The following is a 55,774-nucleotide window of genomic DNA, read 5'->3' as shown; positions in this document are numbered from 1 at the left end:
ATCGCAAGATCTTTTATGCACGTGCACAATTATGAAATTTTAGATAGCAGCATGGCTACATATAGTTCAAGAAGGTCTTTTACTTTCCTTGGATCTTTTCCCGTAATATCTTGAATTTTATCTAAACGGTAGCTTAGCGTATTTCGATGAATAAAAAGCTTTTTAGCTGCCGTGCTTCCTTCGCCATTTTCTTCTATGTAGATCGTTAACGTTTCGATAAGCTCTTTTTTCTTATCATATTCCTTAAGCTTTTCATAGTATTGCAACAGATCATGATTTTCTTGAAAACCGGCGCGTTGACGTAACAGTACGGGAATTTGATAATCCGAATAGCAGTAGAAATCAGCTTCTGGATGAAGCTTTGAACCAACCGAAAGCGTATCTTTTGCCTGCTGATACGATACATGAAGGCCTTTAAAGTCAGCTTGAACAGATCCTGCAGATAATTTATAAGGACAACCAGACGCACGAAGCTGCTTTTCCAGCTGTTCAGCATAGCTGCTAGCGCTGCCCGCTTCTATAGATTTTAATATGACTACTCCGTCTGGAAGCATAGCGTATAGATCATTATTAGCTATGATGTATTTCTTTACAACCTTCATAACTTCATGGCGATTTTCAGCTTTAATAATTAGTGCCATTCTTGGAAGGTATAAGTTAATATTAAACCGATTCGCTCGTTCAAAAAATAAGGAATCCAGCGGCTCTTCTTGTTGAAGAAGCTGATGAACCACCTCTTCTTTTAATCGTTCATCCCACTGAATTTCCTCTATTAAAATCATTTCTTGAAAAATCATTTCAGCAGCCATACGCACAAGCTCTCCGTAATTACGAATCTGTTCTGGCAGTCCTGTTAATCCCACGACTCCAACAATTTCTCCGTTAAAGAAAATAGGCAAATTCACGCCCGGTTTGGCTCCGCGCAGCGTGTCAGCCTGCTTCTGAGTAATTTCGTAGGAACTGCCGTTTTTTAATACCATCAACGCTCCTTCGTGGATTTGATCCATTCGATTTTTGTCACCAGACCCAATAATCACTCCTTTTTCGTTCATTACGTTAATGTTGCAATCAATAATCTCCATTGTTCTACACACAATTTTCTGAGCTAATTCTTTTGTTACGTATCTCAACATTTCCCCATCCTTTGCCTCTATGAAGTAAAGCTCATTTTTTTCGTGACGGCTAATTTGCATTCAATGAAAAATTTACGATACTTCATTATAATATACGTAGAAGCAAAACCACATCTTTGAAACCGCCAACAATACAGTGCCTATAGGAGGATAAAAGAATGACTGTGTCAAAACTAGTTTTCACCCCTCTCAGCTACACAGGATGGGGATCACTTCAGCAACTGCTTCCGGAAGTAAAAAAATATGACCCTGCTCATATTTTAATCGTCACAGATCCCGTGTTAAAAGACATTGGACTTGTAGATAAAGTGAGTGCTCCTCTTATCCAAAATGGATACGAAGTAGATGTATACGCAGATACGGCACCAGAGCCGCCTTTAGCGCTTGGTGAAAAACTCGTATCTTACGCAAAAAGCCGAAAATTTGATTTAGTCATTGGAGTGGGCGGCGGAAGCGCATTAGATTTAGCAAAACTTACGGCCGTTTTAGCCGTTCATGACGGAGCTGTAGAAGAATACTTGAACTTAACTGGTAGAAAACAAATTTCAAAAAAAGGTCTTCCTAAAATTTTAATTCCCACAACTTCCGGCACGGGCTCAGAAGTAACGAATATTTCTGTGCTGTCTCTTGAAAGCACAAAAGACGTTGTGACCCACGACTACTTGCTTGCGGACGCCGCGATTGTAGATCCCGAGCTTACGCTGAGCGTGCCTCCTAAAGTAACGGCGGCTACAGGGGTTGATGCATTAACTCATGCCGTTGAAGCTTATATATCAGTAAATGCAAATCCAGCAACAGACGCCTTAGCCCTAAAGGCTATACGCATGATCAGCTCTTCTTTAAGAGCAGCTGTAGAAGATGGCAAAGATAAAGAAGCGCGAACTCAGATGAGCTACGGAAGCTATTTAGCAGGTCTCGCTTTTTTTAACGCCGGTGTTGCTGGGGTTCATGCACTTGCATATCCGTTAGGTGGACAGTTTCATATTTCTCACGGTGAATCAAACGCCGTACTGCTTCCATACGTTATGGGCTATATCCGCAGCAGCTGCGTGACAAAAATGCGGGATATTTTTGAAGCACTAGGTGGAAACGCTACCTCTTTATCAACAGAAGAAGCTTCTTACCAGTGTGTAAAACACCTGCAGTCACTTATCAAAGACGTCGGAATTCCTCAGACTCTTCGCCGATTTGATATTCCAGAAAGTGCCCTTCAAAAGCTGACAGAAGATGGCGTCCAGCAAAAACGAATTCTCGCTCGCAGTCCTTTGCCTCTTCATGAAAAAGACATACGAGCTATTTACCAGTCGGCTTATGATGGAGCTATAGTGGAACCTATGCACTAAAAAACTCCCCCTTATATAAGGGGGAGTTCTATTTATGCTGCTTTGGCTGTTGTACCAAAACGATTTTCTTTTGGATCGCTAGGCTGGCAGAATAACACAATTAGCCAAATACCGCCGATAAGTGGAACCAATGTAATGAGCTGCCACCATCCGCTTTTTCCCGTATCGTGGAGCCTTCTTGCTCCTACCGCTAACGAAGGGACTGCAACCAATAACGAATAGATAACCGGAAGAAAAAGAGGCTTATCAATAACGAACTGAAGGAACGAAAGAATAAATGAAATAACAAAGTTAACTAACACAAACATCCAGTATTCAGTTCGGCTTGCTCGACCAGAAAATACCCCGTAATTTTTTAACACCTTTATGTACCATCTCATCTGCAAAATCCTCCTTTTTTATCATATAATTGTAAATTTATAGTTTATATATCCTTTTTATTCAAAAAACAAACCGTTAAATAAACAAATAACGACATTTTTTATCCAAAAGAAAAAACTTCTTTAAAAAAAGAAGTTTTCTTGATGTATTATGCTTTTTCTATTTAATCAAATCATTTCGGTCTTCCATACTGGGCGGTTCCTCAAGCCATCCGTTTTTGGCCATGATTTTCCCCCCGTCTTGCCCGTATGTTAAAATGTCTTTGGCCGTACTGACAAGTGTAAGAGGAAGATCTCCACGCAAACTAAACGCAGTGCCTAAAGCGTTGCTCCCCAGCCCGAAACTGCAGAATAAACTTACGCAGTACATCATCAGTTTATCTGAAAAAGGTGCTACTTTTGATTCTGTCGCTTTCGCTCCCCAAGTAGCAGGCGTCTGAATATCGCTCTCCAAAAGAATCTTGCTATAATCACTTACAACTTTTTTAGCCAGCTCTTTTCCTTTTACAAAGTACTTCTTCACTTCAGGTTCATTTGCTACTTGAGCGAACCCTGTAATCATTTGCATGCCAAGAATGTTGCTTTCGATAGCGTAATAAATATGTGCTACCTCTACAGTATTTAATACCCGTTTACTCGAAAATAGATGGATTCCATCCATGTAATCTGTGCCTTCAGCAAACTTCGCTGTTTTAGGTACTGAAACAGCTGGAGGTCTTGGAAGCACGTTTTTTTCCTGAAGATAATCTACACATTTGTCATAGCCACTTTGCGTGAAAGCGGTAAGCTCTTTATATAGTGAAATCATGTCTTTTCTGTAGGACATGGTTAAATGAAGCGTATGTAGCCCCATGCTAATTTCTTTTAAAAGGCGAAGAAACATAATATCAAACATCTTATCATAAAGCTTAGGAACACCGACATTTACGTCTTTTTCTGTGTATCCTACCGGTATGGCTGCCCCTTCATTCTGTAAAATTTTTTTGATATCTTCAATGTAGTTCACCACTTGCATATGCGTATCTTGCATAATTTCTTTTGCTCGGTCATCTTCTGCGTGTGCAATAAAATATTCTAAGATTCTTCGGACCATTGTCTTTTGCTGATAGGTCATCCAAAGAGTAGCAATTTCACTTGAACTTAAGGGTATTTCTTGACTCATACACTAAACCTCCTGCTAGGGATACATAGGGCTCTACTTATTCAAGAGTAGGTATCTGTACAAATGAAGACTGTATTCTGCTTTAACATTCGTTCATATGATCAGACACAAAAATCTGTCGCTGCCTCAATTAAATCTGCTTCATTTACTATGCACAAACTGGAAGAATTCTATGTATTTACCCTCGCTTTTAAATGGAGGAAGCAAAAAAAGCCCCTTTCTATTAAAGGACTTTTTCGAAGAAAACGTTTTTATTCCATCGTATCAGAAATTCTTCTGTAGCTTCCGCATTTTTTTAGATATTGAACGATATCTTGATCTTTTACACGCTGAATAGCTGATCCGAACAATTCTGCCGCTATCTGCATACGTTCGTGTTTATGTTCAATGGTCATAATATATCGAAGCGCATCCACAACCGGTGCATTGTGACGTGTACGACGAGTTATGTACTCGTGAATGGCTTCATTTAACCCTTCCGATTCTGCTTGTTGAAACTCAGGTTTTCTTACTGCTTGACTATATACCACTTTTTTGCCACTCCTTCTCCTCATTTTTAATCATGTTTTATCTCTCTTTTATTTCCAGTTCCCTAACAGAAAGGAAACAAAACATGCAATCTTACTTTTTTTATAAAAATAATTATTTTTCATATAGTTCTAACAGACGTTTGTGTATCCAGATAGCTGCTTGTAAACCTTCTCCCATCGCTACTGTAACTTGTTCAGAGTGAGCCACAATATCTCCTGCTGCCCACACGTTTGAAACATTTGTTTCTTTTGTACGCGGATTTACGATAATATGCTGATTTTCTAAAAGTTCTACTCCGAGCTCATGCGCTAATTCTGTTCGAACTTTATTTCTTCCGAATGCTAAAAAACCTCTTTCTCCATAGACGATTTCATTATTTTGAAGGATTACTCCTTTTAACATTCCTGCCTCGGCTATGACTTTTTTTATTGCCTCTTTTTTATAGGTAATTCCCTTTTTCATCAAGGTATGTACTAAAGGTCCAATCTCTTTTTTGTCATGATTAATGTATGTAATGTCGCTGGTCCAATATGTTAACGTAAGAGATAAATTGGCTCCTGCTTTTCCCGAGCCTAGTACTAATACCCTTCTATTATTTACTTCGTACCCATCGCAGTCGGGACATACATATACCGTTTTTCCCATACAGTGATGTAGCTCTTGCTGAAGTTCAGAAGGAATCCGGTCTACGACTCCGGTCGCAAACAATAAAGTAGCTGCTTCGTAATTAGCAGATTTTGTGATGACGTTAAACCCTTCTATTTCTTTTTGACACTGTATGACACGATCTTCTGCAAATTGAATGCCGTAGCTTTTTGCTTGCTGCCTTCCCGTTTCTCTTAGAGTTTGCCCGCTTATTCCCTCAGGCCATCCCAATATATTTTGATAATTCTTGCAGATATTGGAACGTCCATCGTTTGAATCAATAACCAATACACTGCGCTTATATCTTCCAAGCTGAATAGCGGCTTGAAGTCCTGCAATTCCTCCACCTATAATGACGCAGTCATACTTGTCTGCCACAGCACATCACCCCAGCTTTTACTATTTTCTAAACGAAAGCTTCAGTTTTTCATTATCTGTTTTTCTATTATTTTTATACGCTTTACTGTCTTTATTTTTTGAAGTCATTCTACATACAAAAAACCGCCTCGGCAGTTGTACTGTCTAGAGACGGTTTTTTAGAAAATAGGAGAAGTGATATTACTCATTTTTCTCCCCTGCTTCTTTTTTGTTAATTTTAATGATAAGCTCTTTTTTATATACCTCACTATCTTTCCCGTAGCGTAGACGGCTATGACAGTTGGGACACAGTGCAGCAGCGTCCTTTGGCTTAGCAAGTCCGCCCTCTGACAGCTTTGAAAGATAGTACATTTGCAAAAAGGAGCTTCCATCTTTTGCGATAAACGGCGCGCTTTCTCCGCAGGCTTCACAAATACCCGCTGCGCGTTTGTGAACATATTGTCCAAGAGCTGCCGTTTGTTCATAAATACTTGTCTTTTTTTCTTTCCCTAACGCCATATGACGAAGCTGTTCAGTTGAATAAGCTGAAACATCCAGCTGTGCTGCTTTTTCCTCAATCACGGAATTTCGTTCAAGTTCAAAAATAATGGCTTCACGCAGCTTTCCGTCTGAATCCCACATAATTTCTAATTGATGATTGATATACGTCACTTCATCAACAAACTCGACCACTCCCGGCTCCACGTAGTGAAACAAATAAACGGCTTTTCCTGATAAAAAATGTTCACGAAGCGCTTTATTGCCTTTAATGAGCTGCATCGATCCTCTTTGGCCTTCCCCCGTATAGAAAAAAGCGGTTTTATCTTTGTTCCATCCGTGTCCCGTTCCGTATTCACTTCCGCTTTCTTTTGTAAAAATAAAAATATATGGATGCGCTTTTGGCGTTGATATTTCGCTTTGTTCCTGTCCTTTATAAAGCTTATGAATTTGTTTTCTGCGATAACGATGTCCTTTTTGAAAGAAATCTCCGCGCTGTAAATCCGTAATCAATGAATGGCCTCCTACTGCGGTCCTGCTTTTATAGTACTTATAGCTCTACTATACACTAATTTTTGTTTTCTTTGCAGATCGTTTCTTCTATCTATTGGATTTATATCATACAAAAAAGCAGCTGTATGGGCAGCTGCTTTTTTGCTATAGTCAATTTTGCACGGTATAGTCTTCTCCTAGCCATTTTGTGCTGAGTTTTTTTAACGTCCCGTCTTTTTTCAGCTTTTTAATCGATTGGTCGACTTCCGACTTTAACTTTTCGTCTTTTTTGTTAAACATAAAATACACTTTTGAATTAATCACAATATCTCCAACTGTTTTTTGCTGAAATTTCAGCGCTTGATTACTAAAGTCGATGGAAAATGGTGTCGCAAGCGTAGCATCTGCCCGGCCTGTTTTTAATTGAGTTGTGGCATCATCAGCACCTTGACCAGCGTAAACTACATCGATTTTATTACCATGTTTTTGATTGTATTTGTCTAGATAGACAGCCGCATTGCTTGTAGCTCCTACAATCATTTTTTTACCTTCTAAATCTTTTAAGGAATGAATATCATCTCGAGTTTTAGGGACCGTTACATAAAGCGGAGAATAATTATATGTTTCATCATTAAATAAAAACTTTTTCTTTCGCTCAGCGTTCTGAGCCATGTTATGAGCAATCATATCAATTTTATTACTTTCTAAGCTAAGAAGCAGATTTGAAAATTCCATCGTTTTAAATTCAAATTTATAATCCTTTAACTCTTTGTCGATCGCTCTTACTACTTCTACATCATAACCGGTCAGTTTGCCTTTATCATCAATAAAGCAAATGTTAGGAAACTGAGTGCCTGTTCCAACAACAATCGTTTGAACATCTTTTTCTTTCTTTTCTCCCGCACTTGGAGATGCGTTTGTTCCGCATCCTGCCACGCTCACAGCTACTACAATTGAAAGTAAAAACAGCCAATATTTTTTCATACGTTCCTCCCCTGAATCCCTCTATTATGTAATAAAAAGAGGCTCTTGATAAAGCATCTGCTTCATCAAGAGCCTCTGGTTAACCAGTGGGCTTACTTCGTGTAAGATTATTCACATCATAATACTAGTTAACCGATAAATCAAGTAGGTTTTAGAAAAAAGATTATCTTGACAGCTCAGTGTCTACCGCTTAAGATACAACTAATAAAACAATAAAACTACATATCTACCAGTCAACTGGAGGCAAATGGACACGACAATACGTGTACGTTTGCTTTTTTTATTGTCGTCCAGCATTTTATCTTTTGGAGGTAAAACGTATGAAATTTGCTTTATTTAGTCTTATTCAAAATATCCAGAACCCGGTTACTGGAGAAACATTAACTGCTCAAGAAAAGTTTCAGCATGTGTTAAATCAAGCAGTGCTGGCAGAAAAATTAGGTTTTGATGCTTACGGAGTCGGCGAAAGACACGGAGCTCCTTTTTTGTCTTCTTCTCCTCCCGTTGTTCTAAGTGCAATCGCTGCTAAAACGTCTCATATTCGTCTTCTTACTACCGTTACCGTTCTAAGCATTTTAGATCCTGTACGAGTAGCTGAAGATTATGCAACGCTTGATCACCTGTCGGGTGGACGCCTTGAACTGATTATCGGAAAAGGCAATGATCCGCGTCATTATCCGCTTTTTGGCATTACGGAAGAAGAACAATGGGAATCTCTTGCTGAAAGATATGCTCTTTTGAAACAGCTTTGGACAGAAGAAAATGTCACGTGGAGCGGCCGTTATCGTCCGCCTTTAACTAACGTTACGACTCAGCCTCGGCCGTTTCAGCCTTCTATTCCCGTTTGGCATGGAAGCGCGTCAAGCCCGCTGTCTACAGAACTTGCAGCTAAATATGGAGAGCCGCTATTTTCATCCAATTCCTTTCACCCTCAGGCTAAATATAAAGCGCTGATTGACCACTACCGGGAACGTTTTGCTTATTATGGCCATGACCCACGCAAAGCCATCGTCGGTTCGGGGGCCAGCAGCCTATATATTTCTGATACAACGGAAGAAGCGATTCGCCGCTATCGCCCGTACTATAACGCATTTAGCAATACAGAAGCAGCCAAACATAACCAATCGCCGTTCACGTCACTAGAAGATATCGTTCAATACGGTCCTGCTTTAGTAGGAAGCCCAGAGCAAATCATTGAAAAAATAATAGATTATCACAACGCTTATGGAAACGAAGTGCTGAGCATCAGCGTAGACGGTCTAAGCGAAGCAGAACAGCGCGAACAGCTAGAGCGCTTCGCAAGTGATATTGCACCTGTTCTTCGAAAAGAAATTCCCGGCAGCGTGTGGGAAAATAAAAAAAAGAGATTGAGACATAATGAAATCAATCCAATCTAAAGACGAACAAATCAGAATACATGAGCTGAACCGCTTATGACACCGCCGTTGATTTCCGTGCAAGGCTTCGCTTTCCGCGGGCGGGCGCTGAGCCTCCTCGTCGCTTGTGCTCCTGCGGGATCTCATCTCTCCCGCTTTTCCCGCAGGAGTCTTCGCCTTGCCTTCCAATCAACTGCTAGAAGAATCTACATACAATAAAATTTACGTTCACCATCACACTATGAAAAAATCCGAATTAATTGGATTCTCTGTCAAGAATCTCAATTAGTTCGGATTTCCCTTCAACTAAATCACTTTTGTCCCAACCTCTTTTTAATTTAGATACAATTCGCACGTTTAGTTTACTAACTTTTAAACTAATAAACTAGTCTGGTTAAGAAGCCTGCGTGTCTGTATCGTAAATATTGGCTGTTACTTCGCTTCTTTGACAAAGTAAGATGAGCAGCCAAATGCCTCCAATAACTGGAACAAAGTTAATTAAATACCACCAGCCGCTTCTTCCTGTATCATGCAGTCGGCGAACAGTAACGGCAAGTGAAGGTAGAATCATTGCTGCTCCGTAAAGTAATACTAAAATAACTCCAAATACTGCAAGTGAATCGATAAAAACCAAGATATATGGAATGATCATAAAGATATAAGCAAATAATGTAAACATCCAATACTCCGTACGCGTTGCTCTTCCTCGAAACGTCGCATAATTTTTTAACGCTTTTATATACCAGTACATTTTTAAACCCTCTCTTTGTTTATTAAATTAAACTACCTAACCGTTTAAGTCCTACGCAACTTTATTAGGTACATCAAACCGGTTTAACTGCGACTCACTTCGTAGACAAAGAAGAATTAATAGACAAATACTTCCCGCAATCGGAATAATAGTAAGGAGCTGCCACCACCCGCTTCTTCCTATGTCATGCAGTCGACGTGCCGTCACAGCAAGGGATGGAATGAAGACTGCAACAAGATAAACTATACGCAAAAACGGAGGCATATCTGTTATAAGTTCAATAGCTGAAAGCACACACCATATAATAAAATTAAATAAGACAAACATCCAATACTCTTTACGTGTTGCTCTTCCTTGAAACGTTGCATAATTTTTTAGCACATGTAAATACCATTTCATACAAAAACCTCCTTTTTAAACCGAATTTTGTAAGACAAGCTTACTAGCAGTAATTACCTTAGCATACAAAAAATTAATTTCATATCCTATTTTTTGAAAAAATCCCAAATGGTAATATAGATATAGGAGAGAGATGGATAATAGTTAGTAATAAATACCCAATAAATTCAGTTAAAAAACCATTTAATTACTATAATTACTTTTAATTTATAAAATGTTTTTTTATAACAAAAATCCTGCCGTATTAATCGGCAGGCTCTATCTTTACTTATGTGCGGTAAAAGTAAGGTCCACATGAACTTTCATGGGTAATCACATAAGTCCATGTGAAATCTTTATCCACCACGTATAAATCTTCTAAATACATATTTGTATTTTCACTTAAATCATCAGTTGTTAAATGCTTACATTTAGATAGCTGCAGCACTCGTTCATCATGCTCAAACAACAAATAACAGTCGTTCTTAACTTGGTGCTCAAACGCTTGAACCGCTTGTTCTCCTTGTAAACAAGGTAGCTTTTCATAGCTAAACGCATGCCATAAAAATTGGTCCATATAAATTTTCTTTTTTTGCGATGCGCTTAAAGCATCTGCAAATTCATTTTCCCACCGCTTCCGGAAGAATTCACCTTGATTCGATAATTTTTTAACAAACATTCCTTTTTTCTTTAACGCATCTTTCATTTTCACTGTGCTTTCTCACCCTTTATTCTGTATTCATTTCTTTTTATCGGCTTCTTAGCTTATTTGTACATTAGTACCTATGCGTTAGATTCCTTGTTTTTTGACTAAACTTATTTTATAAAACGCCGGCTTTAACGTGTACAAAAACAACACAATCGTACTTAAAAGCATAATCAGGCTTCCACCAACTACAGCTCCTTGAATCGAAAAGATGTGCGCGGACATTCCGCATAGAAAGGTCATCATAATAATTAGCAGTGACTCAAGTAGCCCATAGATACTTCCTACTCTCCCCATCATGTCAACGGGAATGCTGTTTTGATAAAAGGTTTGAAAACCAGCACTTGCAAAAGCTAACGCAAAAGATAAGCTAAAAAATCCTGTTCCCATGGTTTGAAAAGAAGACGAACACGCGTACAGCAAATAGCCAAGCGATACTCCTACACTGCCGGCGCCTATGAGAAAGTTCGCCGACAGCTTCTGAGCCAACAGTGTATTCACAACTGCGCCAATCATAATGCCAGCGCCTGCTACGCTTACTAAAAATCCGTATTCGCTTTCGGATAAATGAATGACTCTTGTTGCAAATGAAACTTCAAGAGAATCAATTGCCGTGGCCATGACCATTAAGAAACTGAACAATACATAAATGGTGATAATGTATCTGTTGGCTCTACTGAAGCGAATCACCGCTTTCCAATCTTCTCGAATGGTGTTTACAGAGAGTTTATTTTCTTTAGTTTCTGTTTTTGTATCTAAGTTCGGCATTAATAAAGTAACCATTCCAGACACCACGAGCGCTGCAGCATTGGCATAGATAGCAAACACAGGCGTTCCAATCATAAATAACGCACCTGCTGCGGCCGGACCAAGAAGAAAGCCTCCTGAGTCAATCAAACTGCGCAGTGAATTAAATCTTTTTCGCTTTTCAGTTGGAATAAGCTTTGTGATATAGACCATCGATGTCGGGCGAAACATCGAACTTGCCATACTGATGATAAATACCAGCGCATAAATGATAAGGATGGATGAGAAAAACGGAAGGCAAACAATAATTCCGGCGCGCATCCAATCTAAAAACAGCATCAGCTTCCGTTTGTTCATGCGGTCAATTAAGCTTCCAGACCATATATTTGTACATAGCGCAGCAAGCGGCTTTATCATGTATAGCCCTGAAACCGCAAGCGGCGAATTCGTCATATCAAGCATCATGACATTTAAAGCGATCAAATAAATCCAGTCGCCGATATTGCTAGTGCCAATTCCAAACAGCAATAAACACGGGTATTTCCAAGACAACAGCTTACTTTTCATAAAAGAAAGGCCTCCGCTTCATTATTGATTTTTGCCAATAAAAAAATCCCACCCCCAAGACATCTGTCTTAGGGGCGAGATTATGAATCGCGGTGCCACCCTAGTTTGTTCATATGTCGCCATATAAACCTTGTCGAGTACGGCTTTCGCTTATACTCTAGCTTTGTAACGGAAGCAGCCGTCGCACTATCACGTTAGATCCAATGCGCTGCTCAGAGGCTTGCTTCAACAGCGTTTTTCTTGCTCCTTTTCAGCTTCCGGAGCTCTCTGCTAAGAATACGCGCTGTCTACTTTTCTCTTCACGGCATTTAATTTCTAACATCTTACCATTATTATCTATTTTTTGTAAATACTTTATTTCAAAATCATTTTTTTCGGCTGAGAAAAGAATAGTCGATATCCTACGTATACAAAATAAATGATGGAAGCTACCAACACGATTCCCCACATATTGTACATATCTTTATTTCCCCATACGCCCGTTAGCGAAAACAGCGCTGGGATTGTTAAGGTAACCCACGACTGTACAATCGCCACTTTCCCTACATATGCAGATACATCTTTTTTGCTCGTATTAAGCACATAAAATAAAAACCATAAAAACGACCAAAGAATCCATGTAATGGCGTTTACGACGTCATGATAGTGAACAAGAGAAACCGTCACGTACACTAAAGCGATAATCGATACCCAAAGTGAATAATAGCCCAGCCCCGTTCCCTGCATTCCTTTTAACACCGTCACGCCTACATATAAATACGTAAGGCCAAATAAAAAGATTGCCGTTCTTTCATATAAAATCCAGTTGCTTTGGTCTGACGTAATAATTAAATAAAACGGAACAATAACTTGAAAAGCTCCAACAAATAAGTTAAATACGCCTACGTTTTTTTCATCCGCTTTTCCAAGCAGCATGAGTCCGTTTAAAAATAAAGCTGCACCTGACAGCAACAGTCCAATTTGATCCATTTTTCAGTAAGAAAAGCCCCCAGCTTTTCTTGTCCTCCTCTGTGTCGATGTTTTTCTTTAGGATGCGCGGAGCTATGGTTTACATGTAAAAAAGAAAAAGCAATTCCTTTTGAAAAGGAAACTGCTTTTCTTTCTGTTTCTATTACACTTATAAAATGAAGCTGACAACAATCGCTGACAGTACGCTTACAAGCGTAGCTCCATAAAGTAAACGAAGACCAAAGCGCGCTACTGTATTTCCTTGCTTTTCACTTAAGCCTTTAACCGCTCCTGACACGATTCCAATTGATGAGAAGTTAGCAAATGATACTAAGAATACGGATACAATTCCAAGTGTTTTAGCACTGAATGTTGAAGCCATATCTGAAAGACTCATCATTGCCACAAATTCATTTGTTACAAGCTTTGTTGCCATAATTCCACCAGCTGCCACAACTTCTGAAGCAGGAACACCCATGATGAATGCAAACGGTGCAAACACATAGCCAAGCAGGTGCTGGAACGACAGACCAAACAGCATTTCAAACACGTTATCAATCGCAGCCATCAGCGCAACGAAACCAATCAGCATCGCACCTACGATAATCGCTACTTTAAATCCATCCATAATATATTCGCCAAGCATTTCGAAGAACGTTTGCTTATGACCTGTTTGTACCTCTAAAATATCTTCTTGATCCGTTACTGTGTAAGGGTTAATGATAGAAGAAATAATAAATCCGCCAAATAAGTTAATCACAATTGCTGTTACTACGTATTTTGGTTCAATCATTGTCATATAAGCACCGACAATGGACATTGAAACAGTCGACATAGCTGATGCACAAAGCGTATATAAACGGTTTGGCGGCAGTTTGTCTAATTGCTTTTTAACGGTAATAAATACTTCTGATTGACCTACAATGGCAGAAGCTACTGCGTTATAAGACTCTAATTTTCCCATTCCGTTAATCTTGCTGAGAACTAACCCAATCCATTTCATAATGAAAGGAAGAATTTTAAAGTGCTGTAAAATCCCGATTAAGACAGAGATAAAAACGATTGGAAGCAGCACGTTTAAGAAAAACGGCATTGATCCTTTATTCGCGATTCCGCCAAATACGAACTCTACGCCTTCATTTGCATATGAAAGCAGCTTTCCAAAGACGCTGGCAATCGCATTAATAATAATCAAGCCAAACTTTGTGTTTAGAAGTAAAGCTGATAAAAGAAGCTGAATCACAACCATAATAACGATTGGTTTATATTTGATTTCTTTACGGTTATTACTTGCAAGATACGCTAATCCAAAGACAACGAGTAACCCTAAGATGCCAATTAAATATTTCATAGTATCCTCCACTGCTTACTTATTTTTGTAAGTCTTTTGATGAAAAATAGCCCGGTAAGATTTCGTTGATGTTTGTAATCACAAAATCTCCTTTTAGGTTTGCTAAGATAATTTGTGTGTGATCATCACAGAACTCAGCTAATACTTGTCTGCATGCGCCGCAAGGAGAAATTGGGCCGTCCGTATCTCCTACAACTGCAATAGCTGAAAACTGCTTGTCCCCTTCTGAAACAGCTTTAAAAATAGCCGTTCGCTCAGCACAGTTCGTCAATCCATAGGAAGCGTTTTCAATATTGCATCCACGATAAATCTTCCCATCGGTTGTTAAAAGAGCTGCACCAACATGGAAGTGAGAATACGGTACATGTGCTTGTTTGCTTGCTGCGATTGCTTCATCTATTAATTGTTTTGGCTCCACAGTCATCATCCTTTGCTTAGTTTACAGCAGGTTAGTTAGTACTAACCTGCTGTCATTTATTAATAATCAGAGTTGCTTAATTGACCTTTTGCAATTGATACGCCAGAGCTTGCACCAATACGTGTTGCACCAGCTTCAATCATTGCTTTTGCATCCTCTAAGCCTCGAACGCCGCCAGAAGCTTTTACACCTACATCTGGTCCAACCGTTTTTCTCATAAGCGCTACGTCTTCTACCGTTGCGCCTCCTGTAGAGAAGCCTGTTGACGTTTTAACAAAATCAGCTCCAGCTTTTACAGCTAGCTCAGAAACTTTTGCTTTTTCTTCGTCTGTTAAAAGAGCTGTTTCAATAATTACTTTTACTAGCGCTTTTCCTTTTGCAGCATCCACTACTGCTTGAATGTCGCTTTGCACTAAGTCATAGTTTTTATCTTTTAACGCGCCGATGTTGATTACCATATCTACTTCATCTGCACCGTTTTCGATTGCATTTGTAGTTTCAAATGCTTTTACTGCTGAAGTCGTAGCTCCAAGAGGGAAACCGATTACCGTACACACTTTTACTTCTGGAGCATCTTTTAATAACTCAGCTGCTTTTTTTACCCACGTTGGATTTACGCAAACTGAAGCGAATGAATATTCTTTTGCTTCTTGTGCTAAAACCGTAACTTGCTCTTCTGTTGCATCTGCTTTTAATAATGTATGATCAATAATACCCGTAATGTTTTGACTCATTTTGTTCTTCCTCTCTCTTTCTTAATGAATTTCTTTATAAATTAACGTTGGAGCTTCTACTTTTTCAGCGACCGTGCTGTAAGAATCATAAACGATATCCATTACTTCCTGTACATCTTCGCTATTGCTGTGGATTGTAACAAGAGAGTCGCCTTTTTTCACTGAATCTCCAACTTTTTTATTAAGCATAATACCAACTGCTAAGTCGATTTCAGATTCTTTTGTTGCACGTCCTGCACCTAGCTTCATTGCCGCTACGCCAATTTTTTCTGCAACGATTTCTGAAATGTATCCATCTTCTTTTGCTGGCACTTCAATTTTGTGCGCTGCATCCGGTAATTTAGAAGGATCATCTGCCACAGAAGCGTCTCCGCCTTGTGCGCTTAAGAATGTTTTAAATGATTCTAATGCTTTTCCGTTTTTAATTACTTCTTGAAGCATTGCACGCGCTTCGTCTAGGCTGCTTGCTTTTTCAGCAAGTACAACCATATGACTTCCTAATGTTAAGCAAAGCTCCGTTAAATCTTCAGGGCCTTCGCCTTTTAACGTGTCGATTGCTTCTTTCACTTCAAGCGCATTACCAACTGCAAAACCTAGAGGCTGGCTCATATCTGAAATGATTGCTTTTGTGTTTCGCCCTACGCCTTTTCCGATTTCAACCATTGCTTTTGCTAATTCTTCAGCGTCTTCAAGCTTCTTCATGAATGCGCCGTTCCCCGTTTTCACGTCCAAGCAAATGGCATCTGCTCCAGCCGCAATTTTCTTACTCATAATTGAGCTTGCAATTAACGGAATCGAATCAACCGTTGCTGTTACATCACGAAGCGCATAAAGCTTTTTATCCGCTGGCGTTAAGTCTCCGCTTTGACCGATAACGGCAATTTTATTTGTATTTACTAAACGAATGAATTCTTCGTTTGTAATTTCAACGTGGAAGCCAGGCACTGCTTCTAGTTTATCAATCGTACCGCCAGTGTGTCCTAAGCCGCGGCCAGACATTTTGGCAACCGGTACATCAACCGCAGCTACTAAAGGTCCTAATACAAGTGTTGTTGTATCACCTACGCCGCCTGTGCTGTGTTTGTCTACTTTAATACCTTCAATTTTTGATAAGTCAATTTGATCGCCTGATTCAACCATTGCTTGCGTTAAATTTACGCGTTCTTCCTGCGTCATTCCTTGAAAGTAAATCGCCATCGCAAATGCCGATAGCTGATAATCAGGTAAATCCCCTTTTGTATAACCTTCGATAATAAAATCGATTTCTGCTTTATTTAATTCATGTCCATTACGTTTTTTTTCAATTAAGTCAACCATTCTCATGACGTTTTCCCCCTAAAAGTATCTGCATATTGTGCATCCACTAAAACGTTTTCAACAACTTACACCCTTACTATATAATAGCTTTGAACAATTGTAAACAGATATATTTACATTTGTTCAAAAATATTTATAGCCGCTGTTTTAGTGAATAAAAAAAGACTTCCGCACTCGGAAGTCTTCCCTTATTTTTCAGCTTTTATCACAAATGACAACATGATTCGGTACTTATTCTTTACCTTTTTATAAGGAATTAATACGTATGGCTGATCAGGCGGCGTAAATCGTTCAATTCCTTTTTGATTAGCATCGGGAGAAAAGTACATTCTTCCCCACCGTTTAATGATATAGCCCGTGGTTCCTTTAGCAATTACCCCGTCTTTTGAGACGTCTGTTTGAAAAGGATACCTGTTTCGCTGTGCCTGCAGAGATGACGCAGAATAAGATGCAATATCTTCTACTATTTCAACCAGATAAAGCTTTTGCTCTTGAAAAAACAGCGTCTTCATCTCCTTTACTCTTGTTTATCTAATAAAAAGCGCGCCGTGAACTGATCCGTAACGAGTACATTTGCAAATTTCCCTTGCAGCGCTCCGTAAATGCTGTCGATTTTCTGATCTCCTCCGGCTACTAAAATGGCGTACTCTTTCTTCTTCAGCTCCTCCAAATCAAGTCCAAGCGTCCGTTCATCCAGGCTTTCATTGCAAATTTGTCCATCTTTATCAAAAAAGCGTGAACAAATGTCTCCTACCGCTCGGGAGGAAATCATCTCTACATCTTGTTCGGAAAAGTAGCCAAGCTGAAAAAGCAGCGAATCCGTTTTGATGGGGCCCGTAGTAAACACAGCAATGTTGGCTTGTTTGCCTAAATCTAAAATGCGCTTAATATGACGATCCGTTTCCATTGCTTTTTTAACTACCACGTGATCGACAATCACAGGCAGAGGAAGATGCATAGGAGGCGTATTGTATGCCTTTCCAAATAAGTACATAATTTCAGAAGCATATGTGCTCGTTTCCGAATGGCTTACTCCGCCTTTTAACTGCACAACCTGAACGTCATTCACATACTTTTGTTTTAAATCGATGGCCACTTGATAAAGAGTTGTTCCCCACGTCACCCCAATAATATCTCCATTTTTTACGATGTCATAGAGATAGTCAGCTGCTGCTACGCCTAGATGACTTTTAATAATGTGATTTTCATATTGAGGCACCGGTGTGACGATTGCTTTTTTTAGATTGAATTTTTGTTCAAGCTGAGAAGACAATTTTTCACTATTGATAGATGAATCCACAATTTTAATTTGAACAATGCCTTCTTCTTTTGCTGTCTGCAGCAATCGAGAAACCGTAGGCCTTGATACACCAAGCTTTTTTGCAATTTCACTTTGATTATAATCAAGAATATAATACATCCTTGCCGCTTCAATCACTTTATTAAATTTCTCTTGATCCATCTCCATCGACTTGTTCTCCCTTACCTCATGAATTTCTTATCCCAATTTTACCAAACTTATGTCTTTAGTTTACTTGTTTGGTGAACAAAATTTCAAGAGGGGATTTTGTAACTGAGATGAAAAGAGAAATACTCGGGTTTAAGGAGACCAGTTTTCTACGTATCCATTCATTCCAGCATACTCATAAAGAGCTTCTAACTTACGCTCCGAATAATAGTTAAAATCATTGTGAACTGCTGTTAATTTAAGATTCTCATTACGAACAAACATCTTCTCAAGATATAAGCTCTTAGCAAGTTTATTGCTCTTTTTTGTGTTGCAGCTTTGACAGCTTAGCACCAAATTCCACATATTATCTGATTGGATATAACTCCATGGAATAAAATAATCTACATGAGTAGCGATGCGTTTATCAGAAAGAACTTTCCCACAATAAAAACATTCTTTTGTTTCATATTTCCAAAGGATGTTATAGAATGCATGCAGCGATTCGCGTTTTGATATATTTTCCACTTTCAACAACACATCTTCCAACTTATTTTTGTCATTATGCTTTTCTAAAAATTTCGCCAAATGATAATTGGTTAAATGAGTAACAATTTGTCTATATTTTTGTAAAAAAAATATATACTGCTATTAAACTTTATGTATTCTGTTCTTTTATCAAACTCATAAACAGAACCTTCCATATCTCCATATAACGAACGCCCCTACTACATACCTTGCCCCCACTTTTTTAGTTCTTTCTACTAACTGCAATTGAAGATTACTTGGTAAACGATCAAATACTACTTTATTGGGGACACCATGCATTAACTGAAATTCCTTTAACTCTTTTTGAATTCCAGCTTGTCTGTTGGACGTATTTAATTGATTTAAATCATGATGAATAACCAAGTTCCAATATATTTTAGCAAATGAAAAATACACTTGATCAAACGTGAGGACTAACCGATTGTCAACATTATATAGGTTTTCAATTAAAGCTTTCATCAATCCATATTTATATGTTGTGGTAAAGTGACCATTAGCGAAAAATTGATTAATGATCTTCCAAATTTCTTGTTCTGTTAAATAAGTTTTTTTTATTTCTCCTACTTTTAAATTGAAACTCACCTGCCACCGCTCGCTCCTTCCACTATTGCACCACCAAACTACGCTTCTTCTGTTTCCACTAAATAAATTCGACCATCAAACTTCCCGCGCTCCTCTGCCTTCTCCTCACGCACTTTCTCAAGCTGTTCTGGCGTGGCCCCGTGCACAGCTGCTAGCGCGTGCATAACTTCCAGTAAATCTGCGAGTTCTTCAATGGCATCTTGATGCGTTTGGGCTTCTATGTATTCTTGAAGCTCTTCTTTTGCCTTTTTCTTCAGCTCATTTTGATACTCATCTCGCTGCAGCACGCGTGGTTTGAAGGTGTTTCCACTTTTTTCAATAATTGTGGGAATTTTATCTCGCACTAGCTTGTTATAAGTAGGCATTATTTTTTCCTCCCTCTCTTACCTTTCTAGTAAACTAGTATTTTTCAAATTCTGCTTGGTTTCCGTTAAACACATTTAAATCAATAAACGTTTCTTTACCTTTATAGCCGCTGGCACTCATTGCATTTGGAATTACCCAGCCTATACTCCATAGTAGAAATATAAAACTTACAAGAGCGGCTAATATAACTCCTACGGCAAGAAATCTGTTCTTCTTTTGATTTTCTTTATCTATTGTGTTTACCCCCTTTTTTAGAAAATACTTCTAATATTCTAACATAAAAAGGATTTTTCAAAGCAAAAGAGCCTACCAGTCTTTATTTGGAAATATAAAAAAACCACCTAAAATCAGGCGGCTCTTCTTTTATGCTGCGTCTTCAGATGGTTCATTATCTTTGGCTGCTTCTATAAGTAAGAAAATAGCCGTTAAGATGTGCATGATCATGCCGACAATTGGAATCCACGCAATAGCAGAACAGACAATTCCCATGATATGCCCTGTCCGAACTTTGTTTGTTTTAATCGCAAATACTAAACCTACAATATGCAATGCGAGCATTAAAATAAGCGGCGTGTAGGCTAGGCCAATAACCAAGGTCCCGCCTAGAATTGGAATCCCCCAAAGAGCCTCTAATCCTCCGCTGACCCATTTCAATATACGACTTGTTTTTCCCAATGTATCCTCCCCCTTTGTCTTCAATGTATGCACAGAAGTTTTGTTTCTGAACGGTTGTATATGAAAAAAGTGGTAAAAATACGTGTACTAAAAATAAATCGATAGTCCCATATAAAGATACGTTTTTATACGGGACTAGTGTAGTAGTGGAAAATGAATGAGAGGAAAAGGCTTTGTTTTACATGTAATAACGAGGAGCTCTTCGTCGAGAGAATGAAGTAAACATCAACAAAGAAGCCGAACTCAAAATGTAAGCTCGGCTTTTTCTTATATGATAAATAGAAGTATTATAAAATGTTTTTTGTATTAGTGTTCTCGACTCTTCTCAAATTTTTCAACAGCCTCAAAATCAAGTTCGGCTGATATCCAATCGCCTTTTTCCGGGAATTCTAGATTTCGAACGACTATTTTATTCGGCCCTTTTTTTTCTAAAATTTTCGCCTGGCAGTTTTTGTACATAACTACTTCTCGTTCTTTGATATCTGTCCACAACAAGTGCAGAACCCCTTTCAATTTTAAGAAGTTAATATTTCGAAACACTGTTTTACATTTTATTATATTTTTTTGGATTTGTTAATTTTTTTGTCTTGTTTTTCATAAAAAAATGATCAAAACGCTTTTTTCCACTACAATATACCCAAAATATCTTTTAACCTTTAAATATTTATGTTATATTTTTAAAATTGTATTACAAGTTTTTTGTTTTTCCCTTTTCGTTTCTCCTCTTTTCTTCTTTTTACGTATTCATAATAGACATCTCAATCTATACTAATACGTATCAAGGCTTAAAAGTTCAAAAGTATCTTAACATACTAAAAATTATTGGGTTGTTCCACTAGAAATCCAATCGAATTTACAAAAACTCCACCGAAAAAACTAGAGGCCTTTAGCCATACAAAAGACTGCTTTTACCGCATTTATATTTTAATGAATACTAACAACACAATTTGAGGTGCCAATAATGAACGTACTAACAAACGCCATAATTATCTTATTAGCTTATTTAATTGGATCAATCCCTTTTGCTTTAGTGATTGGAAAAGGGTTTTACAAAACCGATGTTCGCAAGCACGGAAGCGGTAACTTAGGAGCTACTAATACCTTTCGCACTTTAGGAAAGAAAGCAGGTATTATAGTATTGATCGGCGATATAGGAAAAGGCTCGCTAGCTGTCTGTTTACCGCTTATGATGAATAGTCACTTGCATATGCTTGTCCCTGGATTTATTGCTATTCTTGGACATAGCTATCCGGTTTTTGCAAAGTTTAAAGGAGGAAAATCTGTAGCGACTGCCGCTGGTGTATTCCTTGCATTTTCACCATTAGCTTTCATTCTAGGGATTCTTGCTTTTTTAATTTCTCTCAAAATTTCTAAATACGTATCCTTATCTTCACCTATTGGCGCATTGGTTGCCTTTTTGGCATCACTCTATATAGGTGATGTAGTATTAATGGTATTCGCAGCCGTTATTTTTGTTTTTATTACATGGAAGCATATTAAAAACTTCAAACGCATTAAATTAGGTACAGAACCTAAGGTACATTTTTAAACGTACTAAGGTTAGTAATCTTTAAATGGTGTTACCAAAAAGGTGTTCATGAGTTGAACACCTTTTTAATTATTTTAGTACGTCTTGTCCCAAGATAGACGTAAATTATGAAATTTATTTAAACATGCTCTTGATTATAGACTAAACAATACATTTTGCTGCTTTCTATATCTCATTTTGTAATTTGATATTTACTATTTAACCACCTTAAAACGATGAGTGTTAAGGCACCAGCAGCTAAATATAAGAAGCCTCCAACTTCTATTACATAGCCAAAAGGTGGAATAAGCTTTGGTAAAAAAACCATCCCTGCCAGAGAAATAAAAATTAAGACAAAGAGTAGAAAAAAGTCCTTAATCTTATTCGTAATTTTGTAAACAGATTTTTGTATCCATTTTAAAAGCAGAAAAACATCAAGAGAAATAATAGCTGCAACAATAACAAAAGTGACGATTGCCGTTCCGATATAAACAGTCTGGCTGCTATCCTTAACATAATGTACAACAATATTTCCTATCCCGCTTACTATAGCCATCAAGCTTGCAAGCTGTAACAATAAAAAGCTTATAAAAAAAGCAGTGCTTTTTAAGGGTTCTTTAGGTAACTGTTTAATCATTTCATCACAGTACGTCTTAAGGTTTTCTCCAAACACCTCTTCAGCACGCTTCCCTTCCGCTTGTGCGTCAATAAGGTGATCTAAAAGCTCCATCAATAATTCTTCAGCCTGCTGTTCAGAAACTGACACACTTGTTCGAATGTAAACAAGCATATTATCATAGTACTCTTCATTTTCCTTGGTCAGCTCTCTTCGCTTCTTATTATTTAATTTAATTAATTCCTTAGCGGTCATTGTAAAAACTCCTATTCAACAATTTATCTACAGGGTTTTGAATGTTGATCCATTCCTCTTGGATTTCACATAATGCTCTCTCACCAGATGCCATAAGATGATAGTACTTTCGTTTAGGACCCGAAGGGGATGCTTTCATTTCTCCCTTTATTAATCCCTCCTTTTGAAGACGTAGTAAAATTGGGTAAATCGAACCTTCACTCACATCATTTAATCCATATTGTTGAAGCTTCTGGGATAGCTCATAGCCATAAACCGTTTCTTTTTGAATGATTGATAAGATACACCCTTCTAAAATTCCTTTTAACAATTGACTTCTCAAAGACATATCGATTTCTTCCTTTTCACTATCTTGTTATACAAGATACATTTTTAAAGTAAAGCTACCTTGCAAGACAAGATAGCTTTACATCACTCATAATAACCTATTTATGGTAAGTATTCAACCATTTATTTACTTTTTTCATTAAACCACTTAACATAGTAATCTTTTTAGTAAATTTGAATAAATAAATGAAACCTTTCCTCTCCACTAACCGTATACCTATCATGCACGTATTAGTTAAAGGAGGAAGACTTGTGCTAAAACGAATTTCACTGTTTATTTTCGTTAATATTTTAGTATTAATTACAATCACAACGATTACATCTTTATTAGGTGTTCAAAGCTATATGGGAAGCAGCGGTTACGGCGGCCTGCTGGCATTTAGCGTCATTGCCGGCTTCAGCGGCGCGATTATTTCTCTTATGATGTCACGCTTAATGGCCAAGTGGATGATGGGTGTTCAAGTTATTGATGAACGTTCCCCTCAAGGTGAATACGAACGATTTGTTCTAGAAGAAACGCACCGACTTGCATCTGTTGCAGGATTAAGAAAAATGCCTCAGGTCGGAATTTATCACTCGGCGGAAGTTAATGCTTTTGCAACGGGGCCAAGTAAAAGACGCTCACTTGTTGCTGTTTCAAGCGGAATGCTTGAACGAATGGACCGCGATGCGATCAGCGGCGTTATCGCTCACGAAATAGCGCATATTAAAAGCGGTGATATGGTCACAACTACGCTGCTGCAAGGAGTATTAAACACATTCGTTATTTTCTTCTCTCGTTTAGTAGCCAAAGCGGTGTCAAACTTCGTGCGAGAAGAGTTTGCGATGGTTGTTTATTTCCTTACATCGATTGTATTTGAGATTCTCTTTAGTATCTTAAGCAGTCCAATTATCTTCTGGCATTCAAGAAGACGTGAATTCAAAGCCGATGAGCTTGCAGCTAAACTCGGCGGCAAGGAAAAAATGATTTATGCGTTAGAATCGCTTCGTCATACTACTTCATTAGTAGATGACCGTCAAAAATCAATTGCCGCTTTTAAAATTAGCGGTAAAGAAAAATTCTCACGCTTATTTTCTACTCATCCACCGCTTGAAAAACGCATTGAGCGCTTGCATTCACTGTAAGCAGACAAAACCAGCTTCTTTAAAGAAGCTGGTTTTTTTATGTTATGACTGAGGAGCAAGCACACGTGCAGCTTCCCACAGCAAGACGCCTTCTTCATTTTTGGTTAATTCCACGTAGCCTTCTTTTTCTAGATACGTAAGCTGGCCGTACACTTCTGAGAAAATAAAGTCCGGTGCTTTTTGATACATATCCGGGAAAAAAGCTGCGCTGACTTCAAGCGTTGTTTTCTTTCCTTCCCCCATCGCTTGTAACACGCGCAGCGCCCATTTATGCTGCTTTTGAATACGTTCCATAATTAAAGAATGAATGTCACTAAGCGGTTCACCATGTCCGCTGTAAATCAAATCAATGTCGTAGTTCAACGTTTTTTCAAGAGACGCTAAGTAGTCCAGTAGCGGCGTTGGCTTAGGATTTTGAATGGTTGGCTCTAAATATGGATTTGACGGTACTTTTGGCAAAATATGATCTCCGCCAAACGCGACTTTTTCTTTTCGATTGTAAAACATCAGCTGACTCAAAGAATGTCCCGGCGCTTCAATTACTTCCCACTCATTCGCATACGGAAGTGTATCGCCTTCTTTTAAATAGCCTGCCAGCTTCTGCCCTTTAGGTGAATAAACTTGAATCGCAGCCGTTGCTTTACGAAGCCATTCTTCCATTACATCATCACTGACTCCAAACTCTATAAGGAAATTACGGTATAACTCATTATGCTGCTGAACAAACTCTTCATCTTGGAAAATCCAAGGCTCCACAAGCTTATGACCGTAAACCGGTATATCACTCGGCAGCCATTCTAAAAATCCAGTGTGATCCGGATGCTGGTGAGTTAGAATCACTTGTTCAATATCTGTTACTTTATATCCTTCTTTATGAAGCGCCTCTTCAAAAACGCTCCACGCTTCTTTGGTTTTCATACCTGCATCAATTAACGTTAACTTGTCTGCTTTTAATAAAAACACATTCACTGGTCCAATTGGAAATGGCGTAGGCAGTTCAATGCGTATCACTTTATGATCTAAACTCATTTTACCAAACCCCTATATCTGCATTCTTTTTACTTTTTTATACTGTTAAACGTCTTATTCTTTTAATTAGTCAATTTCCTGCTAACGTCTACCTGTAAAAGTACTCTGAGCAGCAGTCATTACATAGCTCTTTGCACTCGTACAAACAGTCACATAAACTCATACTATTAATAGTTTAGCAGGTTTGAAGACAAATTGATAAAGGAATGCTTTCCAGTGTACTTATTTAAAGCAAACGAATGGTTCATCAAACGAAAAAAGTAAGATAGAATAAAGAGACGAAATGATGATATAAGGAGTATAGGTTATGATTAAAGCGATTTTTCTTTTTATCTTAGCGGGTCTTGCTGAAATTGGCGGAGGCTATCTGATTTGGCAGTGGCTGCGCGAGGGAGCATCAAGCTGGTTAGGACTTCTGGGCGGTATTGCTTTGGTGCTGTACGGCGTTATTGCTACGTGGCAGTCGTTCCCCGACTTTGGACGTGTATATGCAGCTTACGGCGGTATTTTTATTGTTTTAAGCCTGTTTTGGGCGTGGTGGGTTGATAAAAAAATGCCCGATACATACGATTGGATTGGCGGACTTGTGTGTCTGATTGGCGTAGCGGTTATGCTTTGGCCAAGAAGTTAAGTAATCACACAGGAAAGAGCGCGCTTTCTCCCTTTTTGTAAGAAGAAGCAAAATAAAAAGTAGCCTATATATAGGCTACTTTTTATTTATCACTTATTGAATCTGCCGAAAAAGCCTTTTCTTTTTTCCTTAAACGTATTAGGTCTATGTAAATTAAATAAGTGTTCGATGCCATTTTCCATCATCTTTTCTAGCAAAGCTTCTTGTCCATGCTGGAAATAGTACTCCATTTCTTCTTCATACAAAGGGAGAAGCGTATGGAAATAGACTGGCCACTCTCCGTGGGTTTCTTTTCCGTTTTCAAGATACGGCATCATAAATGCCTCTTGGCACTGCGGCAAAGGAGGCACGACCATAACACCACAAAAGCCGCTTTCTGGTGAATACGGTTGAACCTGTAATGGCAGCTTCACTTTTTCACCTATTAACGTTCGTTCATAGGTATCCACGTAGCGATCCAGCTCTTGATTTGGAAACACCATCCACTGACCAATCCAATTCATATGGTTTACCGCAAAGCTTCCTACTTGATGCATGACTTGTGGAATCCAGCTGTACCGTTTATCTTCAAACGGATCTTGATCTGCATGCATCACCAGTTCAACGTACGCGCTGTCTAATCCAGGGGGTGCCGGCAGGCGAAGCGTACTATAACCATGTGTTGCTACCGTATAAAACGGCACTGATTCTGTAGGAGCCATTTCATAAAAAGCTGCCTCTGTCACCTCAGCTGACTCTGCTTCAACACGGCGGATAATCGGCCCATAATATGCTTGTAAGTGAGCTTCCACATCCTCATCGAGCGATTCGCGAACAAATGGATTTAACTCTTCAACTGAAGCTTCTGCTTCCTGTGATGACCATACTTCATAGAAAGTAAAACCGGTTAAATCACTTCGAAGAATATAATCGCGTACGTCATCTGATACATAAATTTCTTGAGAGATTATTGGAAAATCTCCGAAGCGATGCTTGGTTGATTTTGTACGGAAAATATGACTCTTTTTCAATTCGTTTTCTATAAATGCTATTTGTTCAAAACCGCCAAACTTATTAGGTATTGAATTGTCATAATCAATACATTCTAAAATATTTGTAATATTAATTGCATAATAGTTCTCGTCATTGTGAACTAACCGTAGTATTTCAGCACTGTCTGTTAAATAACTGCCTAAATGCTGAGTAGCCTTTTCTGAGAAAATAGGGGGATTCGAACGCCCTTTATATGTTATGTAGTCCTTATACTCTCCTTCTTGAAAAGTTTCCATCGCAATAGATTCCCAGCTGTGCTGAAGTGACTCTCCCATAAGTCCCCTATCGAAAAGATCTTCATTCTTTTGTTTATTCTTTACTGTCAGTTGAATAGCTTCTTCGGTGCAATACATTTGCCATATTTTCATCAGATCACCTAGTTCTTCATTAAGCTTTTTATATGTACTTACACGCTCTTTTGCATGAGCAAGCAGCGAACTTGCTTCATACACTTTACCCATTAAATTCCCTCTTTTATCACTTTAATTAGAAAACCATCAAACTTTTTGTATTTAATCTAACTTTTCCCTATATTATCCATTATAAAGTTTCAGCTAACCTATCTAAATAGGAATATATAACCTTTTATGCACAATTAATTCTACCATAAAGATAGAAACCTAGAAGTATTAGGCTTTTGATTGCAAAAAAAGACAACCTAAAGGTTGTCTTTTCCATTACTTCAACTCAGCCCATCTTTTATCTAATGATTTTAATAGCTCATCTTCAGATGTTTGGCCGCCGATGTATTCTTGTACATCTGCTCCAAATTTTTGCGTTACGCCTTCAGGGAATTTTGTCCATTCCCAAGGAAGCGTTTTTTGCTCCTTAGAATATTTAAGAAGTTCTTCACCTAAAGGTCCGATGTCTTTTGCTTCAATTGACTTAAAGGCTGGAATGTACTTGAAGTCTTCTACTAGCGCTTTTTGACCTTCTTTAGATGTAACCATCCAGTTTAAGAAGTCTTTTGCTGCTTTTTTATCTGCCGCTGGTGCTTGTTTGTGAATAACCCAGTTACTTGGAACGTCAATTGCAAGCTTGTCAGATGCAGCTGCATCGTCGCTTAGCGGCATAGGTAGAATCCCTACATCCATGTTCGGCGTAATTTTATCAAGCATTGGCTGAATCCAGTTTCCTTGCTGAATCATCGCTGCTTCACCGTTCGCAAATTTCGTTACTTGCGTGTTATAGTCCGTCGTTAACGGATTTTTATTTCCATATTTCACTGTTAAATCAAGCAGCTTTACATACTGTTTGAACTGCTCGTTTCCTTCAATTTTCGTACTGCCGTCATTTAATCCTTTAATAAATGCATCCGGATCTTTTTGACTGGCAAATGGAATGTTTAAGCCGTGGTTTCCAAGCACCCACCACTCGCCGTAGCCGATAGAAAATGGCGTAATACCGGCAGCTTTTAGCTTTTTAGCCGCTGCTTCTAATTCCGAATATGTTTTTGGAAGTTCTTTAATGCCTGCTTTTTTGAACAGTTTTTTGTTATATGTAAATCCATAGCCTTCAAGACTGATCGGCTGTCCATATACTTTACCGTCCATCGTCATTGGAGTAAGTGTGTTTTCGTACGCGTCATCAATCCAAGGCTGATCCGATAAATCTTCTAATTTATTTTTCCACGTTTTCGCCTCTTGATATCCTCCGTTTGTGAAAAGGTCGGGTGCATTGCCCGACGCAAACTGCGCTTTTAAAGCTGCTGCACCGTCAGCTCCTCCACCAACCGTTTGGATATTGAACTTCACGTTTGGATGTTCTTTTGTATATTGATCAGTTAGAGCTTTTAGCTGATCTGCAATTTCTACTTTTCCTTGAAATACATCTACTACTACTTGATCTCCGCCGCTTTTTTTATTACCAGATGCGCTTTCGTTTGAACATGCGGTTGAAAATAACAGCGTAGCCGATAAAACACCTACTGCTAAAGGCCATTTTTTCATTTTAAATGCCATTTTCCGTTCCTCCCTATTTGCTGCTGGTTTTGATGCCTCAGCCTCAAAACCAGCCCTGTTGCCGCTTCTATTATTTAATTGAACCGCTTGTAATTCCTTTAACAATGTGTTTTTGCATTGCAAAGAAGAAGATTAATAGCGGGATAATACTGATTACAAGTGCTGCTAGTGCTAAATCCCACTGCTTTGTATACTGACCAAAGAAGAAGAATGTCGCAAGCGGAATCGTTCTTAGCTCAGGATCTTGCAAAACAAGAGACGGAAGTAAGAAGTCATTCCAAATCCATAGGCTGTTTAAGATGACGACAGTCACTGTAATTGGCTTTAATAACGGGAATACAATTCTCCAGAATACGCCTAGACGTGAGCATCCGTCGATGATTGCCGCTTCTTCTAGCTCAACTGGAATTCCTTTAATAAATCCGTGGTATAAGAAAATCGTCATACCTGAACCGAAGCCTAAGTACATGATCACAATACCCCAAATGCTGTTTAACAGATTTAAGTTTCCTGCTACTTTTACAAGTGGAATCATGATGGATTGAAATGGAATAACCATTGCCGCTACGAATGCCATAAAGATAATGCTGCTGATTTTTTTCTTTGTTCGAACCAGCATGTAAGCTGCCATTGAACAGAAGATGACTAGAACTGCGTTACTGATGACTGTAATGATTAGCGAGTTGCTAAGCACTTTTAAGTAGTTCATTTGGTTAAATGCATTAACAAAGTTTTGAAACTGAATCGTTGTTGGCAGTGCCGATGTGTTTGATAAAATTTCTGCAAATGACTTCAGCGAGTTTGAAAGCACGTAATAAAAGGGAACCAAGAACACCAGTCCAAGCAGGACCGCTAAAATTTCAACAATAAAGGTTTTGCTCGTATATTTGTTTCCCATTACGATTCAACCTCCTTCTTCTTCGTGTATGTTACTTGAATAATCGTAATCGCTGCTACGACGATGAAGAAAATTAAGGCTTTTGCTTCACCTAGACCGTATCTGTTATTCACAAATGCTTCTGTATAAATGTTAAGCGCTAACATTTCTGTTGATTTGAATGGACCACCGTTTGTTAATGATAAGTTGACATCAAATACTTTAAATGACCATGAAATCGTTAAGAATAAACAAACCGTTACTGCCGGCGCTACCATTGGAATTGTAATGTGACGAAGAATTTGCCATCTGCTTGCTCCGTCAATTTTTGCTGCTTCAATAAGCTCTTGCGGTACGTTTTGCAGTGCTGCTGTGTAAATAAGCATGATATAACCTGCTCCTTGCCATACACTTACAATCACGATGCCCCAAAATGCTGTTTTTGCGTCTCCCAACCAAGGAAGTTCAAAAAGCGAGATTCCCGTGATTTGTCCGATAGATGCAAATCCTTTTACGAAAATGAACTGCCATACAAATCCTAGTAAAAGTCCGCCAATTAAATTCGGCATAAAGAAAACCGTACGTAAAATATTTCGTGTTTTTAACATTTGAGTAACAAGGATTGCTAACACGAACCCAACCACATTCGTTAAGATAATCGCAACGACCGTATATTTTGTTGTGATCCAAAACGACTGCTGAAACTGCTTATCTTCGGTGAACAAGTACTTGAAGTTATCAAGCCCCACCCAGTTAATCGTGCCGTTTACTCCGTTCCAGTCTGTAAATGAGTAATAAATCCCTGTAAAAAATGGTATAAGTACAATCACACAAAACGCTAAAAGTGCGGGCCCTACAAATAGAGCAAATAAACCTGCATTTTTCAAATTTTTACGTTTTTTCGTATTAACTGATGGTTCTCTTTTAAGTTCTTGCTCTAAAGGAACATATTCTGTCTCCTGTAATTTACTTTGGCTATTCATCTTACTAGCACCTCCCTATGTCTTATTTTAGCGAAATCCGCTATTTATGAAACCGCTTTAATTGACGAGTAGGGTGTAAAATATTGACCTTTGTGCAACATTTTCTCCCCTGTGCACATTTTACATACTTTTCTAAAGCATGAAAGAAATATAAGAAAAAGCTAGAAGTGGACGACATATCTTCTTATCTTATACACTAGAAAAAAGATGTAGTTGGGAGGAACATACTCATGACAGCAAAACGAGCGCTAATTACAGGTGCCAATTCAGGAATGGGGCTGGCCACAACGATTGAACTAGCCAAAAAAGGATTCGAAGTCATTATGGTATGCCGAAATGAAGAAAGAGGAAATGCCGCTTTAGAAGAAGCGAAACGCCAAAGCGGATCGGATTCCATATCTCTTATGACCTGTGACCTAGGTTCTCTTGACAGTATCCGGGCTTTCAGTGAAGACTTTACGTCTCGCTACAGTGTACTTGATGTGCTGATTAACAACGCGGGCGTCGTGACAATTAAGCGGGAAACAACACAAGACGGATTTGAAATGATGCTTGGTGTCAATCATTTGGGTCACTTTTTATTAACTAATTTACTTTTAGATCCGCTGAAAAAATCTCAACAGGGACGCATTATAAACGTTGGATCCGGTGCTCATAAAGCGGGGAAAATAGACCTCAACAACCCTCACTTAACAACAGGATTCGGAATATGGCGAGGATACTCTCAGTCTAAATTAGCAAATAACTTATTTACGGTTCATTTAAGTAAAAAGTTAAAAGACACCTCTGTAACCGTAAATTGCCTTCACCCCGGAGCCGTTTCTACCGCTATCGGCGTTAATCGTCAAACAGGTTTTGGAAAAAGCATTCACGCCGTGCTTCGCCCTTTCTTTTTAACACCTCTTCAAGGTGCCGAAACAGCTATTTATTTAGCTGACAGTCCTGAAGTGACGCATATTAGCGGCGCTTATTTTTATAAAAAACGCGTGACTCCTCCTTCTTCAAGAGCAAAAAATGAGCGGCTTGCAGAAGAATTTTGGGACTGGAGTGCGCGCGAAGTTGGTTTATAAAGTAGATAGATACGCTTGGGAAAGAAAAAAGTAATGAAAAAGGTCAGCTTTTCAGCTGACCTTTTCGTATTAAAAAAACGTTAGTCCTATAGCAAAAATAAAGCCTGATACAATTAAGGTCGTCACGCAGTAGCCCATTATATCGCGTGCTCCGAGCCCTGCGATAGCTAGTGCAGGTAGTGCCCAAAACGGCTGCGCCATATTCATCCATGCTTCTCCGTAAGCAATGGCCATCGCAGCGACTCCCGGATCTACGCCGAGTTGTTCAGCTGCCGGCATAATAAAAGGTCCTTGTACAACCCAGTGTCCTCCTCCTGACGGAACAAAAAAGTTCACAACGCCAGAACTTAAAAACGCAAGAAACGGAAATGTCGTTTCATTTGAAATCGAGATAAATGCGTTCGTTAGCTTCCCGCCTAAGCCTGATAGCTCCATCATGCCTTGAATACCTGCGTAGAATGGAAACTGAATCACAATCCCAGCGGTTCCTTTCGCAGCATTGGAAACGGCATTCATATAGGATAAAGGCGTGCGGTGAAGTAAAATACCCGTCGTAAAAAACAATAAATTCACTGTGTTGATATCCATTTTAAAACCGTTTGTAGCAAAATAATAAATTAAATATGAATACCCAAGAAGTGCAATTGTTAGACTTAAAAACCTGCTGTTCTCCATGCGTACAGCAAATGTTGGCTTAGAAGAAGTTGTCTCAACAACTGTAGCCGGCGCCATTTCATCTTCTGCCAATAGTCTTGGATCGATTTCTACCACTTCTTTTCCCGTCGGCATCATCAGTCTTGTCATAATAGGAAGGACAATTAATAATCCGAGGGTAATAAATAAGTTGTAGCCTGTAAAAATTGTGTCTGAGAGTGGAATAAGTCCAGCCGTTTTTTCCATTGGGTTTCCAGGTGTAGCAGCGACAAGAGGAATCGAACCTGACAAGCCTCCGTGCCATGTTAAAAACCCTATGTAAGCACAGGCAATTAAAAACCGATAATCAGATCCCGGCACGCGTTTCGCTACTTCTTTCGCAAACAGCGCACCTACAATTAAGCCAAACCCCCAGTTAATCATACAAGCCATGGCTGCGCCTAGCGTGACCAGAATAACCCCTTGCGCCGGAGTTTTGGCTAACAGTGCTATGTTTACAAGCCACTTCTTTACAAGCGGCGAGCTAGCAAGCGCATGCCCTGTGACAAGCACTAAGCTCATTTGCATCGCAAATGCAAGAAGGTTCCAAAAGCCGCTTCCCCAAAACTGAACCATTTCAATCGGCCCGTGAGGAGTAAAAACAATACCTGATACAAATAAAATCAGCGTCAGGATTAAAGCAAATACAAACGGATCAGGTAAAAAACGCTGCACAAGCGCCGTAAAAAAATTAGATAACGCTTTCATTTTACTCCTCCTTTACAGGAATACTCCTGTGAATAAATGTCGACAAGCATCTTTAATTATACATAATTTGTTGAAAATTGTTAATATTTAGTTTAAATAAAAAACCCTTCTGTTTTCCAGAAAGGTTTTACACACTAAACGTTTGAATAAGAGTTGGCTCTCCGTCAAGTTCAATTTTCTTTTCTTGAAAGGAAATATGTAAGCTTTCATAAATATGTTTCCAAAATGAAATAGCCCGCTTATTGCCTGCAAGCTCAATAATCATATACGTTCCTTTTCGATGAGAGAAAATGTCTTTTACCGTTTCAGAAGCAATGCCCTGCTTTCGGTATTTGTTTAAGATAAAAAAATCATTGATGCAGTAATCTGCTTCTTGCTGAAGTGCGGGCTGTTCAAGAAGTAAAAAAAAGCCCGTCAGCTTATCATCTACTTTAATAAAGTATGGCGAGAGGCCTTCTACTTTCCAAAACAAGGGCAGCTCTTCAAAATAAAAAGCTCCATCTTCGCGAATATCTAAAGAAGGTGTATACGCAGATAAATCATGGAGATAAAGAGAATACAAATTTTGCAAAACGCCCGCTTGGCTTTTAGGTACTTTTTCAATCGTAAGCATTCTTAGTTCATCTCCTTCTTTTCCTATCATAAGGGTTTTTTGTGAAAGTTTACAGTAAAAATGTTTGAGGCAAAGTGAAGATAGATAGTCAAAAAGCTCTTTTTTCATTTTGTAGATGTATGAAACGCAATAAAAAAACGATCATCTCCGGTACTGTACGCTCCGTCTGATAATCGTTTTTTATGTTTTGTGTGCTGATGCTGAAGTTTTTCCTTCTTTGTTTTGGTTTTGCGCGTTTCCATGTCTGCAAATATAAACAGGCTGCGGTTTAATTCTGGATTTCGTTTTCCTTCACGCGTCATTTTATCACGCATTTTTTTTGCTTTTGACTTTGCCATGTAGCTTCCTCCCTATATAAACGATGTATACACATCTTACTGCTTTTTTATAAAATGTCAAGTTCAGAAGCACTGATGTGTTAACAGTGCTTCTGTATAGTCATGACTCTTTATTTTTCAGCATATCATCTAATTTTTGCTCCATTCTCTGAAGCCTTTTTTCATTTGCCCCCTGCTTTTGAATCAACCTTTTTAAGCCTATAATAAATGCAATTATTACTCCTGCTATTCCTATCAGGATCAGCAGCATAAGAATTTGAAAAATAATATCACCTATATTAACCATAGTTCCACCTTTTATCTATTTTTTTACATTATATCATTTTTTTAGTTATTTCTGCTTTATTTTATAAAAAAAAGCTCTCAGTGCTGAGAGCTTCATTTACTATCTTCATCGTAGACCGTCCACTTTTCCTGTTTGATTTGATTGGAAACATCAATCAGTTTATTTTTCACTCGATCCTTTTCTGCTCCTGTTAAAGGCGTAGGTCGGTAGTCGTTTCGCGCCGTTGTGGAAGAAATGCGGAATGGAATCACATTGATGTCTTTATTAGTCGTTAGCTTTCCATCTTTAATCGTAAACGTCTGCTGAAATACAAATGTATCCTTATCACTTGGATTTTTGTTTCCGCCAAACATAAAGTTTCCTAAGCTATAGACAATAAATTTATTTTTGTATTCTTCAATTCCTTGAACAACGTGAGGGTGATGACCTAAAATCAAATCTGCTCCGTTATCAATTGTATACTTCGCCAGTGCCTGCTGCGCTGTATCAGGAACATAGTGTCGTTCAGATCCCCAGTGGAAATGCACAATAATAATTTTAGCGCCTTTTTCTTTTAAAGACTTAATTCCGTCTTTAATCTGACTTCTTACTTCTTTTGTGTCATCCCAGCCCGGATATCCAAGCAATCCTACTTTGACTCCCTTTACCGTTGTAATATATGTATCTTCATAGCCAAAATAGCCTATTCCGCTTTTCTTTAAGTTTTCTCGTGTATCATCATATCCTTGCTGTAAATAATCATGCGTATGATTATTAGCCAAGTTAACGGTTTCAATACTTCCTTGTTTTAAAATATTTACAAACGAAGGATCACCTTTAAAACGAAATGTTTTACTTGCTTTTTCCGTCGCAGTTGTCAGCGTTGTTTCTAAATTAACCGTTGTTAAGTCATCTTGCTCAAAGATCGATTTTACATTTTGCGTAAAATACGGCAGGCCATTTCTTGCTGCTACGTCGTTAAAAGTAGAATCGTACCCAAAGCTTTCATCGTTTCCTAAGGTAAAATCTCCTGCTGCGCTAACTTTAATAGTTGTATTGATTGCGTCTTTTTTCTCTTTTTTACTCGCTTCTTCTTTAGACTTTACTGTTTCTTCTTTTTTCTGCGGCTCAGAAGAGGTTTGTTCTCCTGCTCCTCCGCACGCTCCCAATAAAAAACACAAACTTCCATAAATAACAGCTTTTTTTAAATACTTGTTCATGTAACGTTAAAACCCCTTTTTACGTTTTAATAACTGTGTCTGGACTTGGTGTTTACTGCTTATTTCGCCAAATACATACAATTCTCCTGTTTTATCGGCAAAATAAGTGAAATTTTTATAAAAAAAGGAATTTTTTATATTCTTTTTGGGTTAGAACAAGAGGATTTGGCTAAGAGAAAAGTAGCGCAAACGCTGCGGATAAAACTGATGAGCTGTACTAAACTTCAAGTGATCCACAAAATAGCAGAGCGATTCCAAACGGCACCTAAAATAAAAACCTCCTTTGCTCATGCAAAGAAGGTTTTATTTAAACTTAACAAATCGAATCATTAGATTTAGGATTTTTGAGTCCAAATAACGGGCGGATAAATAGTGCTAAGCCTGTGCCAAGCATTGCCATAACCATCCATACCCATCCATGAAGACTAAATGAAGCAATGCCGCCAAAGTAAGCGCCAATGTTACAGCCAAAGGCAAGACGCGCACCATATCCCATTAAAAGGCCTCCCACAACAGCTGCTCCTGCAACGCCAGGTTTAATCTTTCCTGGTTTGAACGTTCCTTGCGCCGTCGCTGAAATGAAAGCGCCTAGTATGATCCCAAAATTCAATACGCTGGTAGAGTCTGCTAGCACACTTTGCGTTAGCGCTTCTCCATTTGCACCTTGGAAAAATCCCCAGCTTGATACATCTATTCCAGCTGCCATCATTGCTTTTCCGCCCCATAAAGCAAAAGCAGAAGTAATACCCCAAGGATTTCCTCTTACAGCCAGCGTTAATGCATTTAATACAGCCAGCACAATCGCTGCAGTGAATAGAGGCCAAGAGCCGCGAATGATCTTTTTCCACCCTTTTGTCGTAGGAAGCTGCTTCATCATAGGCGGATTTTTCTTTTTGGCAATTTGAATCGTAATCCAGTAAATCGCTGCAAACGCGATAAGCTGTACAATCCAAGCACCAAAATAACCAAGGCCTGTCGATTCAGCTAATGAAATAGGAGGAAGCGAAGGTTGTTTTTGCCAAAATGGCAAATGATACGCCCCGAACATAGAGCCTACAATAAAGGCTAAAAGCGTTAAAATCATGGAAGAAGAGCCACCGCCTAACGAATACAGCGTTCCTGAGGCACATCCATTTCCTAGCTGCATGCCAATTCCAAACATAAACGAACCAACTATCACGCTGACTCCTACAGGTGAAACATATCCTTTTGGCGTTACCCCTGTAAAGCTAAAGCCTGTACTTAAAATAATAGCAAACAGCGTTGACGCAATCGCTAGCATAAGCATATGCGCTTGCAAGCCTTGAACGTTGCCGACAGATACGAGTCGGCGAAATGCTGATGTAAAGCCAAAACGTGCGTACAGAAGCGTCATTCCTAGTGCTAGACCGATAATAAATAACACACCTTGCGTCCAATCAGTCGTTAGCACAATCGCTAGAAGTAAAATAACCGCTGCTATAACCCCTCCTGCAAATAACGGCTTTTGCATAGGGCTTAATTCTGTTACAACAGTAGTTGGCTTTGATTTATATGATGAGTGCAACGTTTGTGCCAAATCATCCACTCCTTTTCTGATAGAAATACTAAGAATTAATATTTATCATCTTATAGCACTTCCCTTTCTCTGTAAACTATTTAGCAAAATGAAAGTGAATTGTTTATTTTTTGAGTATTCTTACTTTCATTCATACAAAAAGCAGAAGTTTCTGTTCTTCTGCTTTTGGCTGCTAAACGTAAATAGAATGAATCTCTTTTAACGGTTTAGGATTAGGCTTTGCAAAATAATACCCTTGAAACAAATCATACCCCATCTCTATCAGGCATTTTAAATCTTCTTCTGTTTCTACCCCTTCTGCAAGAGCCTGTGCCCCCATTTTATGGGTGATAGCTAACATCTCTTGGGCCACTTTTTTCTGTTTCTCATTCTTACTGACTCCGTTTGTGAATTCAAATGCCAATTTCACGACGTCAGGCTCCACTTCTAAAAGCCGATTCAGCGTATTATAGCCAACTCCTACGTCATCTAGCGCATATTTAAATCCGTGGGAGCGATAATAATTCAAAATGTTTTTCAAATGCTCAATATCTTGAACATCCTCCGTTTCAATCACTTCAAACACAATTTGCTCGGGCTTTATATTCAATTCTTTAATTAATGTAAATGTAGATGCTAAGCAATGCTCAGGATTATATATTGCTGTAGGAATAAAGTTAATAAAAATCAGCTGATGATCAATAATACTAGCATTTTTTACAGCTTCTAAGCGGCAGGCTCGGTCAAGAGCGAAGGTTTTATTTCTTATTTGAGCAGCTTCAAACATTTTAAAAGGAGGTATAATACTTCCGTCTTCTTCTAATCCTCTTGATAAAATTTCGTGGCCAACGATATGCACGCGTTCATGATTAACCGATACAATCGGCTGATAATACGAGCAAATTCGCTTGTCTTCAATCAGCTCATCAATCCACAAGGCATCTTTCATTTTTTGGAAAGCGGTGATTGGCTCCATACGCCGCAGGTTTTCAAACGGGCTCTGCTGCTTGGCTTCTACAGCCCACACATGCCGAGGGTCTAGATGCTGATGAACATAATCCATAAAACTCCAAAAGATATCTTCCCTCATCCAGATCATATCTTCTCCAAGAGTCTTCCATTGGTTTTGAGAAATATCTTTAAAGTATTTTTCCAATTTCTTCACATCCCTTGATTGCTGAAAAGAAACCGTATATCCTGTCCTAATTGGCAGACACGCGTCGCACCCCATAGCTCATCTTCTCCCTCATTTATCATCAGTTTTTTGTATGTATACACGGATAGTTCTTAGGAACTATACCACTTTTAAGAAACTTGCAAACCCTATTTTTCCGCTAAAATAGAATGTACCAAAAAGTTTTGGTAAAATGATAGACGTGTTTTATTGTCTACATCATAAGACGCACTTGATAAAAGGAAGTGAACTATACATGAGCAAAAACCGTTTTACGAAGTGGTTTTTATTTTCTTTACTACTCTTTGCCTTAAGTACTGGAGCAATGTATTATACGCTCTATATATCGTACTGGGCGTATTCTATTAAACTGTTTTTAATTGTGGTGCCGCTCTTTACATTATTATCGGTTGCTTTTGGTTCGTTGGTAATCGTTCATGAGCGCAAAAGAAAACGCGTATTTCAGCTACAAAATGAAGGAGGCATTTCCAAAAATACGTTTATTCAAGGTTTTTCCGAAATAACGGTAGGAGCAGGCTGCATCTTGCTGTGCTTTTTTCTCTTTCTTTATTTTCTAATGGATTATTAAGTACATATAAAAAAGACGAGCAGGCAGCTCGTCTTTTTATTTGGATCTTTCTAGAATATCTCGAACGCTTGCATAATCAAGCTCTTTATAAGTACCAACACCTGGTTTTACAAAGGTCTTTTCAACAATCGCATCAAATTCAGAGTCATCAATATCATAGTCACGCAAGCTGTTCGGGGCTCCTAAGTCATTCCAGAAAGTGCGAAGCGCTTTTGCACCTTCCATTGCTGTTTCTTCATCGCTTTTTCCTTCTGGGTTGATGCCAAATACGTTTACAGCCAGTTGTTTTACACGAGAAGGATCTTCTTTTAGCACATGCTCCAGCCAATTAGGGAACAAGATAGCAAGGCCGCCTCCGTGGGGAATATCATACACGGCCGACAAAGCATGTTCAATACGATGAGTAGCCCAGTCTCCCCCGTCCGTTCCGTTTGCTAAGCTTCCGTTAAACGCCGTCGTGCTTATATACATCATCGTTTCACGATACTGATAAGAAGTCAGATTTGTAAGAAGCTTAGGACCTTCTTGTACAGCTGTTCTTAGCAATGATTCAATAAAACCGTCGATCATCGGCGTATTTTCTGTGCGGTGAAAATAGTGTTCAAGCGCATGCGACATACTATCAACAATTCCATAGACTGTTTGGTCGCGCGGCACTGAAAACGTGTACGCCGGATCTAAGATAGAAAAGACGGGAAATACATGAGAAGACGTCCAACCTAGCTTTTCTTTTGTTTCCCAATTTGTAATAACAGAAGTTGAATTCATTTCAGATCCTGTTGCCGCAAGTGTTAAGACCGTTCCAAAAGGAAGAGCACCTGTAATCTCTACTTTGCGTGTAATTAAGTTCCATGTATTCCCTTCGTACACGGCTCCAGCTGCGATAGCTTTTGTACAATCAATCACACTTCCTCCCCCAACGGCTAAGAGAAAATCAATGTTTTCTTTTTTACATATGTCAACGCCTTTAGCTACCGTAGTCAAACGAGGGTTCGGTTCTACACCAGACAGCTCGTGAACAACTGCGTTAATAGACTGAAGTTCAGCTTTCACTTCGTCGTATACGCCATTTTGTTTGATGCTTCCTCCTCCGTATACTAACAGAACGTTTACTTGTTTAGTGTAAGAAGCAAGCTCTTGCGATAGCTTCGTAATTTGATTTTTTCCAAAGTATAATTTGGTAGGATTGTGCTGCAAAAATATATTCATGTTCTACACCTCTAGTTTTCTTTTCTTGTAAAAAGTGTATCACGAAAGCAGCTTCATCATTATTGAAGATTCTCTATATCTATTATCAATATTTTTGATAACCTTCTTGTACAAGTGAAATCAAGTGTTGAATGGGTGCCGTCAGCCATTTTTTCTTTTTGAATATGAGCTGTGAATAAAGATAAAATTCTTCATGGTCAAACGGGATTTTAATCAGTTTTCCATTTTCAATCTCTTGTTTTACCGCTATTTCTGGCACAAGAGCAATACCTAAATTATCCGCTACGCACTGTTTAATTGCTTCAAGACTGCTAAATGAAATCACCGATTGCATATGAATACCCCTGCTGCGCATCATCTCTTCTAAAAGCGTACGATAAGGGCAGCCACTCTCGGTTAAAATGATGGTTTCACCTTCAAACTCTTCCATTACAACGTTGTTTTTTTCACTAAAAAAATGCGAAGGCGAAGCAATCATAACCATGTTTTCTTTTCGAATAGGAATCACTTCTAAACTTGAAGAGGTTTGAAGGCGATCAAGCAAAACGGCTACGTCATACTTTCCGTCAATAATCCCTTGTGTTAAATTTGGACATAAACCCGCTTCTAGCATAATCTTTAGAGAAGGGTGCTGCTTTTTTAATTCACGAATATACGGTGTAATAAAATAAGCGGCCAGCGACTCCACGGTTCCTATTGAAACTGTTCCTCTAGCATCTTCATTCGTAGTAAGGCGCTCTTTTGCTTCATTTAATAACTCGGTTACTTGATTCACATAATAAAGCAATTCTTCACCAGGCTGAGTCAGCTTCATTTTTTGTCCTGTTCGTTCAAATAGTTTTTGACCGTAATGATCTTCTAATTTTTTTATATGAGTGGTAACGCTTGACTGAGCATACCCTAATTCCTCGCCCGTTCGTGTATAGCTCCCCCACTTCGCTACTTCTTTAAATGTATATAAATAGTTAATATCCATGTACTGCTCCTTATGTACTACTGTTTTGTTTCGTTATCCATATGCTAAAGCTGTTCTTAATCAGAACCTATACGTAAATAGAATCACAGTACAGTATAAGCGAACTTGTTTTGCCAAGCAATTTTATCAACCTTAAAAATTCTTTTTATATTAGGCAATTACGTCGTTTTTTGTTCATAGAATGAAAAACAAACTTATGAAAAGAAAGGGTGTATCTCGTGACAGCCTACAAAGAAGTGCTATATAAAGGAAAACGCTTTGTACTGATTCACGTATATGATTCAGGGTACTGTGAAATTCGACCGATTGATCATGCTTTTAAAGTCGAACTTGTGCGATTAGATGAGATAGAACAATGTGGATAACAGTCATGAACGCAGCCATTGCAGCTGCGTTTTTGTTTGTATTATAAACAAGTGGATGAGATAAAAATACCTGAATTGGCTGGCCTTTTACATAATTTCTTCCTGTATACTTTGTAACTAAGGATATCCGCACTTATTTACTTTTTATACTTACACGAGGTGATGACATGAAAAAAGGCTGGCTGGAATGGATATTATTATCCGTTGCGTTAATTTGGGGAGCCAATTATACAATCGGAAAATTTGGAGTTGCTCATATGTCTTCTATCCAATTTAGCGCGCTGCGTTTTATAATGGTTGCTCCTATTCTTTTACTTATTACAGGAATAGTAGAGCGAGGCATTCGGATCGAAAAGAAAGACTGGGGACGTTTAATAGCGGTCAGCATAGTAGGCGTTACACTCTATCAAACGCTGTTTATGGTATCTGTTAAATATACGACAGCTACAAATGCTTCTTTACTTATTTCGATGTCTCCTATTTTCACAGGAATCTTAGCTATCTTATATAAGCATGAAGCTTTTTCGTTAAAAACACAGCTAGGCTCTGTGCTTGCTTTTTTCGGTGCTGCGTTTGTACTGCTGTTTGGTCACTCTAGTCATGCGCTGTCGCAGCTTGCATGGTTCGGAAATATCATGGGGATTGTAGCGGCCGTTGCGTGGGGCTGGTATCCAATTTTAGCAAAACCTTTAGTCGTAAAATATTCTGCTTTGCGCGTGACTGCCTGGTCTGCTTTGATCGGAGCTATTCCTCTTACTGTCTACTGTCTTTTCACCTATCAAACGCTTATCTGGCCAACAGATGTAGGCAGCTGGAGCTCTTTGGCATACTCTGTTTTGTTCGTGACGGTGTACGGACTAGTAATGTGGTATGTAGGAATTGGAAAAATTGGATCTACAAAAGTAATGGTTTACATGTATGTTATTCCTTTATTTGCCGTTGTTTTTGCTGCTGTAGCCATTGGAGAAACCATCAATTCCATGCAGCTGCTTGGAGGACTTATTATTTTTAGCGGTTTGTATATTGTTAAAAAAAGCCCTGCTCCTAAAACAGCTCTCAAACTTAAAAAAGCAAACTAACAAGAGTAACGGATGCGGAGAAATTGCTAAAAGCTATTTTACTAGTAAATCCACACTATAGATGACAACGACTAACGCTCAGGAAAAACCTGAGCGTTAGTCGTATGAAATTTTACTGATCTAATTGAATAAAACGATTGTTAGTTTCATTAATGAACCTTCATTATATTAATTAATTCTATGATTTTTTTATCCTCACCTGGGTCAACGTGAACCAGCTTTGTATTTTGAATAATATCCTCTGTGTAATTTTTCATAAAACCCTTATCTACCTGAGCAGAACTGGACCAATGTGAAGGAACGTTGTACACGTTAATTGTACCATTTCCGTTACTACTATAAGTCACTGAACCATCAACAGAACGAGAACCCTCTAATGTAACAACGTCTTTTGGATAGCTAGCACTAGTATCGTCATAAATATTGACTAATTCTCCGGCTGAAATGTGGCGAACATTTAGCTCATCTATCTCTTGATTTGGTCCTAGCTGTAACCAAATTCGAGCATATTCAATTTGTTTGCTCGAATAATTAGATAGTGTTTTTTTGTCTTCCTTCTTACTAACCTTTGAATTACTATTTCCAGACGAAATGCTATCGGAATTTTCATCAACAGCTTTTTCTGAAGAGGCGTCATTTTTATCAGCTTTGTCTGATTGCTTCGACTCACTGCTTGAGGAACTTTCATCTGTTTTACTCGCAGCTTCTTTTGTTGAGGGGCTTCCATCCGTTTTGCCTGTAGCTTCTTTTACTGAGGAATTTATATTCATTTCACTTGTGGTTTCTTCTATGGATTTTTCGTCCTTGTTTCCAGCACACCCTACTAACGTTCCCACCAGCATAAATATAGCAGCATGAAAATAAACACGCTCGGTTCGTTTTTTCATTCGTCAAATCATTCCTTTCGTTTATTTGTTAATTTAAGCGAATGACAATATTTTCGTTTTATATCCAAACCTGTATAAAAAGCAGCTAGACTCTTTTTAAACTGTATTCATGAGTAATTTTATATTGATTATATACGCGTTTAAAACCGGTTCGTTCATAAAATAACTTCGCTTCCTCAGTATCTGTATAAAGAACGAGGCTGTCGTAGTAGTTCTCTGCATAGTGAATAATTTCTTTTAAAAGTCGTTTACCTATACCCTTTCTGCGAAACTGAGCTGAAACATAAAATCTTCTTACTCTTCCAACGTTAGCACACTTACTGTAAGGGTCTTGATTAAGGGCCGCTACGGCTATTAATTCGTTTTGTTCACCGTAAACTCCCCACAGCCTTTCTCCTGTTTTGTTAAATACGTTTTGAGCATTTTTATATTCTGCTATTAGCTTTGTAAGAAAGACAAAACCTTCCTGCTGACTTTCCATTAGCAGTTCTTTTATATCCTGCTCCATAAGATACGTTAGCCTGATGATTTTCATATATTCCCTCTCCGTTCAGCAGATGATTTTGTTTCGATAGAATGCTTATTATGCACTAATACGGCGATACCTGTTAGAGCCGTTAACAGCAATATGAAGCTTGAAAATAGATATACAAACCTCACCCCAAAGAAGTCCGCTACTGTCCCTACAAACGCGATAGAAAGAATAAACGCACCCTGTACAAGAGTTGATTTTGCCGCTATTACTTTAGGAAATACCGAACTGCTGCAGGCATTTTGATAAATGGTTTCCTGCGCTGCGTCTCGAAGCTGATAGGCAGGACCCATCATTACCAAAAGTGCTAAAGCTAAATACGGGTTCGTTACTAAGCCGTAAAAACCGGTTAAAACAGCATAACCAATTGAGCCCGCGAACATAAGAAGCAAAAGCCTTCCTTTTACCATAGAAGACATTCGGTACACAATAATTCCTCCGACTATGCTTCCAAAATAATACGCACCGTTTATATATCCCCACCATACTTCTCCTTTTCCAAGCACTTCTTTCACAAAAGAAAGAGTAATAGCCCCAATCCAAATGGTTCCAACGAGTGATTCAGTTATGTCCATTATAACGAGTGCTCTGATGCGTTTATGTACCCATAAAAAGCGCCATCCTTCCATTAGCTTTGCCACGCTTCGCTTTTCTGGCTGCTTGTATCTATGAGCTTCTTTTATAAACAGCAAGCAAACAAACGAGAACAATAAAAGACCTGCCGTTATACATAAAGAATAAGTGAATCCTGTTAAAGACAAAACGAAACCACCAAGGGACCACCCTGCAAATAGAAAGGTTTGGTCAATTGTTGAAAGCAAACTATTGGCCTGCATTCTTTGACTATCACTTACTAAGCTACGGACAACCGACGTTTTAAAAATAGTAAAAAAACCGTTAAAAAAAGAAATGATCCCAACAATGACAAAACACATCGCTAGTACTGTGACTGTAAATTCTTGTGTGAGTAGCATATACAATCCAGCGAGCATTCCTATTTGCATAACCTGTACAGCCCGCATAATATGAATAGATTTATATGTATCGGCTAGTAAAGGTACGCTAAGACCACTAAGGAGGCGAGCAAGTAAGCTCGTCATCGTAATCATTGATGCAAGAGCTGTTGAACCGGTGTTTTGATTTATATAGGAAGTCAGGGCCATTGTATAAAGAACAAAACCTAAATTTGTGGTTACTTGACTTGCTGCTAAAAAATAAAAACGCTGAGTCAATTTTTTCTCCTTTCCGTTAGACGTAACATACAAAGGGATAATATTTTTTGTTAATTTTTCCCTTTTTTAAACTATAACACTATTTGACGAAATCCAAAACTATCTATAATTTAGTAGATGGAGGTTTTTATGTTTAAATATAGTTTTCTTATTGTTCTTATTGCTTTTTTACTTATTAACTTTAACGGCCAGGAAAATCAAATTGTAGGCGGGAGAATAAAAAAAGAGCGAAGTGAGGTTTTCTTTGGAGAATATGACAGCTTTACAGGCCGCTACTCTCGGAGCATTAAACTCAAAAAAGGCGTAACCTACGTTTTCAGGCTATCTAAAAACACTAAAAGTGGAGACCTTTCTCTATATGTAGAAGATCCAAGACGTACACGTTTCTTTGAGATGACTAATAACTCTCTTTATCTAACACCCGAAAGAACGAGAAGATATCGTATTAACTTTATAGGCTCTGAGCATAAAGGATCTTTTCAGCTTCACTGGAAAAGCAGCGTTCAAAGGGATGATAATGAAACATCTGTTTAATGCCATGTGATTTAGACAACGTTTAAACGAGGAGGAATGGTTTATGATGATTAATCAAGCTGTCCTGTACACTCATCTACTGGACGAAATGAAGGCTTTTTATGTAAATTCCCTCAATTTCCCATTAACTGCCGCTTCACCGCGTTCTTTTTCCATTAAAGTTGGTGAAAGTGAGCTCATTTTTAAAGAAAGTGCTCTACATACAAAGCCCTTTTACCATTTTGCATTTAATGTTCCAGCAAACCGCTTTATGGAAGCGAAACAATGGGCTACTCAAAGAGTCTTCCTCAATACAGAAGAGAAGAAAGATGAGATTTATTTTGAAGCATTTGATGCTCATTCGTTTTATTTTGAAGATCCTGCTCATAATATTGTTGAATACATTTCAAGACATTCAGACTGCCAGCCATCCAACGATCCCTTTTCTTCTAAGTCGCTTTTAAGCATAGGAGAAATCAACTTGACAACGCCTCATGTCCGCTCTGTAGGGACACAGCTTATTAACTCGGGTATCACCGTGCGCAACAACAGGCCATTAAACGAGAACTTTAACTTTTTAGGAAGCGACAGTGCGTTTTTTCTTGTAGGGGCGCCTAAAAGACGGTGGTTTTTTTCGGACCGAGACTCTGAAGTTCATCCATTAATGGTGAAGGTTAATCATTCTCTAGCAGTTGCGTTAGATAAAAAAGGAATGCTGAAGATTACGCAAGAATGATTGTTTTTTCAATAAAGCCATGTAACAAGCGAACTTGTTACGTGGCTGTTTTTGTTCAAAATTCAGCTCTACTCCACCTATAGGTTTTGTATATAGTTCTCGATGTCCTTTCTGTTCATCAGCATAAAAACCTTGCAATCCTCATCGTTTCTAAGCTTTTCAAACCGTTTTCTCATCTTTTTTTGCCGCTCTCTGTACGTCGTAAGAATAAATGTAAAAAATGACCAATCTACTTTTTCAGGACATCCTTTTGCCATATCTTCACGCGTTTTTCTTGCATATACAATCCTCCGCTTTATCACTCGGTACACACAAACGATTAGCGGAAGCTCTAAATAAATAATGGTATCTGCACGCTTCACTCGCAGGTCATACGAATTGCTGTAGTTCCCGTCGATAATCCAGCTGTCTTTTTTTACAATGTGCTCCTGCAATTCTCTAAAACTATCATTGTCTCTTTCCGTCCAGCCCGGCTGCCAATACAGGCTGTCTAAATGATGTACTTCTAGATCAAGCTTTTTCCCTAATTTCTTGGCAAATGTGGACTTTCCTACTCCTGGAGAAACGCCCATTACCAGCACTCTTTTCATCTCATCACCTTACCTTTTTAGAAAATAAAGCTAATTGAAGAGAAGGCAACTGTTTATACTGACTCGGTGTACTAAAAGCAGACTGCTGTATAAAGAAGCTTCATGTTAGCAATTTTATTCACATAATTTTCAGATAACATATAAACATTCATCATAAATTTCTGTATTCCTTCTTGCTTTGTAGTAAATAGGTTGCTTTTATTAATCGTTTCCTTTACCTTAAATGTGAGTATATAAAAGTAAGGTGAAAAAAATGAATGCATCTATGCTAAAGAGATTTTTACGAAACCTCGGGATTTTTATTTATATTGTCATCGCAGCTATTAATATTTACTTAACGAGAAATGACTTGGGCGATATGCTTACTCGCCTTGTGCTGTTGACTATTTTACTTCCTTTGTTTTTTAGTTTTGTGTATGCGTTAGGAAAATCACATTTTAAAAGACAAGAAGAGCTCGCTGAACAAGAGAAGAAAAAAGAGTAAAAAAAGCCTTTTATAGAGGGGATTCCCCTTTCTAAAAGGCTTTTACTTTTTTTCATATAACTGAATCTGAACTACATCAGGATTAACGTTATACTGCTTGGTAAGTTGATTTACGACTTGCTGAATGTCCTTCTTCTTATAGGAAGAAAGTTGTTCGGCCGGCAGAAGAACCAGAACTTGAGCTTCCGCATAGTCATTCAGCACCCTAACTTCTTGAAAACCATGCTGCGTCAAAGCTGATTTTAACTCTTTTTCAAAGTCGGTGCTTTCTTTTGGGACAGCTATGGAGAACTGATTGTAAGAAACTAGCGAAACCTCTTTCTCTTCAGGCTTTGTATACACCGCCCAAGCAGTTGTCAGCACTGTGACAGCAATACCAACATTCAATATCCACACTTTCATACCATGAATGCTCCTTTTAATCGAGTTTGTTCATGATATGAAAAAATTTATTGGTTCATGCGTTATCTTCCTAGCCATCCTCCGTCTACGGCAAGCAAGTGTCCGTGAATATAAGCAGACGCATCAGATGCTAAAAAGACAACTGCTCCTTTAAAATCATCTGCCTGTCCCCATCTGCCTGCGGGAATACGTTCAATAATTTGTCTGCTGCGCGTTTCATCGTTAATAAGTGCTTCATTCATATCAGTAGCAATGTACCCTGGTACAATTCCATTAACATTTACGCCTTTTGCTGCCCATTCATTAGATAAAGCCTTTGTAAGCTGAGCAACTCCGCCTTTTGCTGCGGCATAAGCTGGAACGGTAATACCTCCTTGGTAAGAAAGCAAAGATGCCATATTAATGATTTTTCCGCTTCCTTGTTTAAGCATTTGGCGGCCCGCCTGCTGACATAACAGCCATACGGTTTTTAAATTAACGTTCATAACAGCGTCCCAATCTTCTTCTGCAAAGTCTACAGCGGGTGAACGTCTTTGAATGCCCGCGTTGTTCACTAAAATATCGAGCTTGCCAAAATAAGCAACAACCGATGAGATCGCTTCGCTTACTTCAGAAGCGTTTTCTAGATCACAATTAACAATAAAACATTTTCTTCCCAGACGTTCAATTTCTTCTTTTACTCCAAGAAATTCCTTTGATCTCTGCAGCAGAGCGATATCCGAACCTGCTTCTGCCAAAGCAATCGCCATTGATCTTCCAATTCCTCTTGTTGCTCCTGTAATCGCTGCCACTTTACCATCTAAAGAAAACAAATCTACTGTCATTGTTCATTCTCCTCTCCGTTTGGTGCAAATAAAACCTTAAGTGATTCATCAGGCCGCTGCATAAACTCAAACCCCGCTTGAATATCTTCAAGCTGCAGTTTATGAGAAATTAAAGAATCTGCTTCTATTTCACCGTTTGCCAGTAAATCAATAGCCGTCTGAAAATCTTCCCTTGTATAACATCTCGTTGTAGTTAATGAAATTTCTTTAAAGTGCATCGCTGCTAAATCTACTTCTGGAGCGCTTTTGTATACGCTCACCACTACAATCTCTCCTTGAATACGGCTTGTTTCAACCATTTGTTTTGCTGTAATTTGATTTCCGGCTACTTCAAATACAACGTCTGCACCGACTTCATTCGTAAGCAAACGCACTTCTTTTACTACGTCTCTTTTCGCTGCATCAATTGGTATAAAGCCAAGTTCTTTCGCTTTAGTTAAGCGATAAGAACTAATATCTGAGATCATTACTTTTTTTGCTCCTGCTCGTTTCGCAATCATCCCGATTAGCAGTCCAATAGGTCCTGCCCCTAAAATGGCAGCTTGGTCTCCTACTTTCAACCGCGAGCGTCTTACTGTATGTACGGCAACCGCTACAGGTTCTGCAAGAGCGGCATGCTCGCTAGACAGTTTCTCTGGCAAGAGGTGAAGGCGGTTCACCGGAACAGCCACGTACTGCGCAAAGCCTCCATCTTGATCAATGCCGATTAGTTTTAACTTTTTACAAACGTGAAACTGTCCTTTTACACAGGCTTCGCACGTTCCGCAGCTAAGCGTAGGCTCAACTGCTACGCGGTCACCTAAAGAAAATTCCGTTTCTCCTCGGATCTCCTCTATCACTCCGCTGAATTCATGTCCCATAGTGAGTGGCGCCTGTGCTCTAGGATGTTTTCCAAAATAAATCATCATATCCGTTCCGCAAATTCCAGCATGAGACACCTTTACAAGCGCTTCTCCTTCTTTTATAACCGGTTTCGCTTTTTGCTGCATAACGGCTTTTGTTTCTGAAACGTAGACACCTGCTTTCATTTCTCCATCCCCCTTTGTACACTTGTCGACAAGTTGAAGAGAAAAAATATTCAAAAATATTTCGAATATTTTATCCCTTTTTTATGCTTCATTCAAAAGTGAAGCTGTTATGGTATTTCGCGTGTCTTCAAAGTGACGTTTCACTTCATCTTGAATGCGTTCTGTATTTTGAGACTTTAATGCCTTAATCATTTCATGATGCTGCTTAATCAGTGGGAGCACAGCTGCTTTATCATCTCGAAACCTTTTTTCAGTCGTAATTAAAAGAGCAGCTAAAATAATTTCACGGATGCTTTCCCACAATTTTAATATCCGCTTGTGGTCTGCTTCGATAATCACGAGCTCATGAAACCGCAAATCTTGATAAGCAAACTCTACATAGTCATCGTATTTAGCTGCCATCTTCATTTGATCAATGCTTTGCTCCAGCTTTTTAATAAGCGAATCATGGTTGACTTCAGATAAACGTTCTAAGACAAAGTGTTCTAAAAGCAGACGAACATCGTACAGCTCGTTTAAATCCCTAGTTGTTAAACCAATAACAACTGCTCCCATTCGCTGTAAATCAATGAGCCCTTCGTTTGAAAGGATCCGCAGCGCTTCTCTTATAGGAGATCGACTCATTCCAAACTCTGCCGAGAGCTGATTTTCTGATAGTATGGTTCCTTTCTTCAGCTCGCCGCTCATAATTTGAATTCTTAATTTGCTTACCACTTGTTCTCCCAGCGAGGCTCCGCGAAGCCATCTTTCCGGGTAGGTTACCTTTTTAATGTGTCATCACTTCCTTAACCAACTTGTATACAAGTATTCAAGATTTATTATATAGATAAGAAACCTGACTGTAAACGTTTTCTTTGAAAAATGTATATTTTTACAATTCTTTCTTACACTAAGAACTACTGATAAATAAAAGGTGGGAAGATGGATGAATCAAATTATATTATGGGGAATTCTTGTTATTCCATGGTTTTTACTGCTGCTGCTTGATAAACAGCGGGTTAAACGATTTTTTACTGTAGGGTTGTTTGCTGCATTAATGATGACAATCGCCTATCAAGTAGCGGAAAAAATGCACTGGTGGACGGTTCAAGAAAACGTATTTTTTCTTACTAGCATGGGAGCAACGATTTATTGCCTTCATATTGTGATTACGATCTTTGTCTTTTACCTTACGTATCCCGGGTTTATCTTGTACATAATGGTTAACATTATTTTGGATTTGATTCATGGTTATGTTATAGTTCCTTTTCTCGCTAAAATTGGGCTTTATAATCTGTATGAAATTAGTCATTTTGGACTTTTCCTTGTCATGACTACCGTAGCCATTATCCTTTACTTGTTTCAGCGGCTTCTTGACTTTATATTTGAGGAAATCCCTGCATAAAAAGCCACAGCAAACGCTATGGCTTTTTATCAATAGAAAAATGGAATAACTGTATCTCCGCGAATCGCTTCAATAGCCGCATGAAACTGAATTCGCAAACTTTTTGACGTTTCGATGTCAGCGGCATCCATGACGTGAAAATGAATGTGAGGTTCGGATGAATTCCCGGAATTTCCACACCTTCCGAGCAGCGTTCCTTTACGAACCACGTCTCCTTTTTTCACAGAAACCGACCCTTTCTTCAAATGTGCAAGCACACTGTATTCTTTCCCTTCATGTTCAATGATAACGTGATTTCCTAAAGGATTTTTTTTATTCGTGTGTCCAATTTCATTATCTTCTTGGCCATCAGCTGCTGCGATAACGACTCCTTCAAGCGGAGCTACAACCTTTTTTCCATAAGCATAGTAATCTTCGTTTTTCATTCCATCATTTTTATAGCTTTGCTTTCCTTTTCGCACGACTAAATCATATGCATACCTTTGGCTTTCGACTGGATGGTGATAGTTCAACACCTCATGCTTTCCACCCCAATAGACAAACCATTCACTTTGAATCGGCATCGTATATTTGTTTGTACTCCATCTCTCTCTCTCTGAAAATGATTCTATAGGAGCAAGCACAAGTGCTTGTATAATATTATGTTCATCAAACATAACGCTGATGGCTTTTCTCTGCGTAGAATTTATCCAAATAAACTGCTCAATTTGAGGGGTTAAATAAAGATTTGTTTCTAGTCTGTAGAACTGTTCTCCTTGATTAAACAATTTGCTCTGCTCCAAAAATTGCTGAAGCGAAACTTGACGTTTAAATTCTTCGCTTACACAATCATAAAGCTTCTGAAAATCCCCTTGTGCAAATAAAGTTCCAAACTTTTCTCTGATATTTACTTTTCTCTCTGTCTCCATCATTGTAATCCACCCTTTTATATGTATTTCAATTTGTTTGAATTATCTATAAGTAATACGTTTTATCTTATAAAAAGGTTTCATTTCCCAATTATTCTATCTAAAAATCTTCTTCTATGCCGTATTTACAATTTTCTCAATCCATTTTATACTTATTTTACAAATATTTGAAAGGGGGTGCAGCATGATGAAAATAACGTTAAATAAAAAAATCAAGCTGCGCCGAGTAAGTATTTTTGGCGCTTAAATTTTAAGGAGATTTCACAATGAAAGTAGCATTAGTACGTCATTACAAAGTAAACAAAGGGCTTCCAGAAAACCACCGTTTATCCACCGATGAACTAGTGGCTTGGTTTCAGGAATATGATGAATCAGATATTACGTATGGGGAGACTGATTTAAATAATATTGAATGGAAACGCTGTTTTTCAAGCGATATGCCGCGAGCACACAAAACGGCAAAGCATATTTATAAACAAGAGATCACTCTCCTTCCGGAACTTAGAGAAATACCTATGCCTATTATTCCAGTAAAATTCAAACTTCCTTTTATTCTCTGGGCATTACTGTTTCGCATGTCCGGACTCATCAACAAACAAGCTCGTAAAGATATGGCTGAGACTAAGAGAAAAGTAGCAGCAGTGCTAGATCGCGCTATTTCCGAGTCAGAAGATGATTTGCTGATTGTCAGCCACGGAGGCATTATGAAGTTTATGCGTAAAGAACTTATAAAACGCGGCTTTAAAGGGCCTCGGTTTGATATTGCTGTTAACGGAAAGCTTTATCTTTTTGAAAAGCAATAGAATGAAGCTTACTAGAAAAAGTCGCAGAGACTACTCTCTGCGACTTTTTAATAACCATTTTCTTCAATTGTTAATGCTTCACGCAAAGCGATATCTTTTCGGATATTATGAGCGATTTCACGCGTGATTTCTCCTTTTTCATAAAGTTCTTGCACCGTTTCCCGCTCGGTATGAAACGCTTTATAACATAAATCTCTCGTTGCTTTTTTACGTTTGCCTGAATTATACTCCGTACTCTCTTTTCTAAGTCTTGCCATGGATCTATGGTATTCACTAATGATAGCAAGTGAAATCATTCGATTTTCTTCGTTCATGTTTTCTTTAATGACCTTTATCGCTTCTTCAATCATTTGAATACGTACTTTGTTCACTTTACTTCTTCTGCGCAGGCTTTGTTTTCTTAAAGCCTGCTTATTCGGTGAAAAAATTCGGACTAGTAATAGCAAAACTTTTTTAAACCTCATCCAGCTCACCAATAATTTGTACCTTACACGATTGGTTACAGCCATTTCAAGCTTGTGCGTATGTTCCAAACAAATATACGCTGTCTCACGGTCTATTTTTTCCTCTTTTAATAGCTTTTCCACCAATTTCCCCTTGGCCTGAAGAGCCAGCAATCGAATTTCTTCTTCATACTGTTTGTTTTCAGAGGCTTCTAAAGGATGCGTTTTAACAATGATGTTATTAATCGTTGTATTATACGTTGAAATTAACGAAAGCGCTGCTCCACGATTTTCCTCGGTCATTTCTCTTTTTAACCGCTGAATAGCAGCTTTGTGCACTTTAATGCGTGCTTTAACCTCTTTTGTATTGCGCTCAGGCTTCTTCGGCGCCTTTTCTGTTTTCGCAATAACAGGTAAAAGAATGCTTGCCGCAACTAAGGTTAACAATATAACGCCTGCTGCTAGAAAAATAATCAGAGAGCGTTCCGGGAAATCACTGCCGTTATCAAGCGTATAAGGAATCGAAAACGCTCCGGCTAACGTAACAGCTCCTCGTACACCTGAAACCGTAATAATACCAATAGACCGAGGCTCAGGTTTTAGATGCTTGTTGTTTTTGTAATACCAGCCTACTGACCATGATACCATCACCCAAATAAATCGTAGTACAAGCAAAAAGACAGTAATAATCAAAATATAAAGAAGCACTTGTCCATTATTAAAGTTTGGATCTTGAATAATTGCTTTCGCCACTTTTGGTATTTGCAGACCAAGCAGCACAAAAACCAAGCCATTTAACAAATATAAAATCACCGTCCAAGTACTTTTTGATACCACTTTAAGCTGCTGGTTAGGTGATTCCTCTCGGTCGCGCTCAATCGCATGCACAATGCCGCCTGCTACAACTGCCAAGATTCCCGATAGATGAAAGTGTTCAGCAATGTAGAAGACAACAAATGGAGTTAGAATTTGTATTAACATATGAATCGTAATATCTTCCATTCCTAAACGTCGAACAAGTACACGCAGTCTGATAATCAGAAAAGCGATAAATGCTCCTACAAACAAACCGCCCAGCGCTACCCAAAGGAACTGAAATGTAGCATCTACGATTGAAAAAACGCCCGTTACGGTAGCAGCTACCGCTACTTGAAACGCTACAAGACCAGAGGCATCATTCATCAGTCCTTCCCCTTCAAGCAAATGCATAATTCGCTTAGGCAGCTTTACTCGGCTCGCCATAGCTCCAACTGCTACTACATCTGTTGGGGACAAAATAGCGGCTAGTGCAAATGCCGCCGGTAACGGAATGGAAGGGATAAGCCAATTGATTAGATATCCCCCTACTGCCACCGTTACAAAAACCAGTCCCAGCGCTAGTAATAAAATAGGTGTACGAAGCTTCCAAAGAGCAGCTCTTGACACGTTTTTCCCATCATTAAATAATAGCGGGGCAATAAATAAAATAAAAAATAATTCAGGTTCCAAATGGACATCTCCGCCAAATGGCAATATAGCAAGCCCTGCTCCCAAAGCTATTTGAACTAACGGAACAGGAATAAATGGCACAAAATGATTAATGATATTAGATAGACCAATCAAAGCCAATAAGACTAATATCGTCAGAAAAAATTCCATAAAAACAATCGACTCCTACTTCTATTTACATCTCTTTAAAGGTATCACGTTGTCTCTTTTCGTTCATTTTATAATGTTTAGTTTACGCTTTTTCTGCCAAAAAATGTTGCGGGTTATTAAAAAGTGTTCTTTCTTTTCGATAAGTTTATTTCTACGGAGATTAAGGGAACAGTATACATGATATTCTTTATTTACCATATAAATCAGCTCATCAAACTTTTATAAAGGAGGTGTTCCCTTATCCGTTTCAACGGGGTAAGGAGATAAATTTGGAAACAGTAAATGTCATCTTATTCATCGTATTAATCATATTAACAGCCTTTTTTGTTGCAACGGAATTTGCCGTCATTAGGGTACGGTCGACTAGAATCGATCAGTTAATTGAAGAAGGAAACCGGAACGCTTTAGCAGCAAAAAAAGTAGTATCAAATTTAGATGGTTATCTTTCAGCCACACAGCTGGGCATTACGGTTACCGCATTGGGTCTAGGCTGGATAGGTGAACCTACTGTAGGTCATTTATTAGAGCCGCTTATTGACATGCTGCCTTTTGCTACATCACTTTCGCATGTCATATCTTTTGTTCTTGCTTTTTCGATTGTCACATTTTTAAATGTGGTAGCTGGAGAACTTGCGCCCAAAACGGTGGCGATTCAAAAAGCCGAACAAGTGACGCTGTTATTTTCCCGTCCTCTTATTCTTTTTTCTAAGTTACTTTATCCGTTTATTTGGCT

General features: G+C 38.6%; 65 protein-coding genes and 1 other annotated feature (1 of these 66 running past the window's edge). Of the genes, 15 read left to right on the top strand and 50 right to left on the bottom strand.

Translation table 11 applies throughout. From position 1 onward, the window contains the following. Window positions 1-29: 29 nt before the first annotated feature. The gene (locus ACXAE4_RS13715; RefSeq protein WP_228123006.1) at window positions 30-1,133 is read right to left on the bottom strand and encodes a sugar diacid recognition domain-containing protein; all 1,104 of its coding nucleotides are present in this window, start codon (window positions 1,131-1,133) and stop codon (window positions 30-32) included. A gap of 158 nt (window positions 1,134-1,291) precedes the next feature. On the opposite strand from ACXAE4_RS13715, the gene ACXAE4_RS13710 reads away from it, so the two are divergent. After that, the gene (locus ACXAE4_RS13710; RefSeq protein ID WP_289577890.1) at window positions 1,292-2,476 is read left to right on the top strand and encodes an iron-containing alcohol dehydrogenase; all 1,185 of its coding nucleotides are present in this window, start codon (window positions 1,292-1,294) and stop codon (window positions 2,474-2,476) included. A 32-nt stretch (window positions 2,477-2,508) separates the two neighbouring features. Here ACXAE4_RS13710 and ACXAE4_RS13705 read toward each other — a convergent pair whose 3' ends face one another. From ACXAE4_RS13705 to ACXAE4_RS13680, 6 genes are all read right to left on the bottom strand, one after another. Continuing rightward, window positions 2,509-2,856 carry a DUF805 domain-containing protein gene (locus ACXAE4_RS13705; RefSeq protein WP_155017316.1) on the bottom strand — a complete coding sequence of 116 codons (348 nt, stop codon included), beginning with the start codon at window positions 2,854-2,856 and terminating at the stop codon, window positions 2,509-2,511. A gap of 160 nt (window positions 2,857-3,016) precedes the next feature. After that, window positions 3,017-4,018: a DUF3231 family protein gene (locus ACXAE4_RS13700; RefSeq protein WP_155017317.1), complete on the bottom strand. Its 1,002-nt coding sequence runs from the start codon at window positions 4,016-4,018 to the stop codon at window positions 3,017-3,019. A 251-nt stretch (window positions 4,019-4,269) separates the two neighbouring features. Beyond that, a complete protein-coding gene (locus ACXAE4_RS13695; protein WP_155017318.1) occupies window positions 4,270-4,548 on the bottom strand; it encodes a hypothetical protein in 279 nt (92 codons plus the stop codon). Between the two features lie 112 nt (window positions 4,549-4,660). Beyond that, on the bottom strand, window positions 4,661-5,572 hold the full coding sequence (locus ACXAE4_RS13690) for an NAD(P)/FAD-dependent oxidoreductase (protein ID WP_155017319.1): 912 nt from the start codon (window positions 5,570-5,572) through the stop codon (window positions 4,661-4,663). 180 nt (window positions 5,573-5,752) lie between these two features. Continuing rightward, entirely contained in the window at window positions 5,753-6,562 is an 810-nt protein-coding gene (locus ACXAE4_RS13685; protein ID WP_155017320.1) for an SRA domain-containing endonuclease, read from the bottom strand. A gap of 150 nt (window positions 6,563-6,712) precedes the next feature. Further along, entirely contained in the window at window positions 6,713-7,525 is an 813-nt protein-coding gene (locus ACXAE4_RS13680) for an amino acid ABC transporter substrate-binding protein (protein ID WP_155017321.1), read from the bottom strand. A 320-nt stretch (window positions 7,526-7,845) separates the two neighbouring features. On the opposite strand from ACXAE4_RS13680, the gene ACXAE4_RS13675 reads away from it, so the two are divergent. Beyond that, a complete protein-coding gene (locus tag ACXAE4_RS13675) occupies window positions 7,846-8,922 on the top strand; it encodes an LLM class flavin-dependent oxidoreductase (RefSeq protein WP_289577895.1) in 1,077 nt (358 codons plus the stop codon). A 34-nt stretch (window positions 8,923-8,956) separates the two neighbouring features. Here the strand turns inward: ACXAE4_RS13675 and ACXAE4_RS13670 are convergent, their stop codons facing one another. From ACXAE4_RS13670 to ACXAE4_RS13590, 17 genes are all read right to left on the bottom strand, one after another. Further along, window positions 8,957-9,094, bottom strand: a complete 138-nt coding sequence (locus ACXAE4_RS13670; protein ID WP_289577897.1) for a hypothetical protein — start codon at window positions 9,092-9,094, stop codon at window positions 8,957-8,959. A gap of 201 nt (window positions 9,095-9,295) precedes the next feature. Next, window positions 9,296-9,652 carry a DUF805 domain-containing protein gene (locus tag ACXAE4_RS13665; protein ID WP_028412963.1) on the bottom strand — a complete coding sequence of 119 codons (357 nt, stop codon included), beginning with the start codon at window positions 9,650-9,652 and terminating at the stop codon, window positions 9,296-9,298. Between the two features lie 51 nt (window positions 9,653-9,703). Continuing rightward, complete coding sequence (locus tag ACXAE4_RS13660; protein ID WP_289577899.1) at window positions 9,704-10,051, bottom strand: DUF805 domain-containing protein; 348 nt, start codon at window positions 10,049-10,051, stop codon at window positions 9,704-9,706. A 268-nt stretch (window positions 10,052-10,319) separates the two neighbouring features. Next, window positions 10,320-10,742: a DUF4275 family protein gene (locus ACXAE4_RS13655; RefSeq protein ID WP_115654163.1), complete on the bottom strand. Its 423-nt coding sequence runs from the start codon at window positions 10,740-10,742 to the stop codon at window positions 10,320-10,322. Between the two features lie 78 nt (window positions 10,743-10,820). Then, complete coding sequence (locus ACXAE4_RS13650; protein ID WP_289577901.1) at window positions 10,821-12,050, bottom strand: MFS transporter; 1,230 nt, start codon at window positions 12,048-12,050, stop codon at window positions 10,821-10,823. Window positions 12,051-12,117: 67 nt separating this feature from the next. Beyond that, window positions 12,118-12,362 (bottom strand) — a binding site (T-box leader). Between the two features lie 42 nt (window positions 12,363-12,404). Further along, complete coding sequence (locus ACXAE4_RS13645; RefSeq protein WP_013057473.1) at window positions 12,405-13,019, bottom strand: AmiS/UreI family transporter; 615 nt, start codon at window positions 13,017-13,019, stop codon at window positions 12,405-12,407. 148 nt (window positions 13,020-13,167) lie between these two features. Next, the gene (locus ACXAE4_RS13640; protein ID WP_049165126.1) at window positions 13,168-14,349 is read right to left on the bottom strand and encodes a NupC/NupG family nucleoside CNT transporter; all 1,182 of its coding nucleotides are present in this window, start codon (window positions 14,347-14,349) and stop codon (window positions 13,168-13,170) included. Window positions 14,350-14,368: 19 nt separating this feature from the next. Then, window positions 14,369-14,767 (bottom strand): cytidine deaminase, encoded by a 399-nt coding sequence (locus tag ACXAE4_RS13635; RefSeq protein ID WP_013057475.1) that lies wholly within the window; start codon window positions 14,765-14,767, stop codon window positions 14,369-14,371. Between the two features lie 59 nt (window positions 14,768-14,826). After that, entirely contained in the window at window positions 14,827-15,501 is a 675-nt protein-coding gene (gene deoC / locus ACXAE4_RS13630) for a deoxyribose-phosphate aldolase (RefSeq protein WP_014459662.1), read from the bottom strand. A 21-nt stretch (window positions 15,502-15,522) separates the two neighbouring features. Beyond that, window positions 15,523-16,824: a pyrimidine-nucleoside phosphorylase gene (locus tag ACXAE4_RS13625; protein WP_013057477.1), complete on the bottom strand. Its 1,302-nt coding sequence runs from the start codon at window positions 16,822-16,824 to the stop codon at window positions 15,523-15,525. Window positions 16,825-17,006: 182 nt separating this feature from the next. Next, window positions 17,007-17,330, bottom strand: coding sequence for a hypothetical protein (locus ACXAE4_RS13620; RefSeq protein WP_289577905.1), 324 nt, complete (start codon window positions 17,328-17,330; stop codon window positions 17,007-17,009). Between the two features lie 5 nt (window positions 17,331-17,335). Next, window positions 17,336-18,286 carry a sugar-binding transcriptional regulator gene (locus tag ACXAE4_RS13615; RefSeq protein ID WP_034327688.1) on the bottom strand — a complete coding sequence of 317 codons (951 nt, stop codon included), beginning with the start codon at window positions 18,284-18,286 and terminating at the stop codon, window positions 17,336-17,338. Window positions 18,287-18,418: 132 nt separating this feature from the next. Beyond that, the gene (locus ACXAE4_RS13610) at window positions 18,419-18,793 is read right to left on the bottom strand and encodes an HNH endonuclease domain-containing protein (protein WP_223546674.1); all 375 of its coding nucleotides are present in this window, start codon (window positions 18,791-18,793) and stop codon (window positions 18,419-18,421) included. 156 nt (window positions 18,794-18,949) lie between these two features. Further along, window positions 18,950-19,396 carry a hypothetical protein gene (locus ACXAE4_RS13605; RefSeq protein ID WP_289577907.1) on the bottom strand — a complete coding sequence of 149 codons (447 nt, stop codon included), beginning with the start codon at window positions 19,394-19,396 and terminating at the stop codon, window positions 18,950-18,952. Window positions 19,397-19,434: 38 nt separating this feature from the next. Next, the gene (locus ACXAE4_RS13600) at window positions 19,435-19,761 is read right to left on the bottom strand and encodes a nucleoside triphosphate pyrophosphohydrolase (RefSeq protein WP_155010074.1); all 327 of its coding nucleotides are present in this window, start codon (window positions 19,759-19,761) and stop codon (window positions 19,435-19,437) included. Between the two features lie 364 nt (window positions 19,762-20,125). Further along, window positions 20,126-20,437: a hypothetical protein gene (locus ACXAE4_RS13595; RefSeq protein WP_028412954.1), complete on the bottom strand. Its 312-nt coding sequence runs from the start codon at window positions 20,435-20,437 to the stop codon at window positions 20,126-20,128. 306 nt (window positions 20,438-20,743) lie between these two features. Beyond that, window positions 20,744-20,932 carry a hypothetical protein gene (locus tag ACXAE4_RS13590; RefSeq protein ID WP_016764545.1) on the bottom strand — a complete coding sequence of 63 codons (189 nt, stop codon included), beginning with the start codon at window positions 20,930-20,932 and terminating at the stop codon, window positions 20,744-20,746. Window positions 20,933-21,398: 466 nt separating this feature from the next. On the opposite strand from ACXAE4_RS13590, the gene plsY reads away from it, so the two are divergent. Beyond that, a complete protein-coding gene (gene plsY / locus ACXAE4_RS13585) occupies window positions 21,399-21,986 on the top strand; it encodes a glycerol-3-phosphate 1-O-acyltransferase PlsY (RefSeq protein ID WP_289577912.1) in 588 nt (195 codons plus the stop codon). A 172-nt stretch (window positions 21,987-22,158) separates the two neighbouring features. On the opposite strand, the gene ACXAE4_RS13580 is transcribed toward plsY, so the two are convergent. Both ACXAE4_RS13580 and ACXAE4_RS13575 read right to left on the bottom strand, forming a co-directional pair. Beyond that, on the bottom strand, window positions 22,159-22,836 hold the full coding sequence (locus ACXAE4_RS13580; protein WP_155010072.1) for a DUF1129 family protein: 678 nt from the start codon (window positions 22,834-22,836) through the stop codon (window positions 22,159-22,161). Continuing rightward, a complete protein-coding gene (locus ACXAE4_RS13575; protein WP_155010071.1) occupies window positions 22,826-23,164 on the bottom strand; it encodes a PadR family transcriptional regulator in 339 nt (112 codons plus the stop codon). Before ACXAE4_RS13575 ends, ACXAE4_RS13580 begins: the two co-directional genes overlap by 11 nt. Window positions 23,165-23,415: 251 nt before the next feature. On the opposite strand from ACXAE4_RS13575, the gene htpX reads away from it, so the two are divergent. Next, entirely contained in the window at window positions 23,416-24,288 is an 873-nt protein-coding gene (gene htpX, locus ACXAE4_RS13570) for a protease HtpX (protein WP_045292267.1), read from the top strand. A 42-nt stretch (window positions 24,289-24,330) separates the two neighbouring features. On the opposite strand, the gene ACXAE4_RS13565 is transcribed toward htpX, so the two are convergent. Then, on the bottom strand, window positions 24,331-25,317 hold the full coding sequence (locus ACXAE4_RS13565) for an MBL fold metallo-hydrolase (RefSeq protein ID WP_155010070.1): 987 nt from the start codon (window positions 25,315-25,317) through the stop codon (window positions 24,331-24,333). Window positions 25,318-25,624: 307 nt separating this feature from the next. On the opposite strand from ACXAE4_RS13565, the gene ACXAE4_RS13560 reads away from it, so the two are divergent. Further along, window positions 25,625-25,948, top strand: coding sequence for a YnfA family protein (locus ACXAE4_RS13560; protein WP_014459650.1), 324 nt, complete (start codon window positions 25,625-25,627; stop codon window positions 25,946-25,948). Between the two features lie 89 nt (window positions 25,949-26,037). Here ACXAE4_RS13560 and ACXAE4_RS13555 read toward each other — a convergent pair whose 3' ends face one another. The 4 genes from ACXAE4_RS13555 to ACXAE4_RS13540 all read right to left on the bottom strand — a co-directional run bounded on the left by ACXAE4_RS13555 (window position 26,038) and on the right by ACXAE4_RS13540 (window position 30,801). After that, window positions 26,038-27,441, bottom strand: coding sequence for a suppressor of fused domain protein (locus tag ACXAE4_RS13555; RefSeq protein ID WP_155010069.1), 1,404 nt, complete (start codon window positions 27,439-27,441; stop codon window positions 26,038-26,040). A gap of 216 nt (window positions 27,442-27,657) precedes the next feature. Continuing rightward, complete coding sequence (locus ACXAE4_RS13550) at window positions 27,658-28,941, bottom strand: ABC transporter substrate-binding protein (protein WP_155010068.1); 1,284 nt, start codon at window positions 28,939-28,941, stop codon at window positions 27,658-27,660. Between the two features lie 70 nt (window positions 28,942-29,011). Next, a complete protein-coding gene (locus ACXAE4_RS13545) occupies window positions 29,012-29,839 on the bottom strand; it encodes a carbohydrate ABC transporter permease (protein WP_013057493.1) in 828 nt (275 codons plus the stop codon). Further along, window positions 29,839-30,801, bottom strand: coding sequence for a carbohydrate ABC transporter permease (locus ACXAE4_RS13540; protein ID WP_028412947.1), 963 nt, complete (start codon window positions 30,799-30,801; stop codon window positions 29,839-29,841). Before ACXAE4_RS13540 ends, ACXAE4_RS13545 begins: the two co-directional genes overlap by 1 nt. Window positions 30,802-31,031: 230 nt before the next feature. On the opposite strand from ACXAE4_RS13540, the gene ACXAE4_RS13535 reads away from it, so the two are divergent. Then, a complete protein-coding gene (locus ACXAE4_RS13535) occupies window positions 31,032-31,871 on the top strand; it encodes an SDR family oxidoreductase (RefSeq protein WP_098999492.1) in 840 nt (279 codons plus the stop codon). A gap of 69 nt (window positions 31,872-31,940) precedes the next feature. Here ACXAE4_RS13535 and ACXAE4_RS13530 read toward each other — a convergent pair whose 3' ends face one another. From ACXAE4_RS13530 to ACXAE4_RS13500, 7 genes are all read right to left on the bottom strand, one after another. Next, window positions 31,941-33,272: a TIGR00366 family protein gene (locus ACXAE4_RS13530; protein WP_014459643.1), complete on the bottom strand. Its 1,332-nt coding sequence runs from the start codon at window positions 33,270-33,272 to the stop codon at window positions 31,941-31,943. A gap of 127 nt (window positions 33,273-33,399) precedes the next feature. Then, the gene (locus ACXAE4_RS13525; RefSeq protein WP_155010067.1) at window positions 33,400-33,885 is read right to left on the bottom strand and encodes a GNAT family N-acetyltransferase; all 486 of its coding nucleotides are present in this window, start codon (window positions 33,883-33,885) and stop codon (window positions 33,400-33,402) included. 104 nt (window positions 33,886-33,989) lie between these two features. Then, window positions 33,990-34,223 carry a hypothetical protein gene (locus ACXAE4_RS13520; RefSeq protein WP_063247778.1) on the bottom strand — a complete coding sequence of 78 codons (234 nt, stop codon included), beginning with the start codon at window positions 34,221-34,223 and terminating at the stop codon, window positions 33,990-33,992. 100 nt (window positions 34,224-34,323) lie between these two features. After that, entirely contained in the window at window positions 34,324-34,509 is a 186-nt protein-coding gene (locus tag ACXAE4_RS13515) for a DUF4083 family protein (RefSeq protein ID WP_013057499.1), read from the bottom strand. 92 nt (window positions 34,510-34,601) lie between these two features. Continuing rightward, complete coding sequence (locus tag ACXAE4_RS13510) at window positions 34,602-35,708, bottom strand: CapA family protein (protein WP_014459640.1); 1,107 nt, start codon at window positions 35,706-35,708, stop codon at window positions 34,602-34,604. A 313-nt stretch (window positions 35,709-36,021) separates the two neighbouring features. After that, window positions 36,022-37,266, bottom strand: coding sequence for a YeeE/YedE family protein (locus ACXAE4_RS13505; RefSeq protein ID WP_033579343.1), 1,245 nt, complete (start codon window positions 37,264-37,266; stop codon window positions 36,022-36,024). Between the two features lie 172 nt (window positions 37,267-37,438). After that, on the bottom strand, window positions 37,439-38,476 hold the full coding sequence (locus ACXAE4_RS13500; protein ID WP_289577920.1) for an EAL domain-containing protein: 1,038 nt from the start codon (window positions 38,474-38,476) through the stop codon (window positions 37,439-37,441). A gap of 199 nt (window positions 38,477-38,675) precedes the next feature. On the opposite strand from ACXAE4_RS13500, the gene ACXAE4_RS13495 reads away from it, so the two are divergent. After that, window positions 38,676-39,008, top strand: coding sequence for a hypothetical protein (locus ACXAE4_RS13495; protein WP_028412940.1), 333 nt, complete (start codon window positions 38,676-38,678; stop codon window positions 39,006-39,008). Window positions 39,009-39,044: 36 nt separating this feature from the next. On the opposite strand, the gene ACXAE4_RS13490 is transcribed toward ACXAE4_RS13495, so the two are convergent. Both ACXAE4_RS13490 and ACXAE4_RS13485 read right to left on the bottom strand, forming a co-directional pair. After that, window positions 39,045-40,217 (bottom strand): iron-containing alcohol dehydrogenase, encoded by a 1,173-nt coding sequence (locus ACXAE4_RS13490; RefSeq protein ID WP_289577921.1) that lies wholly within the window; start codon window positions 40,215-40,217, stop codon window positions 39,045-39,047. 85 nt (window positions 40,218-40,302) lie between these two features. Continuing rightward, window positions 40,303-41,193 (bottom strand): LysR family transcriptional regulator, encoded by an 891-nt coding sequence (locus tag ACXAE4_RS13485; protein ID WP_028412938.1) that lies wholly within the window; start codon window positions 41,191-41,193, stop codon window positions 40,303-40,305. Between the two features lie 218 nt (window positions 41,194-41,411). Between ACXAE4_RS13485 and ACXAE4_RS13480 the strand changes: the two genes are divergently transcribed. Next, entirely contained in the window at window positions 41,412-41,558 is a 147-nt protein-coding gene (locus ACXAE4_RS13480) for a hypothetical protein (RefSeq protein ID WP_013057506.1), read from the top strand. Window positions 41,559-41,725: 167 nt separating this feature from the next. Next, complete coding sequence (locus ACXAE4_RS13475) at window positions 41,726-42,637, top strand: DMT family transporter (RefSeq protein ID WP_028412937.1); 912 nt, start codon at window positions 41,726-41,728, stop codon at window positions 42,635-42,637. Window positions 42,638-42,786: 149 nt separating this feature from the next. On the opposite strand, the gene ACXAE4_RS13470 is transcribed toward ACXAE4_RS13475, so the two are convergent. The 3 genes from ACXAE4_RS13470 to ACXAE4_RS13460 all read right to left on the bottom strand — a co-directional run bounded on the left by ACXAE4_RS13470 (window position 42,787) and on the right by ACXAE4_RS13460 (window position 45,288). Beyond that, window positions 42,787-43,524, bottom strand: a complete 738-nt coding sequence (locus ACXAE4_RS13470; protein ID WP_028412936.1) for a hypothetical protein — start codon at window positions 43,522-43,524, stop codon at window positions 42,787-42,789. 85 nt (window positions 43,525-43,609) lie between these two features. Continuing rightward, a complete protein-coding gene (locus tag ACXAE4_RS13465) occupies window positions 43,610-44,059 on the bottom strand; it encodes a GNAT family N-acetyltransferase (protein ID WP_034327686.1) in 450 nt (149 codons plus the stop codon). Further along, window positions 44,056-45,288: an MFS transporter gene (locus ACXAE4_RS13460; protein WP_028412935.1), complete on the bottom strand. Its 1,233-nt coding sequence runs from the start codon at window positions 45,286-45,288 to the stop codon at window positions 44,056-44,058. The genes ACXAE4_RS13465 and ACXAE4_RS13460 overlap by 4 nt, the downstream gene beginning before the upstream one ends. Window positions 45,289-45,417: 129 nt before the next feature. Here ACXAE4_RS13460 and ACXAE4_RS13455 point away from each other — a divergent pair, with 129 nt between their 5' ends. Both ACXAE4_RS13455 and ACXAE4_RS13450 read left to right on the top strand, forming a co-directional pair. Next, window positions 45,418-45,822 carry a hypothetical protein gene (locus ACXAE4_RS13455; protein WP_028412934.1) on the top strand — a complete coding sequence of 135 codons (405 nt, stop codon included), beginning with the start codon at window positions 45,418-45,420 and terminating at the stop codon, window positions 45,820-45,822. A 43-nt stretch (window positions 45,823-45,865) separates the two neighbouring features. Continuing rightward, window positions 45,866-46,537 carry a glyoxalase gene (locus ACXAE4_RS13450; RefSeq protein ID WP_028412933.1) on the top strand — a complete coding sequence of 224 codons (672 nt, stop codon included), beginning with the start codon at window positions 45,866-45,868 and terminating at the stop codon, window positions 46,535-46,537. A 77-nt stretch (window positions 46,538-46,614) separates the two neighbouring features. On the opposite strand, the gene ACXAE4_RS13445 is transcribed toward ACXAE4_RS13450, so the two are convergent. Further along, window positions 46,615-47,127 (bottom strand): P-loop NTPase family protein, encoded by a 513-nt coding sequence (locus ACXAE4_RS13445; protein WP_028412932.1) that lies wholly within the window; start codon window positions 47,125-47,127, stop codon window positions 46,615-46,617. A 253-nt stretch (window positions 47,128-47,380) separates the two neighbouring features. On the opposite strand from ACXAE4_RS13445, the gene ACXAE4_RS13440 reads away from it, so the two are divergent. Next, window positions 47,381-47,611, top strand: a complete 231-nt coding sequence (locus ACXAE4_RS13440; RefSeq protein ID WP_013057513.1) for a hypothetical protein — start codon at window positions 47,381-47,383, stop codon at window positions 47,609-47,611. A gap of 42 nt (window positions 47,612-47,653) precedes the next feature. Here the strand turns inward: ACXAE4_RS13440 and ACXAE4_RS13435 are convergent, their stop codons facing one another. The 4 genes from ACXAE4_RS13435 to ACXAE4_RS13420 all read right to left on the bottom strand — a co-directional run bounded on the left by ACXAE4_RS13435 (window position 47,654) and on the right by ACXAE4_RS13420 (window position 50,579). Continuing rightward, a complete protein-coding gene (locus tag ACXAE4_RS13435) occupies window positions 47,654-48,013 on the bottom strand; it encodes a hypothetical protein (RefSeq protein WP_289577925.1) in 360 nt (119 codons plus the stop codon). 62 nt (window positions 48,014-48,075) lie between these two features. Then, window positions 48,076-48,837 (bottom strand): glucose 1-dehydrogenase, encoded by a 762-nt coding sequence (locus tag ACXAE4_RS13430; protein WP_013083640.1) that lies wholly within the window; start codon window positions 48,835-48,837, stop codon window positions 48,076-48,078. Further along, complete coding sequence (locus ACXAE4_RS13425) at window positions 48,834-49,865, bottom strand: zinc-dependent alcohol dehydrogenase (RefSeq protein WP_028412930.1); 1,032 nt, start codon at window positions 49,863-49,865, stop codon at window positions 48,834-48,836. Before ACXAE4_RS13425 ends, ACXAE4_RS13430 begins: the two co-directional genes overlap by 4 nt. An 81-nt stretch (window positions 49,866-49,946) precedes the next feature. Further along, complete coding sequence (locus ACXAE4_RS13420; protein WP_228307259.1) at window positions 49,947-50,579, bottom strand: GntR family transcriptional regulator; 633 nt, start codon at window positions 50,577-50,579, stop codon at window positions 49,947-49,949. Window positions 50,580-50,790: 211 nt separating this feature from the next. Between ACXAE4_RS13420 and ACXAE4_RS13415 the strand changes: the two genes are divergently transcribed. Next, window positions 50,791-51,249, top strand: coding sequence for a hypothetical protein (locus tag ACXAE4_RS13415; RefSeq protein ID WP_028412928.1), 459 nt, complete (start codon window positions 50,791-50,793; stop codon window positions 51,247-51,249). A 29-nt stretch (window positions 51,250-51,278) separates the two neighbouring features. Here ACXAE4_RS13415 and ACXAE4_RS13410 read toward each other — a convergent pair whose 3' ends face one another. Beyond that, the gene (locus ACXAE4_RS13410) at window positions 51,279-52,160 is read right to left on the bottom strand and encodes a M23 family metallopeptidase (RefSeq protein WP_289577929.1); all 882 of its coding nucleotides are present in this window, start codon (window positions 52,158-52,160) and stop codon (window positions 51,279-51,281) included. A gap of 263 nt (window positions 52,161-52,423) precedes the next feature. Here ACXAE4_RS13410 and ACXAE4_RS13405 point away from each other — a divergent pair, with 263 nt between their 5' ends. Then, window positions 52,424-52,960, top strand: a complete 537-nt coding sequence (locus ACXAE4_RS13405; protein WP_153254067.1) for a histidine phosphatase family protein — start codon at window positions 52,424-52,426, stop codon at window positions 52,958-52,960. A 47-nt stretch (window positions 52,961-53,007) separates the two neighbouring features. Here the strand turns inward: ACXAE4_RS13405 and ACXAE4_RS13400 are convergent, their stop codons facing one another. Next, complete coding sequence (locus ACXAE4_RS13400) at window positions 53,008-55,041, bottom strand: Na+/H+ antiporter (RefSeq protein WP_028412925.1); 2,034 nt, start codon at window positions 55,039-55,041, stop codon at window positions 53,008-53,010. Between the two features lie 269 nt (window positions 55,042-55,310). Between ACXAE4_RS13400 and ACXAE4_RS13395 the strand changes: the two genes are divergently transcribed. Next, on the top strand, window positions 55,311-55,774 hold the start of the coding sequence (locus ACXAE4_RS13395) for a hemolysin family protein (protein WP_028412924.1). It continues 850 nt past the right edge of the window; only the first 464 of its 1,314 coding nucleotides appear in the window; its start codon is at window positions 55,311-55,313; its stop codon lies beyond the right edge, outside the window.

This window comes from Priestia sp. ABM2_011 (assembly GCF_056158845.1).
Note: the sequence above shows the minus strand (reverse complement) of the source record. Positions and strands in the feature narration are given on the sequence as shown.

What these genes read in the sequence shown, in the direction of transcription:
- ACXAE4_RS13445 (WP_028412932.1), bottom strand. Translation starts at nt 47,127, where the DNA reads ATGAAAAGAGTGCTGGTAATGGGCGTTTCTCCAGGAGTAGGAAAGTCC.
- ACXAE4_RS13405 (WP_153254067.1), top strand. Translation starts at nt 52,424, where the DNA reads ATGAAAGTAGCATTAGTACGTCATTACAAAGTAAACAAAGGGCTTCCA.
- ACXAE4_RS13665 (WP_028412963.1), bottom strand. Translation starts at nt 9,652, where the DNA reads ATGTACTGGTATATAAAAGCGTTAAAAAATTATGCGACGTTTCGAGGA.
- ACXAE4_RS13640 (WP_049165126.1), bottom strand. Translation starts at nt 14,349, where the DNA reads ATGAAATATTTAATTGGCATCTTAGGGTTACTCGTTGTCTTTGGATTA.
- ACXAE4_RS13715 (WP_228123006.1), bottom strand. Translation starts at nt 1,133, where the DNA reads ATGTTGAGATACGTAACAAAAGAATTAGCTCAGAAAATTGTGTGTAGA.
- ACXAE4_RS13520 (WP_063247778.1), bottom strand. Translation starts at nt 34,223, where the DNA reads ATGGCAAAGTCAAAAGCAAAAAAAATGCGTGATAAAATGACGCGTGAA.
- ACXAE4_RS13580 (WP_155010072.1), bottom strand. Translation starts at nt 22,836, where the DNA reads ATGACCGCTAAGGAATTAATTAAATTAAATAATAAGAAGCGAAGAGAG.
- ACXAE4_RS13575 (WP_155010071.1), bottom strand. Translation starts at nt 23,164, where the DNA reads ATGTCTTTGAGAAGTCAATTGTTAAAAGGAATTTTAGAAGGGTGTATC.
- ACXAE4_RS13525 (WP_155010067.1), bottom strand. Translation starts at nt 33,885, where the DNA reads ATGCTTACGATTGAAAAAGTACCTAAAAGCCAAGCGGGCGTTTTGCAA.
- ACXAE4_RS13415 (WP_028412928.1), top strand. Translation starts at nt 50,791, where the DNA reads ATGAATCAAATTATATTATGGGGAATTCTTGTTATTCCATGGTTTTTA.
- ACXAE4_RS13540 (WP_028412947.1), bottom strand. Translation starts at nt 30,801, where the DNA reads ATGAATAGCCAAAGTAAATTACAGGAGACAGAATATGTTCCTTTAGAG.
- ACXAE4_RS13425 (WP_028412930.1), bottom strand. Translation starts at nt 49,865, where the DNA reads ATGAAAGCAGGTGTCTACGTTTCAGAAACAAAAGCCGTTATGCAGCAA.
- ACXAE4_RS13515 (WP_013057499.1), bottom strand. Translation starts at nt 34,509, where the DNA reads ATGGTTAATATAGGTGATATTATTTTTCAAATTCTTATGCTGCTGATC.
- ACXAE4_RS13455 (WP_028412934.1), top strand. Translation starts at nt 45,418, where the DNA reads ATGTTTAAATATAGTTTTCTTATTGTTCTTATTGCTTTTTTACTTATT.
- ACXAE4_RS13470 (WP_028412936.1), bottom strand. Translation starts at nt 43,524, where the DNA reads ATGAAAAAACGAACCGAGCGTGTTTATTTTCATGCTGCTATATTTATG.
- ACXAE4_RS13510 (WP_014459640.1), bottom strand. Translation starts at nt 35,708, where the DNA reads ATGAACAAGTATTTAAAAAAAGCTGTTATTTATGGAAGTTTGTGTTTT.
- ACXAE4_RS13645 (WP_013057473.1), bottom strand. Translation starts at nt 13,019, where the DNA reads ATGGATCAAATTGGACTGTTGCTGTCAGGTGCAGCTTTATTTTTAAAC.
- ACXAE4_RS13625 (WP_013057477.1), bottom strand. Translation starts at nt 16,824, where the DNA reads ATGAGAATGGTTGACTTAATTGAAAAAAAACGTAATGGACATGAATTA.
- ACXAE4_RS13410 (WP_289577929.1), bottom strand. Translation starts at nt 52,160, where the DNA reads ATGATGGAGACAGAGAGAAAAGTAAATATCAGAGAAAAGTTTGGAACT.
- ACXAE4_RS13450 (WP_028412933.1), top strand. Translation starts at nt 45,866, where the DNA reads ATGATGATTAATCAAGCTGTCCTGTACACTCATCTACTGGACGAAATG.
- ACXAE4_RS13430 (WP_013083640.1), bottom strand. Translation starts at nt 48,837, where the DNA reads ATGACAGTAGATTTGTTTTCTTTAGATGGTAAAGTGGCAGCGATTACA.
- plsY (WP_289577912.1), top strand. Translation starts at nt 21,399, where the DNA reads ATGAACGTACTAACAAACGCCATAATTATCTTATTAGCTTATTTAATT.
- ACXAE4_RS13615 (WP_034327688.1), bottom strand. Translation starts at nt 18,286, where the DNA reads ATGGAGATGGATCAAGAGAAATTTAATAAAGTGATTGAAGCGGCAAGG.
- ACXAE4_RS13490 (WP_289577921.1), bottom strand. Translation starts at nt 40,217, where the DNA reads ATGAATATATTTTTGCAGCACAATCCTACCAAATTATACTTTGGAAAA.
- ACXAE4_RS13675 (WP_289577895.1), top strand. Translation starts at nt 7,846, where the DNA reads ATGAAATTTGCTTTATTTAGTCTTATTCAAAATATCCAGAACCCGGTT.
- ACXAE4_RS13705 (WP_155017316.1), bottom strand. Translation starts at nt 2,856, where the DNA reads ATGAGATGGTACATAAAGGTGTTAAAAAATTACGGGGTATTTTCTGGT.
- ACXAE4_RS13550 (WP_155010068.1), bottom strand. Translation starts at nt 28,941, where the DNA reads ATGGCATTTAAAATGAAAAAATGGCCTTTAGCAGTAGGTGTTTTATCG.
- ACXAE4_RS13495 (WP_028412940.1), top strand. Translation starts at nt 38,676, where the DNA reads ATGAGCAAAAACCGTTTTACGAAGTGGTTTTTATTTTCTTTACTACTC.
- ACXAE4_RS13435 (WP_289577925.1), bottom strand. Translation starts at nt 48,013, where the DNA reads ATGAAAGTGTGGATATTGAATGTTGGTATTGCTGTCACAGTGCTGACA.
- ACXAE4_RS13700 (WP_155017317.1), bottom strand. Translation starts at nt 4,018, where the DNA reads ATGAGTCAAGAAATACCCTTAAGTTCAAGTGAAATTGCTACTCTTTGG.
- ACXAE4_RS13485 (WP_028412938.1), bottom strand. Translation starts at nt 41,193, where the DNA reads ATGGATATTAACTATTTATATACATTTAAAGAAGTAGCGAAGTGGGGG.
- ACXAE4_RS13500 (WP_289577920.1), bottom strand. Translation starts at nt 38,476, where the DNA reads ATGGGGTGCGACGCGTGTCTGCCAATTAGGACAGGATATACGGTTTCT.
- ACXAE4_RS13400 (WP_028412925.1), bottom strand. Translation starts at nt 55,041, where the DNA reads ATGGAATTTTTTCTGACGATATTAGTCTTATTGGCTTTGATTGGTCTA.
- ACXAE4_RS13565 (WP_155010070.1), bottom strand. Translation starts at nt 25,317, where the DNA reads ATGAGTTTAGATCATAAAGTGATACGCATTGAACTGCCTACGCCATTT.
- ACXAE4_RS13440 (WP_013057513.1), top strand. Translation starts at nt 47,381, where the DNA reads ATGAATGCATCTATGCTAAAGAGATTTTTACGAAACCTCGGGATTTTT.
- ACXAE4_RS13465 (WP_034327686.1), bottom strand. Translation starts at nt 44,059, where the DNA reads ATGAAAATCATCAGGCTAACGTATCTTATGGAGCAGGATATAAAAGAA.
- ACXAE4_RS13680 (WP_155017321.1), bottom strand. Translation starts at nt 7,525, where the DNA reads ATGAAAAAATATTGGCTGTTTTTACTTTCAATTGTAGTAGCTGTGAGC.
- ACXAE4_RS13710 (WP_289577890.1), top strand. Translation starts at nt 1,292, where the DNA reads ATGACTGTGTCAAAACTAGTTTTCACCCCTCTCAGCTACACAGGATGG.
- ACXAE4_RS13600 (WP_155010074.1), bottom strand. Translation starts at nt 19,761, where the DNA reads ATGCCTACTTATAACAAGCTAGTGCGAGATAAAATTCCCACAATTATT.
- deoC (WP_014459662.1), bottom strand. Translation starts at nt 15,501, where the DNA reads ATGAGTCAAAACATTACGGGTATTATTGATCATACATTATTAAAAGCA.
- ACXAE4_RS13620 (WP_289577905.1), bottom strand. Translation starts at nt 17,330, where the DNA reads ATGAAGACGCTGTTTTTTCAAGAGCAAAAGCTTTATCTGGTTGAAATA.
- ACXAE4_RS13545 (WP_013057493.1), bottom strand. Translation starts at nt 29,839, where the DNA reads ATGGGAAACAAATATACGAGCAAAACCTTTATTGTTGAAATTTTAGCG.
- ACXAE4_RS13560 (WP_014459650.1), top strand. Translation starts at nt 25,625, where the DNA reads ATGATTAAAGCGATTTTTCTTTTTATCTTAGCGGGTCTTGCTGAAATT.
- ACXAE4_RS13650 (WP_289577901.1), bottom strand. Translation starts at nt 12,050, where the DNA reads ATGAAAAGTAAGCTGTTGTCTTGGAAATACCCGTGTTTATTGCTGTTT.
- ACXAE4_RS13535 (WP_098999492.1), top strand. Translation starts at nt 31,032, where the DNA reads ATGACAGCAAAACGAGCGCTAATTACAGGTGCCAATTCAGGAATGGGG.
- ACXAE4_RS13530 (WP_014459643.1), bottom strand. Translation starts at nt 33,272, where the DNA reads ATGAAAGCGTTATCTAATTTTTTTACGGCGCTTGTGCAGCGTTTTTTA.
- ACXAE4_RS13660 (WP_289577899.1), bottom strand. Translation starts at nt 10,051, where the DNA reads ATGAAATGGTATTTACATGTGCTAAAAAATTATGCAACGTTTCAAGGA.
- ACXAE4_RS13475 (WP_028412937.1), top strand. Translation starts at nt 41,726, where the DNA reads ATGAAAAAAGGCTGGCTGGAATGGATATTATTATCCGTTGCGTTAATT.
- ACXAE4_RS13555 (WP_155010069.1), bottom strand. Translation starts at nt 27,441, where the DNA reads ATGGGTAAAGTGTATGAAGCAAGTTCGCTGCTTGCTCATGCAAAAGAG.